Raw genomic sequence first — 56,317 nt, forward strand, 5'->3', positions numbered from 1 at the left:
CGCGATGCCTCCCGCGATGAGATTCAGGAGGGTGGATTTGCCGGTGCTGTCTTCTTCGCATAGCGCCACGTACCCGGGCGTGAAACGGTGGGCCCAGCCCTGGAAGACGAGGTAGTCGCCGTAGCGTTTGCTGAGATTGTCGAGTCGTAGCACGGCGGGGCTTTTACGCAAGAACAGGAGGCGGGACTAGAACCGGCGGCGCTCGCTATGCGATAATTGATAACGATTCCCATTTATTGATAGCCCACGCCGTGGACTCGACACGCGATAGCCGGTTTTCCACCATTTATAAGAACGACCATCCGTGGCTGGAGCGGCGGCTGCGCAATGGTTTGCGCAACCGCGAGGACGCGGAAGATGTGGCGGGCGAGACGTTCACGCAGTTGCTGTGCCTGCCGACGCTGGAGCAGTTGAACGAGCCGCGGGCGATGCTCATCACTATCGCCCGGCGCATTACATGGCGGCTGTGGCGGCGGCGTGAGCTGGAACAGGCGTGGCTGGAGGTGTTGCGCTTGCAGCCCGAGGCGCTGGAGCCGTCGGCCGAGGAGCGGGTGCAGGCGCTGCAATCCTTGCAGAGACTCGATACGGCGCTGGACGGGCTGTCTGCCAAGGCGAGGATGGCGTTTCTGTATAGCCAGCTCGATGGCATGACGCATGTGGAGATTGCGGCGCGGCTGAAGGTGTCGCCGACCATGGTGCGCAAGTACATCGTGCAGGCCTTGCGTCGTTGCTGCGAGGTGTTTGGGGTATGACGGCCATGGATGCGCGCACCCGCGAGGCGGCGATTGAGTGGCAGGTCTGTTTGTCCAGCGGGCAGGCCAGCGATGCGGACCGCGCAGCGTTTGACCGGTGGCTGGCGGAGAGCCCGAGCCATAGCGCGGCGTGGCAACGGTTGAACGCGGCGCTCAATGGCACGCTGCACGCGTTGCGGCCGGGGCTGCTGGCCGATGGCGATGCGCTGCGGCGTTCGCTGGCGGGGCCGCAGTTGGCGCAGCGCCGGCGGCTGGGGAAGCTGGCGCTGGCGGGCGGGGCGTTGCTGCTGGGCGCGGGCGTGGCGGACCGCTATGTGCCCTTGCAATCTCTGGCGTCGGGCTATGCCACCCGCACCGGCGAGCGCCGGCGCGTGGCCTTGCCCGACGGCAACATGATGGAGCTGGACGCGCGCAGCGCGGCGTCGTGGGAGGGGCAGCACGTCGTGCAGGTGTCGGCCGGTGCGGCGATTTTCGAGGTGGGGGAAAGCCAGGGGCTGCAGGTGCGCCTGCCGCAAGGCGAGGTCAGGCTCGGACAGGGGCGCGCCATGGTGCGCTGCGCGGCCGATAGCAGCTTCTGCCTTGCCTTGACCGGGGCCGCCAGTGTCACCACGCTGGCCGGCGCGCGCCAGCAGTTGGCACCGGGCCAGAGCGTGTGGTTTGACGCGCGGCAGATCGATGCGGTGCAGAACGATCAAGGGTATGCCGCCGCCTGGAGCAACGGCGAACTCGAAGTCCATGACGAACCCTTGCAAACCGTCATCGACGCGCTGGCCCGATACCGGCCCGGCTGGCTGCGAGCGTCGCCGCAGGCGTCCCGCTTGCGCGTGACGGGCCTGTTCCCGCTGGACGGCGGCGACCGGGCGCTGGCAGCACTCACGAACACCTTGCCTATCCGGGTGCAGCGGCTGAGCCGCTGGTACGTCATGATCGATCTGGCTTGAAACTTTTTTCTGCGCCGGGTGTTTTTTCAGCGGCGCCGATGCACATACATGGAACGCGTGCTCACGCATCCACGGAGTGTTCCATGCTTTCCCTCAGGTTTCCGGCTGCCTGCGTCATCGCAGCCGCCGCCAGCACCGCCCATGCCCAGGCGCTGCGTCAGTATGATTTGCCCGCGGGCCAGCTGGATGTCTCGCTGACCCGGATCGCACGCATTGCGGGCGCAGTCATCTCGTTTCGGGCCGAGCTGGTGGCGGGTAAAACCGCGCCGGCCGTTTCGGGCCAATTGACCGTCGAGGAAGCCACCGCGCGCGCGCTGACCGGAAGCGGGCTGGAACTTCGGCGCACGGCGGACGGCAGCCTGACCGTGGCGCCGTCCAGCACGACCACGCTGGCGCCGGTGACGGTCGAGGCGACGACGCCGGGCGTGACCGAAGGCACTCATTCCTACACCACGCCGATCATGTCCACGGCCACCAAATTCGCGCTGTCGCCGCGTGAGACGCCGCAGTCGGTCAGTGTGGTGACGCGCCAGCAGATCGAAGACCGCGGCTTTCAGTCCTTGGACGACGTCGCCCGCGACGCGCCGGGCCTGACCACGCGCCAGATCGGCGGCGGGGAACGCACGCAGTTCTTCTCTCGCGGATTCGAGATCAGTTCGTTCCTGGCCGATGGGGTGCCGCTGGGCTACGACTACGACACGCAGGGCGTGGCGACGCTGGCCATGTACGATCACATCGAGGTGCTGCGCGGCGCGGCCGGCATGATGACCGGGGCCGGCAATCCCTCGGGCACGATCAACCTGGTGCGCAAGCGCGCCACGGCGGTGCCGCAGTTCTCGGTGACGGCCAGCGCCGGCAGTTGGGACAATTACCGGGGCGAAGTCGATGGCTCGGGCCCGCTGAACGAAAGCGGCACTTTGCGCGCCCGGGGTGTGGTGGCCTATCAGGATTCGAATACCTTCAAGAAGGCCTACGAGCACCAGCGTCAGCTCTTCTACGGCACCGTCGAAGCCGATCTCACGGCAAACACGACGCTGAGCATCGGCGGCTACTACAACCGCGAGGACAACCCGGGCGCGGATTGGAATGGCCTGCCCACGCGCCGGGACGGCAGCTTCTATGACTTCAGTCGCTCGATCCGCTTGTCGCCGGACTGGGCTTATTGGAACAAGGAGAACACCAGTTTCTTCGCCGAGCTCGATCACCGTTTCGAGAACGGCTGGTCCGGCAAACTCACCGCCCGCACGCTGCGCGCCAAAATGAATATGCTGGGCAGCTACCTCTACCCCCTGGAAGACTCGACGTTCTTCGGGCAGGGCCTGGGCCAGTATGACTACGACAAAACCCAATACAGCGTCGACGGCTACCTGAGCGGCCCGTTCACGCTGCTGGGGCGTACGCACGAACTGGTGCTGGGCGGCAGCTTCCTGAAGAACAAGGACGACGACGGCCCTGGTGGTTGGCCGCTGGACTACAACATGACGGTCGACCCGGAACACTGGGACTCCAGCGCTGTCGAGAAGCCCGCGTTCGTCTACCCGTGGTCGCGCAAGGGATACCAGCGCCAGATGAGCGGCTACGCCACCACCCGCCTGAGCCTCGCCGACCCGCTGACGCTGATGCTGGGTGCGCGGCTGGATTGGTACGAATACGACATGAACCTGAAGTCCGGCGACTACGTCAGCCCGCCCGCCGGATACAAGGTCAACCACGAACTGACCCCCTACGCGGGCCTGATCTACGACCTGGACCGCCAGCATTCCGTCTACACCAGCTGGACCAGCGTGTTCCAGCCGCAGGGCAGCCAGTCCGCCAGCGGCACGCCACTGGATCCGGTCATCGGCACCAATCTTGAGGCGGGGGTCAAGGGCGAGTATTTCGACGGCCGGCTCAACGCCAGCGCGGCGGTATTCCAGATCCGCCAGCGCAATCGTCCGGTCGCTCTGGCCACGTCCGCGTGCAGCCCGGGCGTTATCGAATGCTATGCGCCGTCCGGCAAGGTGGAAAGCCGGGGCTTTGAATTGGAAGTGGCGGGCGCGCTCACGCCAGCGTGGCAAGTGTCGGCCGGCTATACCTTCAACCGGTCCAAGTATCTGGAGGATTCGGGCGCAATCTCCGCAGGCGCTCCTTACGACACGCAGACGCCGCGCCATCTGTTCAAGCTCTCGACCATGTACACCTTGCCTGGCTCGCTGAATGCCTGGCGGGTGGGCGGGGCGGTCCGCGTGCAAAGCGCCATCAGTTTGCCAGCGTATAGCGTGCGCCAGCCCGGCTATAGCGTGTGGGATGCCGTGGTGGCGTATCGGGCCTCACAAAATCTGGATCTGCGCCTGAACGTCTATAACCTGTTCGACAAGTATTACTACCAGGCGATCGGCAGCACCCAGGACAACAATCACTTCGGCGCGCCGCGGGCGTTTCTGTTGACGGCGAAGTACACGTTTTAGGCCTTTTTCAGGGGCTCGGGATTGCGGGCCCATCGCCCGGAAAGCACAAAGGCCGCATATCCATGCGGCCTTTGTTGCCAACTACTGCCTGAAGACTCAGATCACGCCTTGCGCGCCTGCGCGATCAGCTTGTCCAGTTCGCTCAGCATCAGGTCGATTTCTTCAGCCGTCACGTTCAGCGCCGGCATGAAGCGCAGCAAATTCGGACGCGGCGCGTTCAGCAGCAGGCCTTGCGGTTCCAGCTTGCGGGCGGCTTCCACAATCGCCGGACCATCGTCGCGATCCATCACCAGCGCACGCAGCAGGCCCAAACCGCGCTCGCCCTTCATGCCGTACTTGGCCGACAGCGCCAAGAGGCCTTCGGACAGTTGCTTGGAACGCGCGTTGACGGCGTCCATGAAGCCCGGGGCCGCCAGTGCGTCGAACACCGCCACGCCAACGGCGGTGGTCAGCGGGTTGCCGTTGTACGTGCCGCCCTGGTCGCCGTGCGAGAACACGCAGACGTCCTGGCGCGCCAGCAGGGCGGCCAGCGGCACGCCGCCGCCGATGCCCTTGGCCAGCGTCATGATGTCGGGGATGACGTCGGAATGCTGGTAGGCGAACATCTTGCCGGTGCGGCCCATGCCGGTCTGCACTTCGTCGACAATCAGCAGCAGCTGGTTCTCGTCGGCCAACTTGCGCAGGCCTTGCATGAACTCCTTGGTGGCCGGGATCACGCCGCCTTCGCCTTGCACCGGTTCCAGCATGATGGCGACGGTCTGGTCGTCGATCAGCTTCTTCACCGATTCCAGGTCGTTCAGTTCGGCCTTGGGAAAGCCTTCCACTTGCGGAGCGAACATCTTGTCCCAACCCGGCTTGCCGGACGCGGACATGGTAGCCAGCGTGCGGCCGTGGAAGCCGTGGTTCATCGTGATGATCTTGTAGGCGCCGTTCTTCTTGACCTGGCCCCACTTGCGCGCCAGCTTGATGGCACCTTCGTTGGCTTCGCCGCCGCTATTGGCGAAGAAGACGCGGTCAAAGCAGGACGCACCGGTCAGGCGCTGCGCCAGCTCGATCGAGGGGATGTTGTAGAACGCCGGCGACGGGTTCATCAGCTTTTGCGACTGTTCCACCAGCGCGCGCTGCATTTCCGGCGCGGAGTGGCCCAGCGTGTTCACCGCCCAGCCCTGCACGAAGTCCAGATATCGCTTGCCCGCGTGATCCTCCAGCCAGGATCCCTTGCCGCTCACGAACACGAGGTCCGGGCGGGAGGTGATCTCCATGAGGGTGTTGACGTTGAACTGGCTGAATTCCATGGCGGTTCCTGCGGGGTGAAAGGACAGGGGTGAAGGAGAAACTTCGGGGTGGGAAGCGCGAAAAGGCAAATGTAGCACCGACAGAGGGATGCTATCGTGACGCACCCCCGCCGATCCGCCCCGGGCCGCCTCAAAAGGGCCGACCGCTCGGGCGCTCTATTTTATGCAAGTGGCGCGCCCCCGCGCGCCGCCCGTCGTCGCTTTTTACTGACCAATCATGAAACGTATCCTTTCCAGTCTTGCCGCCGGCCTGGCGCTGGCGGCGGCCGGCGCCCCGGCGCATGCCGAATACCCCGAACGCCCCATCCGCCTGATCGTGCCGTTCCCGCCCGGGCAGGCCACCGACATCTTCGCCCGCGCCCTGGCGGAAAAGCTGGGCGCCGCCGTCAAGCAGCCCATCGTGGTGGAGAACCGCGCGGGCGCCGGCAGCAACATCGGCATGGAGCAGGCCGCGCGCGCCACGCCCGACGGCTACACGCTGGTCATCGCGGGCAGTGCCGCCGCGGTCAACCAGACGCTGTACAAGACCATCAACTACAGCCTGACCAAGGATTTCGCGCCGGTGTCGGGCGTGTTCTCGGTGCCGTTGATGTTCCTGGCAACGCCGGCCTCGGGCATCACCTCGCTTAAGCAATTGGTGACGCAAGCGCGCGCCAATCCGGGTGAACTGGCCTACGCCAGCGCCGGCATCGGCGGCACGCAGCATCTGTCCGCGGAAATGTTCAAGGCCGCGGCCGATATCGACATCCGCCACATCCCGTACAAGGGCAGCGGCCCGGCCCAGGCCGATTTCCTGGGGCACCAGGTGCCCTTGATGGTGGACTCCGTCACCGCCGGCCTGCCGCACGTGCAAAGCAAGAAGGCCGTGGCGCTGGCTGTGACGACCGCCAAGCGCCTGCCGCAATTGCCGGACGTGCCCACCGTGGCCGAATCCGGCTATCCCGGCTTTGAGGCCATCGGCTGGGCCGCCGTGCTGGCCCCGCGCGACACGCCGCCGGCCATCACCGACTACCTCAGCAAGCAGATCGGCCATGCGCTGACCACGCCGGAAATGCAGAAATTCCTGCGTGACCGCGGTGCGGAACCCATGCCATTGACGCCCGAGGCGACGGGCACGTTCATCGCCAGCGAAGTCGACAAGTGGGGCCGCGCCGTCAAGCAGTCCGGCGCCCAGGTGGATTAAGCCCGCCACCCGCCCCGCGCGATCCGCACAAAGCCGTCCCCCGCAATAGGGGACGGCTTTTTTCATGGCGATTGGGCGTTTTTTCTGGATGATCCATCCAGCCCCGGGTGGTTTATCGCGGACACGCGCTTGCCTAAGCTCGAAGCTCCATCGATTCATGAAGGGGTTTTCCATGGCAGACCATTCCATCAAGGGCAAAGTCGTACTGATCGCCGGCGGCGCCAAGAACCTGGGCGGCCTGATCGCGCGCGATCTGGCGCAGCAGGGCGCCCGCGCGGTGGCGATCCACTACAACAGCGCCGCGTCCAAAGCTGAAGCGGACGCGACCGTTGCCGCGATCGAGGCGGCAGGCGCCCGCGCCGTCGCGCTGCAGGCAGACCTGACCACCGCCGCCGCCGTCGAGAAGCTGTTCACCGACGCCGTCGCTGCCGTGGGCCGACCCGACATCGCCATCAACACCGTCGGCAAAGTATTGAAGAAACCCTTCACCGAGATCAGCGAAGCCGAGTACGACGAGATGACGGCGGTGAACTCCAAGACCGCCTTCTTCTTCCTGCGCGAAGCGGGCCGCCATGTGAACGACAACGGCAAGGTCTGCACGCTGGTGACGTCCTTGCTGGGCGCGTTCACGCCGTTCTACGCTGCCTACGCCGGCACCAAGGCGCCGGTCGAGCACTACACGCGCGCTGCGTCCAAGGAATTCGGCGCGCGCGGCATTTCGGTGACCGCCGTCGGCCCGGGCCCGATGGACACACCTTTCTTCTACCCGGCCGAAGGCGCCGACGCGGTGGCGTACCACAAGACCGCGGCCGCGCTGTCGCCCTTCAGCAAGACGGGCCTGACCGATATCGAAGACGTCGTGCCGTTCATCCGCCACCTGGTCAGCGACGGCTGGTGGATCACGGGCCAGACGATCCTGATCAACGGCGGCTATACGACGAAGTAATCTGTCACCTGCCGTTATCCACAGGGCGATCCGCCCGTGGACGGCAGGGGACGCCAGACGCATGGACCGATTCGACCAGTACCGCGTGTTCGCCCAGGTCGCCGACATGGGCAGCTTCATCAAGGCGGCCAACGCGCTGGAGGTGCCGCGCGCCTCGGTGTCGGCAGCCATCCAGCAATTGGAGACCCAGCTGGGCGTGCGCCTGCTGCATCGCACGACCCGGCAGGTGCGCCTGACGGCCGACGGCGAACAGTTGCTGCAGCGCGTGCGGCCACTGCTGGCGGAAGTGGAAGACATCGACCAGTTGTTCCACGCCGGCCAGCGCCAGGTGTCGGGCCGGCTCAGCATCGATGCGCCCAGCCGCATTGCGCGGCGGCTGATCGCGCCGGCGCTGCCCAGCCTGCTGCGCCGCCATCCCCGGCTGGAACTCCTGCTCAGTTCCACCGACCGCGCGATCGACCTGGTGCAGGAAGGGGTGGACTGCGCGGTGCGCATCGGCATGCTGGAAGACAGCAGCCTGGTCGTGCGGCCGCTGGGCCATATCGCCCTGATCAACTGCGCCAGCCCCGATTACCTGCGCGAACAAGGCGAGCCACACCGGCCCGACGACCTGGCGTCCGGACACTGGACCGTGGGCTATGCGTCGCCCAAGACGGGCCGGGAACTTCCCTGGGAGTACCTTGCGGAAGACGGGGCCGCACAAGTCGCCCAGGTGCCGGCCCGGGTGGTCGTGAACAATGCCGAAAGCTACATCGCCTGCTGCCTGGCGGGGCTGGGGCTCATCCAGATTCCGCGCTTCGACGTCCAGCACCTGCTGGATGCCGGCAAGCTGGTCGAGGTCATGCCGGCCTTCCGCGCGGCCGCCCTGCCGGTATCGCTGCTGTATCCGCACAGGCGCCAGCGCTCGCGCCGCCTGGCCGTGTTCCACGACTGGTTCGCGGCCTTGATGCAACCCCATCTGGACGGCTGAAGAGCAATCGAAGGGCAACCCGGCACGCGGTCCAATCCGGTGCCCGCCATGCCCGCACTCGGGGCATGCTCCGCACCAAAGCAGGGCAGGCGATGCGTCCCCGTCGAGGGCCGTCTAGCGGCCGCGAAATGGCACGGAACTTGCTTTTCCTGGTTTGTATACCGAATTGGTGTGCAACGCATCCGACCCGCTCCGGGCGGTGCGCGCCCTGGAGAGTTCCTCATGAACCGTAGAACCCTGTTGTTGTCCCTTTGCACCGCCGCCAGCCTGCTGGCCGCGCCGCTGACGTACGCCGACACGCTGGACGATATCGTCCGCGCAGGCACCATCAAGATCGCCGTGCCGCAGGATTTCCCGCCCTTCGGTTCGGTGGGCGCCGACATGAAGCCCCTGGGCTATGACATCGACACCGCACAGCTCATCGCCAAGCAGTTGGGCGTGAAGCTGGAACTGGTACCGGTCACCAGCGCCAACCGCGTGCCGTATCTGCAGACGCGCAAGGTGGACCTGGTGATCTCCAGCCTGGGCAAGAACGCGGAACGCGAAAAGGCCATCGATTTCTCGGACGCCTACGCGCCGTTCTTCAACGGCGTGTTCGGCCCGGCCGACCTGAAGGTGGCGTCGGCGGCGGACCTGGCGGGCAAGACGATCGGCGTGACGCGCGGCGCGGTGGAAGACATCGAGCTGTCGAAGATCGCCCCCGAATCCGCCACGCTCAAGCGCTATGAAGACAACAACGGCACCATCACCGCCTTCCTGTCTGGCCAGGTGCCGATGATCGCCACGGGCAATGTGGTCGCCGCCGCCATCCTGGCGCGCAATCCGGCCAAGAAACCCGAGACCAAATTCCTGATCAAGAATTCGCCGTGCTACATCGGCCTGAACAAGGACGAACCCAAGCTGCGCGCCAAGGTCAACGACATCCTGGCTGCCGCCAAGCGCGACGGCTCCCTGTCGGCGATTTCGCAGAAGTGGCTGGGCGCCGAACTGCCCAAGGATCTGTAAGCCCTGAAGGCGGCCATCATGGCTTATCAATACGATTTCGGCGCGGTGTTCGACTACACGCCGGTGCTGGTGAAGGGCATCGGCGTCACGGTCGAGCTGATCGCGTTTGGCGCGGTGGCCGGCGTGGCGCTGGGCATCGCGTGCGCCTGGGTCCGCACGCAAGGCCCGGCGTGGCTGCGCGCGCCGGTCGCGGCGTATGTGGAGGTGATCCGTAACACGCCGTTCCTGATCCAGCTGTTCTTCGTGTTCTTCGGCCTGCCGTCGCTGGGCGTGCAACTGGGCGAAATGCAGGCCGCCTGCCTGGCGATGGCGCTGAACCTGGGCGCCTACAGCGCCGAGATCATCCGCGCCGGCATCGACGCCACGCCCAAGGGCCAGTACGAGGCCGGCGCCAGCCTGGCGATGACGCGCTTCCAGGTCTTCCGGCACGTGGTGCTGAAACCCGCGCTCAAGCGCATCTGGCCCGCGCTGTCGTCGCAGATCGTGATCGTGATGCTGGGGTCAGCGGTGTGTTCGCAGATTGCCGCCGAAGACCTGACGTTTGCCGCCAACTTCATCCAGTCGCGCAACTTCCGCGCGTTCGAGGTGTATCTGGTGACCACGGGCATCTACCTGGTGTTGGCCATCCTGCTGCGCCAGTTGCTGCGCCTGGCCGGCCGGCGCCTGTTCCGCAAGGCGGCAAGATGATTGAATTCTCAACCTGGGACATCGTCCGCAACCTGCTCTTGGCCGCGCGCTGGACCGTGGTGCTGTCGCTGGTGGCGTTCGCCGGCGGCGCGCTGATGGGCGTGCTGGCGCTGATGATGCGGACGTCCCGCGTGGCCGCGATGCGGCGCGCCAGCTGGGCCTATATCGAACTGTTCCAGGGCACGCCGCTCTTGATGCAGCTGTTCCTGGCGTTCTTCGGCTTGTCGCTGCTGGGTGTGGAAGTGCCGCCCTGGCTGGCCGCCGGCGCGGCGCTGACGTTGTGGTCGGGCGCGTTCCTCGCCGAGATCTGGCGCGGCTGCGTGGAGGCCATTCCCAAGGGGCAATGGGAAGCGTCGGCCAGCCTGGCGCTGGGTTATGTGCAGCAGATGCGTTATGTAGTGCTGCCGCAGGCGTTGCGCATCGCGATCGCGCCCACCGTGGGCTTTGCGGTGCAGATCGTCAAGAGCACCGCGCTGACGTCCATCATCGGATTCACGGAGCTGTCCAAGGCCAGCACCGTCATCACCAACGCCACCTTCAGCCCCTTCACCGTCTACGCCTGCGCCGCGCTGATCTATTTCGCGCTGTGCTGGCCCCTGTCGCGCCTCAGCCTCCGGCTGGAAAGGAAGTTGCATGCCCCTCATCGCCCTTGAAGACGTCCGCAAGAAATTCGGCGACAACGAAGTCCTGAAGGGGGTGACGCTACGCGTCGAACCCGGCGAGGTCATCGCCATCATCGGCAAGAGCGGCTCGGGCAAGAGCACGCTGCTGCGCTGCGTGAATGGGCTGGAGCAAATCGACGGCGGCGCCATCATGGTGGCCGACGCCCAACTGGGCGACGACGAATTGCGGCTGCGCGCGCTGCGGCTGAAAGTGGGCATGATCTTCCAGCAGTTCAACCTGTTCCCGCACCTGACGGTGGGGCGCAACGTGATGCTCTCGCCCATGGTGGCCAAACGCATGCCGGAAGCGCAGGCGGCCGACCTGGCGCGCGCCATGCTGACCCGCGTGGGCTTGGCGCACAAGTTCGACGCGTGGCCGGAAGAGTTGTCCGGCGGCCAGCAGCAGCGCGTGGCGATCGCCCGCGCGCTGGCCATGCAGCCGCTGGCGCTGCTGTGCGACGAAATCACATCGGCGCTGGACCCCGAACTGGTCAACGAAGTGCTGGCGGTGGTGCGCGAGCTGGCGGCCGATGGCATGACTCTGCTGATGGTTACGCACGAAATGCGCTTTGCGCGCGAAGTGTGCGACCGCGTCGTGTTCATGCATCAGGGCCGCGTGCACGACATCGGACCGCCCGAAGAATTGTTCTCGGCGCCCGCCACCCCCGAACTGCGGCAATTCCTGGGGATGACGAACCTGGCCGCCTGAATCGTGGGACCGGCACGCACGGCACGCGCGCCTGCGACCCGCTGCGGTCAGCGCGAGAAGCCGCGCGCCGCGATCTCCCACACATCCTGCACCACGCCGTCGCGCACCACGACCAGCCCGTCATGCAGGTTGAAGGTGGGATCCACGTGCGAAGGCACCAGGCGCAGCACGTCGCCCAATGCGGGCGGCTGCGCCCCCGGCGCCACGCGCACCACGCCATGCTCGTCGTTGATGGCCGCGTAGGTCAGGCCATCGGCCTTGAACACCGCCGGCGGGCCGCATTCGGCGGTGGTGGATTTCAACCCCGCGTCCAGGATCACGCGATCGGGCGCGGGCACGCTCATCACGGTGGACAGCACGAACAGGCTGTTCTGGAAGGTCAACGGGCCGTCCCACTCATTGGCGCCGTAATCGCCATCCATGAAGGCGTAAGAGCCTGCCTGCAGCTCGGTGAAAACGCCGCTTGCCGCGTCGAACTCTGCGCTGCCCGTGCCGCCGCCCGTGATGACGTCGCACGCGATGCCGCTTTCCCGCAGCAACTGCGCATACGACGCGGCGATACGCGCCGTATGCCGGCAGACCTGCGACCGCTCTTCACGCGTGCGAAAGTGCTGCATCGACCCGTGATAGGCCTGCAGCCCCACGAAATTCACACCCGGCAGGTCGCGCGCCTGTTGCGCCAGCGCCAGCACCAGCGCGTCGTCCGACACGCCACAGCGGCCTTGGCCCACGTCCACCTCGACCAGCACGTCGATCTCGGCCCCGGCCTGCGCCATCGCCTGGGAAATCTGCGCCAGGTTCTGCGCGTTATCCACGCAGACGCTCATTTTGGCGGTGCGCGCCAATTGCGCCAGCATGGCCAGTTTGGCGGGTCCGACGACTTCGTTGCTGATGTGGATGTCGCGGATGCCGGCGGCCACGAAGGGCAGGGCTTCGCTGACTTTCTGGCAACAGATGCCGCGCGCGCCCAGCGCCAGCTGGCGCAACGCGATTTCCGGGCATTTGTGCGCCTTGGCGTGCGGGCGCAAGGCCACGTCGTGGCGGTCGGCCCAGGCCTGCATGGCGCGCAGGTTGGCCTCGAAGGGCGCCAGGTCCAGCACCAGGCTGGGCGTGTCGACGCGCGCCAGAGGATCGCCCGGTTGCGCGGGTGGAGGCAGCGCTATGCCGCGTATGACTTCCTGGGACATCGGGTGACTCCGTTATCAGCACCGCATGGGATGTAACCGCGTGATCGTGCAATCACACGCCATAACCAAAACATGACCGTCCATAACCCGAAGGATGATTTACCCCCAGGTAAACGATAGCCCCGTAACCATTGGCTACGGGACCCCTACATGCCAGAATTTCATCATAGAAATGGCCCCCAGGGGGAGGCCCGTTTTTGCCTTGGCAACCGCCGCGGCCAGAACGACCCGACGCAAGACGTCACGTTGATAAACCCGTCACAAAGTCCCGGAGAAGCTCGCATGAAACTCAAGCACTGGATCACCGCCCTGACCGTTGCGGTCGCCGCGGTCGGCACCGTGGGTTCCGCACAGGCCCAGCAGTTCTTCCGCATCGGCACGGGCGGCACCGCCGGCACGTACTACCCGATCGGCGGCATCATCGGCAACGCGGTCTCGCAACCCGGCAAGCTCATCGCCACGGCGGTGGCCTCCAACGGGTCGGTGGCCAACATCAACGGCATCATCGGCGGCTCGTTCGAAGCGGGTTTCACGCAGTCAGACGTGGCGTACTGGGCGTACAGCGGCACCGGCACGTTCGAGGGCAAGCCCAAGGCGCAAGATCTGCGCCTGATTGCTACCCTGTACCCGGAGAGCATTCACCTGGTGACGCGCAAGGGCGCCGGCATCAAGAGCGTGGCCGACCTGAAAGGCAAGCGCGTATCCATGGACGAGCCGGGTTCCGGCACGCTGGTCGACGTGCGCCTGATCCTGGGCGCCTACGGCATGACCGATAAGGACATCAAGGCCGAATACCTCAAGCCCAACCAGGCGGGCGACAAGCTCAAGGACGGCGGACTGGACGCGTTCTTCTTCGTGGGCGGGGCCCCCGCCGGCGCTATCGCCGAACTGGCGTCCACGGGCAACATCGAACTGGTGCCGCTGGTGGGCCCCGAGATCGACGCACTGCGCGCCAAGCAAGAGTTCTTCACGCCCGACGTAATCGCGGCCAATACGTACCAGCACCTGCCGGAAGTGAAGACCATCTCGGTCAACGCACAGATGGTCACGTCAGCCAAGATCCCTGAACAGACGGTCTACGACGTCACCAAGGCGCTGTACAGCGACGCCACGCGCAAGACGCTGGATGCGGGCCACGCCAAGGGCAAGCTCATCACCCGCGACAACGCCATCAAGGGCGCGGGCATCCCGTTCCACCCGGGCGCCGAGAAGTTCTACAAGGAAATCGGCCTGCTGAAGTAGGCCTGAAGTAGGCCTGAAGTAGGCCCCCCCTAGCGCCTGCGGCGCCTCCCCCAGGGGCGCCGCAGCGGACCGGCAAAGCCGGCTCCGCGCGGCCCGGAATGGCGGCGGCGGTGTGAGGCGGCGGACATGCCGTCAAGCTGCAGGGGCTAAGCCATTGCATCTACCTGCGGCGTGTTTGCGCCGCGCTTAGTAGGGCCGCCGAGCGCGGCCCTGCTTGCTGAATCATCCAGAGAATCACGGCGATGGAAATAGATCACGAGAAAACCCAGAAGCTGGCGGAGAAATACGACTCCGAGATCCGCTTCCGGCCGCTGGACAAGACGGCGACCTGGATCGTGTCGGGCCTGCTTGTCACGCTGTCGCTCTTTCACTACTACACGGCCGGCTTCGGCCTGTTGCGCGAGGCCACGCACCGCGGCGTGCACCTGGCCTTCGTGCTGAGCCTGATCTTCCTGGTGTTCGGCTTTTCCAAGTCGCACTACCAGCGCGAGCCCAAGTCGACGTGGCTGTCGCCCGGCGGCATTCCGCTGTACGACTGGATCATCGCCATCGCACTGGCCTTGTCGGTGCTGTACATCCCCTACATTTTCGAAGACCTGGCATTCCGCGTCGGCAACCCGATGCCGATGGACGTCTTCATGGGCTCGATCCTCCTGATCGGCCTGCTGGAAGCCACGCGACGCGCCATGGGCTGGCCGCTGCCCATCATCGCGCTGGTCTTCATGGCCTACGCCATGTTCGGCCCGTACTTTCCGGGCCTGCTCAAGCATGCGGGCAACACCTGGCCGCAGATCGTCAACCACATGTACCTGACCAGCCAGGGCGTATATGGCGTGGCGGTCGGCGTGGTGGCGACCTACGTGTTCCACTTCGTGCTATTCGGCGTGCTGGCCACCCGCATCGGGCTGGGCCAGCTGTTCCTGGACGTGGCCTCCACCGTGGCCGGCCGCTATGCCGGCGGCCCCGCCAAGGTGTCCGTCTTCGGCTCAGCCATGTTCGGCATGCTGTCGGGGTCGTCGGTGGCCAACGCGGTGACCGTGGGGTCGCTGACCATTCCCGCCATGATCCGGGTCGGTTATCCGCGGCACTTCGCCGCTGGCGTGGAAGCGGCCAGCAGCACGGGCGGCCAGATCACGCCCCCCATCATGGGCGCGGCCGCGTTCCTGATGATCGAGTTCCTGGGCATCCCGTACCAGCAGATCGCGATTGCCGGCATCTTCCCGGCCTTCCTGTACTTCTTCGGCATGTTCATGCAGGTGCACTTCGAAGCCAAGCGCGAAGGCCTGCGCGGCCTGACGGCCGAAGAAATGCCCAAGCTCAAGCAATCGTTCAAGATGCGCTGGCCCACCCTGATCCCGCTAATCCTGCTGGTAGGCGTGCTGGCCAGCGGCCGCACGCCTTATCTGGCGGCGTTCGCCGGCATCACGGGCTGCATCCTGGTGGGCCTGTTGAATCCGTATCAGCGCCTGCGCTGGCGCGATCTGTACGAAGCCTTCGAGACCGGCGCCAAGTACGCGCTGGCAGTCGGCGCGGCGGCAGGCGCAGTGGGTATCGTGATCGGGGTGGTGACCTTGACCGGCGTGGGCTTCAAGATCTCGTACATCGTGATCTCGGCATCGCAGGTGCTGGCCGGCGGCGCGGCCATGATCATTCCCGACGCCATGGCCAACATGCAGGCGCTGACGCTGCTGGCCGCGCTGATCATGACGGGCATCGTCTGCATCCTGATGGGCTGCGGCGTGCCCACCACCGCGAACTACCTGATCATGGTCGCCGTGGCGGCACCCACGCTGGTTCAGCTGGGCGTGCAGCCGATCGCGGCGCACTTCTTCGTGTTCTATTTCGGCATCCTGGCGGACATCACGCCTCCGGTGGCGCTGGCCGCCTATGCGGCGGCGGGCATGGCGGGCAGTGACCCGTTCAAGACCGGGAACACGGCGTTCAGGCTGGGCATCACCAAGCTCATCGTGCCGTTCGTGTTCGTGTTTTCGCCGTCGCTGCTGATCTCGGTGCAGGGCTTCACCTGGTACGACTTCTGGGTGACCTTGCTCGGCTGCATGGTGGGCCTGGTGCTGCTGTCGGCCGCGTTCTCGCGCTACATGCTGGTCGGCATGAAGAGCTGGGAGCGGTGGCTGTGCACCGTCGGCGCGCTCTTGACCATCATCCCCGGCCTGACGAGCGGCCTGGTCGGCCTGGCGATCTGCATCCCCGTCTTCATCCGCCAGCTGGCGGAACTGAAACTGGAGACCGCGGCCAAGGCGGCCTGACCCGAACGGCGTGGAATTAAAAGGGGCGGACTACGGTCCGCCCCTTTTTTATTTCGTCCAATCCCGGATTTTGGCAGCAAATACCGGCAAAATAGGGGCCTGGATCCACAGGGTGACGACATACAACATTCCGCCTTTTCGCCGGTTGCCCGGCTAAATAAATCAGCGTAAAGTAAAATTCATGTTTGCTGGTCTGCCGATCTGCGGGCCGACTGTGCAAACAGGCACAAAACTGCGCCATATGTTCGATATCCTGGTTTATCTGTTCGAGAATTACTACACGCCGCAAGCCTGTCCTGCGGCCGATGTGCTCGCTAAGCGGCTTGCCGCCGCCGGTTTCGAGCACGAAGACATCGACGACGCGCTCGGCTGGCTGTACGGTTTGGCCGAGACCACGGAACGATGCGTCGACCTCGCTCAGGCTCCCACCTCGGGAACCCGGATCTACACCGACAACGAATACAGCCAGCTCGGCACCGAATCCATCGGCTTCATCGCCTTCCTGGAATCGGCCGGCGTATTGCCGGCGCCGTTGCGCGAAATCGTCATCGACCGGGGCCTGGCTTCGCCGGAAACGCCCGTGCCGCTGTCCAAGATCAAGATCATCGCCCTCATGGTTCTCTGGAGCCAGGAAGCCGAGATCGACAACCTGGTCCTGGAAGAGCTGCTGGACGAAGAAGGCGTGCGGTTGCTGCATTGATGACCCCACACCCCGGCCCCATGCATTGGGGCCGCTTGCCGTTGCTGTGACCTACGTAGGCCGATTCGCCCCCAGCCCCAGCGGCCCGCTGCATGCGGGCTCGCTTGTGGCTGCCCTGGCCAGTTGGCTGGATGCGCGCGCCCACGGCGGGCGTTGGCTGCTGCGCATGGAAGACGTGGACACCCCCCGCACCGTCGCGGGCGCCGCCAACGCCATCATGGCGCAACTGGACGCGCTGGGCCTGCACTGGGACGGCGACGTCATGTGGCAGTCGCAGCGCAACGCCGCTTACCAATCCGCCTTCGAGACGCTGGCCGCGCGCGGCCTGATCTACGGCTGCGGCTGCACCCGGCGCGAAATCGCCGATTCGGCGCTGCGCGGCCAGACCGTGCCCGGCGCCGAGGGTGAACGCCCTTATCCCGGCACGTGCCGCCACGGCTTGCCCGAGGGCCGCGAGGCGCGCGCCTGGCGCCTGCGCATCCCGGACGGCGTCGAACACTTCGAAGACCGGTGGCTGGGCCCACAAGCACAAGACGTGGCGCAGGCGGTGGGCGACTTCGCCCTGCGGCGCGCGGACGGGCTATGGGCCTATCAACTTGCCGTGGTGGTGGACGATGCCGAACAGGGCGTGACGGACGTGGTGCGCGGCGCCGACCTGCTGAGCTCCACGGCCCGCCAACGCGTGCTGGGCCGCTTGCTGGGCCTGCCCCCCGTGCGCTATCTGCATGTGCCGCTGATCCTGGACGCCGCCAGCGGCCTGAAACTGTCCAAGCAGAACGGTGCCCCCGCCATCGACACCCAAGCGCCCCTGGCGGCGCTACAGGGCGCCTGGCGGGCTTTGGGCTTTGCGCCGCTTGCCGCTAACGCCGACCGCGGGCAGTTCCTGCGCGAAGCCACCGCGCACTGGGCGCGGCGCTTCCCCTGAGGCGGGGCCCCGTGCCGCTATAGCGGCTGCAGGTCCGCGCCCAACATCCGGACCAGCAGGGCCTCGCCGTTGTCGCCCACACGCAGCTCGCCGTAGCGGGCGACCTCGAAGCGCTTGGCTTCGCCTTCCTGGAAGAACCAGGCATTGGTCACGATGCGCACGCCGCTGTCGCGTACCCGGTAGCGCAGCGGCACTTCGCCGTCGGCATGCGGATGCACGTCGGGCTGGATGCGCAACGGCGTGGCCACGCCGCGCGCGTCGGTCTGAAGCATCACATAGCCGTCGGGCTCGAAGCCGGGCAGGGTCTCGTCTTCAACCGGACGGTCGCCGCCCAGGCGCAAGCGCGTGATGTCCCGGCTGGCGGCGAAGTTCAGCGCCATATAGTCGCCCTGCATCAGCGACCGCGGATCCACCGGCGCCAGTTCCAGGATGACGACCTTGCCGGAAGCCAGCAGCTTTTCACGCTCCCAGATGCCGCCGTTGGCCACCACCAGCACCAGCGCCAGCCCCCCCAGGATGGCCAGCGTGCGCCAGCGCAAGGGCGCCGAGACCGGCGGCAGCGGCGCGCGGCGGTCGGGCGCCTGCGTGCGCATCAGCCGCGGCACCAGCCACACCAGGCCGCGCAACACGAACAGCAGCAACGCGCCGCCGCCCAGCCACAGCGCCTTTTGCAACAAGGGCACATCCAGCTGGTAGTAGTACACGCCCAGATAGGCCAGCAGGCTGATCACGCCGAAGACCACCAGGCGCAGCTGGTTCAGGCCAAAGCCCAACAGCAGCCAGGCCAGCGCGAACCCCACGCCCGGGCTGGGCAGCCAGAAGCCGGCCAGGATCAGCAGCGCGATCGGCACGCCCCAGGTGACGCCGGCGGTCAACACATGGCGGCGGGGCCACAGCACCGCCATCGCGGCGGCCGCCGGCAGCAACGCTCCCGCGGTGACGAACAGGGCGCCCTGCGGATTCAGCTGCCACATGGCGGGCAGATGCAGGACCGAGATCCCGCCCGCCAGCCACACCATGCCCTGCACCGACAGCAGGAACGCCCAGGCCAGCGGCTGCAACGCATGGTCGCGCTTCACGCCCCCGCGATGGCCCACGGTCAGGATCACGGCGGTGGCCCAGGCGCCGATCACGGCGATGGGCAGCCACACGACGCTGGACAAGGCGGGATCGAAATCCAGCCACGCCTCCAGCAGGTCGTCGCGCATCAGCTGGGGCGACAGGCCGCGCCAGATCAGACTGGCTCCAGCCCCGGCGATCAGCACGCCGGACAGGAAACGCAGGATCACATCGGGACCCAGCACGTAGATGGCCGTGGCCATCAGCAGCACGAACACGCAAGCGCTGGTGAACGAGGTGGAATCGGACAAACCGTAGATGATCAGCAACTGCCCGGCGAACGCCATGGCCGTGCCGCATTGCCGCCAGAACGGGCCCGCGTCGCTGCGCAGCACCGCCACGCCGGCGCCGCACAGGATCAGCCCGGCCACCAGCGCGCCTTCTTCGGACGTGACGATCCCCGAGAAGCCCACGAAAACCAGCAGCAGCAGGGTGGCCAGCCAGGCGCTCAGGCCCAGCAGGCACTGCACGTACCAGGGCGGTTCGGCGTGCGGGATGGCGGCTGGCGCCAGTTGCGCCACGGGCGCGCCCGAATCGGCCGGCTCCACGGCATTGCCGGCCGAGGCCGAGGCCGGCTCGGCGTCCGCCGCGGCAGGGCCTGCGACCTGAGGTTCGGCCGCCAGCTTGCGCAGCCAGCGCGCGGCCAGCACGGCTTCGGCCATCAGCAAGGCCGCCAGCGGCAGCGCGGCCCAGACGCCGGGCTCCAGGCGCAGCAGCCATTCGCCCACGAAGCGCAGCGACACGCAGATGACGCCGGCCGCCAGCATGGCCAGGATGATCAGGTCGCGCCGGACCCGCTGATAATAAAAGCCCAGCCCCACCGTCACGGCAAGCCACGCGATGCCGCCGACCCCTTGCTCGCGGCCGAAGACAAAGCCGACGAACATCAGGGACATGACCAGCGCGCTGACGACCAGGGCCGCCAGGAGGCGCGGACCGATCAGCGTGCTGGCGCGCCAGCGGTGCGCGGCCAGTTCCCAGCCCAGCAGCAACACAAGGTTCAGCCCCGCCATGACGAGGGTAATGGTGTCCGATGCGCCAAACACCGACAGCCACGAGAACATCCGCTCGCCCAGCCAGAGCGCGGCCGCCACGTTCAGCACCAGGATCCACAGCAACCACACGGCCTGGCTGGCCGCGGCCAGTGCCCAAGGCAGCAGCAACACCGCCCACCAGGCGAACAATTCCCAGGTATCGGCGCCAGTCTGGTAAGTTTGGCCTAATAACGCGAGCAGGGCGCCCAACAGGATGCCGGCCAAAGCCAGGAGCGCGCCAGGGATGCTGCGCCGCACGCCAGGGGTGGCCCGAAGGCGCAGCCCGGCCCAGGCGGCGGCCAGTGCGGCAATCGCCAGCAGGCCCTGCGTGCCGGCGAAGCGCTGCACTTTTGTCATGTCTTGCCAATTGGCGGCGACCCAGCAAATCGCGGCGCTGCCCAGCAGCAAAACGCCTAGCCAAAGGGTGCTTCGCGCCAGGAATTGGCGCCAAGCGTGCAGTTCGGATCCCGCTTGTCTTTCAGTGCCGACTTGCATCTGGCGAATCTCCGATCTTATTATCCGCGCTACTAAGGCGGGACTACCGCCACTGGATACACATGAATAAAACGCTGATTATTGCCGAGAAGCCCTCGGTGGCCCTTGATATATCACGCGCCTTGGGAGGCTTTGCGCGCGAGGGCGACTATTTTGAAAGCGAACGTTACGTACTCGCGTCCAGCATCGGCCATTTGCTGAGCTTGGTCGCGCCCAATGATCCGGTCAAGGGAAAGTGGAGCTTCACGCACCTGCCCGTGATTCCGCCGGAATTCGAACTGGGCCCCACCGACAAGAAGTCCGCTGAACGCCTGAAGCTGCTGGTCCGTTTGGCCAAGCGCAAGGACGTGGATTCGATCATCAATGCCTGTGACGCGGGACGCGAAGGCGAACTGATCTTCCGCTACATCATTCAGTATGCGGGCGTAAAGAAGCCGATCCAGCGCCTGTGGCTGCAATCCATGACGCAGGCTGCCATCCGCGAGGCCTTCGCCAACCTGCGCGACGACGCCCAGTTAAAGCCGCTGGAAGCGGCGGCGCGCTCGCGCGCCGAAGCCGACTGGCTGGTCGGGATCAATGGCACGCGCGCCATGACCGCCTTCAACAGCAAGGACGGCGGCTTCTTCAAGACGCCGGTCGGCCGGGTGCAGACCCCCACGCTGGCGATCGTGGCCGAACGCGAAGAGCGCATCCGCCGCTTTGTGCCGCGCGACTACTGGGAAGTGCGCGCCACCTTCATCGCCGCCGCCGGCCTGTATGAAGGCCGCTGGATCGACCCCCAATTCAAGAAAGACGACCGCGACCCCGAAAAGCGCGAATCGCGCCTGTGGTCGGCCGCCGCCGCCCAAAGCGTGGTGGCCGCCTGCCGCGACCAGCCGGGCAACGTCACCGAAGAATCCAAGCCGTCGACCCAGATGTCGCCGGCGCTCTACGACCTGACCTCGCTGCAGCGCGAGGCCAACGGCCGTTTCGGCTTTTCGGCCAAGACCACCCTGGCGCTGGCCCAGACCCTGTACGAACGCCACAAGGCGCTGACCTACCCGCGTACCGATTCCCGTTATCTGCCCGAGGACTACATCACCACGGTGCAGGAAACGATGCGCGCGCTGGCCAAGGGCGGCTCGAACGCCGTGGGCGGCCTGGCCCGCCACGCGGACACGGTCGTCACCCAGCAGTGGGTCAAGCCCAACCGCCGCATCTTCGACAATAAGAAGGTGTCGGATCACTTTGCCATCATCCCCACGCTGCAGATCCCGCACGACCTGAGCGAAGCCGAGGCCAAGCTGTACGACCTGGTGCTCAAGCGCTTTTTGGCCGTGTTCTTCCCGGCAGCCGAATACCGCGTTACCACCCGCCTGACCGAAGTGCAGGGGCATCGCTTCCGCACCGACGGCAAGGTGCTGGTCACCCCGGGCTGGCTGGCCGTCTACGGCAAGGAAGCCCAGGGCGAAGACGCCAACCTGGTGCCCGTGGCGGACGGCGAGACCGTGCGCACGGAAGACGTCGAAGCCGTGGGACTGTCGACCAAGCCGCCGGCCCGCTTCAACGAAGGCACCTTGCTGTCCGCCATGGAAGGCGCCGGCAAGCTGGTGGACGACGAAGAGCTGCGCGAAGCCATGTCCGAGCGCGGCCTGGGCACGCCGGCCACGCGCGCCGCCATCATCGAAGGCCTGCTGAACGAGGTCTACCTGCGCCGCGAAGGCCGCGACCTGGTGCCCACCGCCAAGGCGCGCCAGCTGATGACGCTGCTGTCCGGCCTGGACGTCACCGAACTGACCTCTCCCGAACTCACGGGCGAATGGGAGCACAAGCTCAAGCAGATCGAGCAGGGCGGGCTGGGCCGCGAGGCCTTCATGCGCGAAATCGCGCAGATGACGCAAGTCATCGTCAAGCGCGCCAAGGAATACGAGCGCGACACGGTGCCGGGCGACTACGCCACGCTGCAGACGCCGTGCCCCAAGTGCGGCGCCGTGGTGAAGGAAAACTACCGCCGCTTCGCCTGCACGGCCTGCGATTTCTCGATCGGCAAGCATCCGGGCGGCCGCACGTTCGAACTGCCGGAAGTCGAAGAACTGCTGGCCAAGCGCGAAATCGGTCCGCTGCAGGGTTTCATCAGCAAGATGGGCCGGCCGTTTGCCGCCATCCTGCGCATCAGCGATGAATACAAGCTGGAGTTCGATTTCGGCCAGAACGACGAAGACGACACCGAAGCCGTGGACTTCTCCGGCCACACGCCGGTGGGCCCGTGCCCGAAGTGCCAGTCGCGCGTGTTCGAGCACGGCATGAGCTACGTCTGCGAAAAGTCCGTCGGCCCCGAAAAGAGCTGCGACTTCCGCTCGGGCAAGGTCATCCTGCAGCAAGAGATCTCGGCCCAGCAGATGGGCAAGCTCTTGACCGACGGCCGCACCGACCTGCTCGACGGCTTCGTGTCCAGCCGCACCAACCGCAAGTTCAAGGCGTTCCTGGTGCGCCAGCCCGACGGCAAGGTGGGCTTCGAGTTCGAGCCGCGTCCTGAAAAGCCGGGCCGCGCGCCGGGCAAGACGGCGGCAAAGACGGCCACCAAGACGGCAGCGAAGAAGGCGCCGGCCAAAAAGGCCGCGGTGAAGAAGACCGCCACGAAGACGGCAACCAAGACGGCGACCAAAACCGCCGCCAAGAAGGCCGTGAAGAAGGCGGCGCCGAAGAAAACGGCGTCGTAGGATGGGTGAAGCGCGAGGATGTGCCAACAAGCACACCGGCACATATCGCGCGCAACCCTTCAAGCAGCGGTGATGTCTTGACCGCTCCCGCCATCATGGACCAACGCCCGGGCAACCGGGCGTTTTCCATTGTTGGACGGCAGGCGCTGGGGTATTGTTTACGCCAAATAGCTGCAACCCAATCAAATTCCGAGGACGACATGACCCACAGCCCCGATTTCACTACCCGCCGCCGCGTGCTGGCCGCTGCCGGGGCGCTGGCCGGCGTCAGCCTGCTCAATGGGCGCGTCGCGTTCGCGCAACCCAAGCTGGGCCGCGTCGTCTACGGCCAGGGCAGCATCGACCCCTTTTTCGCGGCCGGCTACGTCGCGCTGAAAAAGGGCTATTTCAGCGAAGGCGGCCTGGACGTCGAATACCTGAATTCGCAAAGCGGCCCGCGCACCAACCAGTTGCTGGCGGCCGGCCAAATCGTGTTCGGCGCCACGGCGGCCACCGCCGCCCCCGCACTGACCATCGCCGGCAAGCCCGCGACGCTCGTGTTCGGCTTTGACCGCAAGCTCACCTACGCCAACGTCATCGTGCGCCGCGAAGACTTCGACAGCGGCAAGATCAAGTCGCTGAAAGACCTGGCCGGCAAGCGCGTGGGCGCCACCCAGCCGCAGTCCAGCACCTGGCTGATGGCGCTGTACCTGATGCAGAAGGCCGGCGTGGCCGACAAGGTGGACATCCGCCCGCTGGGCGACCTGGCCACCATGCTGGGCGCGCTCAAGACCGGGTCGGTGTCGGCCAGCATGGCCACCATGTCCATGATGGAACAAGCCCGCCAGGAAGGCTGGGGCGTGCCCATTTTCGACGCCACCACCGAAAGCTCTTGGAACGAATTCATGGGCGGCGACGTCCCCGGCATCGCGGCGCTGACGCTGGAAGACACCATCCAGAAACGCCCCGAAGTGGTGCAGGCCTTTGTGACCGCGATGGTCAAGGCGCAGGACTTCATCACCGCCAACACCGCCGCCGGCATCACCGACGTCATCTACGACGACTACCTCAACGCCTTCCCGCGCGCCGCCATCGAGAAGACGCTGGGCGTCTATAAGGACACGGTGTTCCTGAAGGACAACCTCATCACCGAAGACGCGTACAACCGCATGACGGCCATCATGGGCGACGGCCGCCAGTTCTCCAACGACGAGATCAAGACGGTGCCCTACGCCAAATGCGTGAACATGGGCTTCGTGCGGAAAGCGCGGGGCCTCTGATGATCACGCTGGACAAAGTCGGCAAGGCGTACCAGTCGCGCCAGGGCACGACGCATGCGGTGGGCGAGGTCAGCCTGACGATCGAACAAGGCGAATTCGTGTCCATCGTCGGCCCCTCGGGCTGCGGCAAGAGCACGCTGCTGAACATGATCGCCGGCTTCCTGCGGCCCACCACCGGCACCATCCGCGTGGACGGCCAGGTGGTGGACGGTCAGGTGCCGCCCGCGCTGGGCTACATCTTCCAGAAAGACACCTTGCTGCCCTGGTTCAGCGTCAAGAAGAACGTGGCGCTGGGCCTGAAGTTCCAGGGCGTGGCCGCCGACAAGATCGACCGCCGCGTGGCCGAACTGCTGGAACTGGGCCACCTGGGCGCCTTTGCCGACGCCTTCCCGCACCAGTTGTCGGGCGGCATGCGCCGGCGCGTGGCGCTCTTGATGAGCCTTGCCGTCGAGCCCCGCATCCTGCTGCTGGACGAGCCGTTCGGCGCACTGGATACCCACACCAAGACGCACCTGCACCGCGAACTGATGGAGATCTGGCGCAAGCTGGGCCAGACGATCGTCATGGTCACGCACGACCTGGACGAAGCCATCCTGCTGTCGGACCGCGTGGTGGTGCTGTCCGGCCCGCCCAGCCGCGTGCTGCTGGACGAACGCATCCACATCCCGCATCCGCGCGACGTCTTCACGCTGCGTGAAACGCCGCAGTTCGTCGCCCACGTGCAAAGCCTCTGGAGCGTGCTGGGCCAGCAGTTCCGCGCCGCCGCCTGAATCCCCCCGCGTCATGATCCCGACTGAAACCTCTGATTCCCTGCAGGACCAGCTGCGGCTGGACCGCCGCGCCGGCATTGCCCGCCGCGTGCGCATCACCTTGTGGCAAGTGCTGATCCTTGCCGTCATCCTGGGCTCGTGGGAGACGCTGACGCGCATCCCGTGGTTCACCCAGAACACGCTGTTCGACCCCTTTTTCATCAGCCAGCCGTCGCGCGTGGCGGTGCGGCTGTGGGAATGGATGCAGCCCGGGCCGCGCTCGGTCTGGCCGCACTTGTGGCTGACGCTGCAGGCCACGATGGTGGGGTTGGTCGTAGGCGTGGGCAGCGGCTTCATCGTCGGCATGACGCTCAGCCGCAGCCGCTTCCTGGCCGATGTGTTCAACCCGTTCATCGTGGCATTTAACTCGATGCCGCGCATCGCGTTCGTGCCGCTCATCACCATGTTCTTCGGCCTGGGGCTGGCCTCCAAGGTGGTGACGTCCTGGTTTGTGGTGTTCTTCCTGGTGTTCTTTAACACCTACAAGGGCGGCCGCAGCGTCGAACGCGAACTGGTGGACTTCTGCCGCACGCTGGGCGGATCGCCGCGCCAGATCCTGTGGCGGGTGCGCATCCCGACGGCAGCGGCATGGACGTTCGCCGCCTTACCCAACGCCATCAGCTTCGCGCTGATCGGCGTGGTGCTGGCCGAATTCGTGGGATCCACCACCGGCATGGGCTACCTGATGATCACCGCGCTGGCCACACTGAACGCCACCGACATGTTCGCCGCCGTGACGCTGTTGTCCATCGTCGGCATCGCGCTGGTTTATTGTGTGACGTGGCTGGAGCGGCGCCTGCTGCACTGGGCGCCCGAGTTCAGGGAATAGCGAGACTCGCCCTCGAAACGCAAGGCGATGGAGAATTGATTTGAAGACACTACCTTATCTGCGCAACTTCGATCTGACCGGCCAGGTGGCGCTGGTCACCGGGTCCGCGCGCGGACTGGGCTTTTGCATTGCGCGGGCGCTGGCGGGCTGTGGCGCGCGCGTGCTGATCAACGGGCGCAACGCCGCAGCCGTGGATGCCGCCGTGGCCGATCTGACGGCCGCCGGCCTGGACGCGCATCCCTTGCCGTTCGATGTCAGCGACGACGCCGACATGGCGCGCGCGTTCCAGCGCATCGACGACAAGCATGGACGCCTGGACGTGCTGGTGAACAACGTGGGCGCCCGCAACCGCAAGACCTTGCGCGACACCAGCCCCGCCGAAATCCGCGAGCTGATCGACACGGATCTGGTCGCCGGCATGCTGCTAGCCAAGTTCGCGGCCGAGCGCATGGTGCGCCAGGGGGGCGGCCGGTTGATCGCGATCACGTCGGTGGTGGGCGAACTGGCGCGCGCGGGCGACGCCGTGTATCCGGCGGCCAAGCAGGGGCTCACCGGCATGGTGCGCGCCCTGGCCGCGGAATTCGGCGGCCACCACATCACCAGCAACGCGATCGCGCCGGGCACCTTCGCAACCGAAACCAATGCGGAAATGGTGGCGGACCCCGAAGTCGGCCCGCGCATCGCGGCCCGCAACCCGACGGGGCGGTGGGGCGAACCGGAAGAAATCGCCGGCGCGGCAGTATTCCTGGCATCCCCGGCCGCGTCTTACGTGAACGGACACGTCCTGGTCGTGGACGGCGGGCTATCGATTCAGTTTTAAGGTGCGTCAGCGGCTTGCGCGATGGGTGAAGCGCACGGCAGCGCCTGCCGCGCGCAACCCATCATCCGCCCTGCGCCAGAATCAGGTCGTCTCGTCCTGATACCAGACGCCTTCGGCCAGCATCATCTTCTGATGGCCGTGGCCTGCGGGCATCATCGGGAAGCAATTTTCCTGCGCTGACACCGCCACGTCCAGGAAGTAGGGGCCGTCATGCGCCAGGCATTCGGCCAGCGCGGCCTCCAACTTCGCCGGGTCGTCCACCCGCGCTGCGCCCCAGCCGAACGCCCGCGCCAGCGCCACGAAATCGGGCAGCGACGCGTTGTAGCTGTGGCTGTAGCGGCCGCCGTGGATCAGTTCCTGCCACTGGCGCACCATCCCCATATAGCCGTTGTTGCACAGCACGACCTTCACGGGCGTCTGGTGCTGCATGGCCGTGGACAGTTCCTGGATATTCATCAATACCGACGCGTCGCCGCTGACGCAGACCACCGTCTTGTCCGGATGCGCCACCTGCGCGCCGATCGCGGCCGGCACGCCATAGCCCATGGTGCCGGCGCCGCCCGAGGTCAGCCAGCGGTTCGGTTTGTCGAAACGCAGGTACTGCGCGGCCCACATCTGGTGCTGGCCCACGTCGGTGGACACGATGGCGTCACGGTCGGCCAGCGCAGCATTCAGGCTGGCCATCAAATGCTGCGGCAGGATCGCGTCGGCGGCGGGCGTGAAACCCAGGCAATCCTGGCTGCGCCACGTATCGATGCGCTTGAACCAGGGCGCCAGGCGCGCCGCGTCCATCGGCTCGTCGCCCAGCTCGGCACGCAGCGCCCGCACCAGCGGTAGGCAGTCGCCCACCAGCGCCACGTCCACCCGCACCACCTTGTTGATCGACGCCGGGTCGATGTCGATATGGATCTTGCGCGCATGCGGGCAGAATTCCGAGATCTTGCCGGTGATGCGGTCGTCAAAACGGGCGCCGATGCAGACGACGAGGTCGGCGTTGTGCATGGCCAAGTTGGCCTCGACCGTGCCATGCATGCCCAGCATGCCTACGAACTGCGGGCTGGACGCGGGGAAGGCCCCCAGGCCCATCAGCGTCAGGGTGCACGGCGCGCCGGTGTGGCGGACCAGGTCGGCGAACGCTTCGCAAGCCTCCGGGCCGGCATTCACCAGCCCGCCGCCGCCGTAGAAGATGGGACGCTTGGCCTGCGCGATCAGCGCGGCGGCGCGGCGCACGGCCGACTGCGGCAACTTGGGCGCCAGCTTGCCCGACTGGCGGCGCGCACGCAGCGCGGCCAGCTTTTGCTGCGAGGGCAGGCCGGGCACGTCGTCATCCGCATCGCGCGGCACGGCCAACTGCACGTCTTTCGGAAAGTCCACCAACACGGGGCCCGGACGGCCCTGGCGGGTCAGCTCGAACGCCCGGGACACCACATTGGCCACGTCGTCCACGGCGCGGATCTGGGTGTTCCACTTGGTCACGGAACGCGAGATGCCGATGGCGTCGCATTCCTGGAAGGCGTCGGTGCCGATGGCCGCAGTGGACACTTGGCCGCTGACGCACAGCACCGGGATCGAATCGCACATGGCGTCCAGCAAGCCCGAGGTGGTGTTGGCCATTCCCGGGCCGGAGGTCACGAACACCACGCCGGTGCGACCGGTGCTGCGGGCGTACCCTTCGGCGGCATGCACGGCCGCCTGTTCGTGGCGCACCAGCACATGGCGCAGGCGCGGCTCGGCATACAGCGCGTCGTACAGCGGCAGGACCGCCCCGCCGGGGTAGCCGAACACGGTGTCCACACCGTGCGCAATCAGCGTATCGAGCAGAATCTTCGCGCCGTTGGAAACGGCGGGTTCAGTGGCGGCAAGCGCGGCGGCGGCGGTGGGGTGCAGGCGATCGTTCATGCTATCTATCTTATTCGTAGGCTTGAAGAATTTTTATCTTCTTTTCCACGATTACCGGCCGAACGGAGTAAATTTATCTTAGATTTGGAGGAATCAAAGAAAATGAACCTGGACAAGTTTGATCTGGCCATTCTGAAGGTGCTGCAAGAGAACGCGCGCGCCAGCCTGAACGACATCGGCGCGGCAGTGGGCCTGTCGTCCACGCCGTGCTGGAACCGCATCAAGCGCATGGAAAGCGCCGGGGTGATCCGCGGCTACACCGTAGACATCGATCCGGCCAGCCTGGGCTTCATGGACACGGTGATCGTGCACGTCACGCTGGAAAGCCACAGCGAGGAAACGCTGTACGAGTTCGGCCGCGCGCTGGCGGCCATCCCCGAAGTGCTGGAGGCCTTTCTGGTGTCGGGCGACTACGACTACTACATCCGCATCGCCGTGCGCGACACCCGCGACTACGAACGCCTGCTGCGCGAACAGCTCTACCGCATCCCCGGCATCCGCCACAGCAAATCCTGCTTCGTGCTGCGCCGCCTGAAGGAAACCATGCTGCCGCTGACCGGGCCGGCGGGGTAAACCGCCCTCAACGCAGCACGAACCCCACCGGTTCGGCCGCCTCGGGCAGCGGACGCACGCCCAGGCCCTCCAGGAGGTCGATCTCGATCACGCGGGCCAGCGCAGACAGCGGCAGGTCGTTCTCTTCCAGGCCGAAGGGATCTTCCAGCTCGTCGCCCAGCGCGTCCAGCCCGAAGAAGGTATAGGCGATGATGATGACCGCCACCGGGGTCAGGTATTCCAGCGTGCCCACCAGGCCGAACGGCAGCAGCAGGCAGAACAGCCACGCCGTGCGATGCAGCAGCAGCGAATAGGCGAACGGACAGGGCGTGAACTTGATGCGTTCGCAGGCGGCCTGGATGGCGGCGCACTGCGCCACGCGCTGGGTCAGGCCCTGATAGAGAATGTCGCTGAGCTCGCCGCGCCGCAGACAGGCCGCCAGGTCGCGGTTGATCGCCATGAGCAGCGCGTCCGGCACATTGCGGCAACCGGCCAGCGTGTCCAGTTCGTCTTGCTGCACCCAGGGGCGCACGGCCTCCACCATGTCCTGGCCGCGCAAGCGCGCCGCCAGCCCGTACCCGAAACCGATGCAACGCCGCACCAGCCGTTCCTGCACCGGGTTGGCCGTGCTGGCCGCCAGCAGCACCGCGCTTTCCCGCGCCAGGCTGCGCGCCTGCACGATCAGGTCGCCCCACTGCTTGCGGGCTTCCCACCAGCGGTCATAACAGACGTTGTTGCGAAAGCCCATGAAGACCGACAACGCCAGGCCGAAGAGCGAGAAGGGCACCGCGGTCAGGTGCGCGGGCGAAAACAGCTGGCGGTGGTACATCCACACCACCACGCAGGACAGCAGCGTGATGACGAGAATCCGGCTGAAAATGCGCGGGATGATGGAGCCGCGCATGATAAAGAACAAGGCCAGCGCAGAGGGACGCGGACGGACGATCATGATGAATATCAAGTAAGGACAAGGCGCGCTCACTATACGCCTGTCGTCCTGTCAAAGACGCGTCGATATAATTCTGTTTCGTCTCACCGCTTTCACCAGGCCTCCATGACCTCCGAAGACACCCCGATCAAGCCCTGGCATGTCGTCCGCCGCTCCAAGCTGCACGGCAACGGCGTCTTCGCCGCCCGCAAGATCCCCGCGGGCACGCGCATCATCGAATACGGCGGCGCGCGCATCAGCGCCAAGGAAGCCGACCGCCGCCACCCGACCAACCCCGACGATCCCTTCCACACCTTCTTCTTCGCGCTCAGCTCCGGCCGCGTAATCGACGGCGGCGACGAAGGCAACGACGCCCGCTGGATCAACCATTCCTGTGAGCCCAACTGCGAGGCCCAGGAAGGCAAGCACGGCAAGCGCGTTTACATCGTCGCCTTGCGCGACCTGCCGCGCGGCACGGAACTGTCGTACGACTACGGCCTGGTCCTGGACGGCCGCATCACCAAGGCGCTGAAGGAAGGCTACCGCTGCCTGTGCGGCACCCCCCCGTGCCGCGGCACGATGCTGGCGCTGCCGAAAAAGAAAAAGAAGAAAGCAGAAACGCCCGCAACGGCAAACGTCGTGGAAGCGGCCGAAACCGCCGAATCGGCAACCGCGGCAAAAACACCCGCCACGGCAAAGTAAGACAGCCCAACCTCCAGCCGACGCGCCCCCGCACCCGCAAGACACCCCAATGCCAAAAACGGCCGCCCGCGCGGCCTTTTTTGGCGACCCCGCAAGATCCTCCATCTCCACACGGCCCGGCAGAAAAATGCCAAGCACACCCCCCGTCCCAGAGGCGGTGAAGTGTCGAAACCAGAGCCTGGCGCGGGGGCGGGCCGGGGGGCGAGGGGAGTCGATGCGCCCAAGGGAATCTGAAGGAACTGCCAAAGGCAGTGACGAAGATGACGCAGGGGCAGTCCGGAGCGAAGGCTCCGGACCGCAATCGTTGACCCGCGCCCCCCGGCCCGCCCCCGCGCCAGGCGTCTCAAGAACCGACCACCTGCGTCCCCAAAATCCAAATCCCTCACTTGCAATAAGCATATTCCGACACAAAATCCCGACAGGCGTACAATCCAGAAAGTCGTTAACACGACATGCAGTACGTCTTCAGGGCGGGGTGCGATTCCCCACCGGCGGTATGCCATGCAATGTGGTGAGCCCGCGAGCGCCCGGCGTCCTTCACGGACATCGGGGTCAGCAGATCTGGTGAGATGCCAGAGCCGACGGTCATAGTCCGGATGAGAGAAGATGTGCCGGCACATTCCCGATTGCCCGGGCGCACCTGCGCCTGGACGACCGTATTGCGTTCGGCTGTCGATTAGCCCTGAAACGTTTTTCGCCCCCTTCATTTGCGAGAGCGTTTCAATGTCCACCCTCAATACCCAGCAGTCCCTCCCCAGCCTGGCTTCACAGCCCTTCGCCGCTCGTCTGCAGCGCGCCCTGCATCATCTGCGCCTGGGCCGCCCCGTCATCCTCATGGACGACTTCGACCGCGAAAACGAGGCCGACCTGATCGTCGCCGCCGACAAGCTGACCGTGCCCGTCATGGCCCAGCTGATCCGTGACGGCAGCGGCATCGTCTGCCTGTGCCTGCCCGGCGAGACCCTCGACCGCCTGGAACTGCCCCCGATGGTCCAGCGCAACCAGAGCCGCTTCGCCACCGCCTTCACCGTTTCCATCGAAGCGCGCGAAGGCGTCAGCACCGGCGTATCCGCCGTTGACCGCGTCACCACCATCCGCGCCGCCATCTCGCCTTCGGCCCAAAGCGAAGACATCGTCAGCCCCGGCCACGTGTTCCCGCTGCGCGCCCAGCCCGGCGGCGTGCTGACCCGCCGCGGCCACACCGAAGGCTCGGTCGACCTGGCGGTCCTGGCCGGCCTGCGCCCGGCCGGCGTGCTGTGCGAACTGATGAACGCGGACGGCACCATGATGCGCGGCGCGTCGCTTGAGCGCTACGCCGCCCAGCACGGCCTGGTGGCGCTGACCATCGCCGAACTGGCCGACCATCTGCAAAAGCTCAAGGACGGCCAGGCCGAAACCGTGGACGACGAAGTCCTGGAAATGGCGGCAACCGTCTAAGTCCGGCAAACGCATCGGCGCCGTGGCGAACCACGGCCCCGATGCATTAATGCGTCATGCCCGGGCAGGGCGCCGCAACGCCAAGGCCACGAAAACGGCGGCCAACGCGCACGTCCCGCCCATCAGATACACCGCGCCATACCCCTGCGCGCCCGCCAGCCAACCCGCCGCCGGGCCGCTGATGCCCAGCGCCACGTCCAGGAACGCCACATACGCCCCCATGGCTGCGCCCCGGCTTGCCGCCGGCACGCGGCGCACGGCTTCCACGCCAAACGACGGAAACGCCAGCGAATAGCCCGCGCCGGTCAGCAGCGCGCCGCCATACGCCCACAGCGGCGTCGCGCCCGACCAGATCAGCCACTGGCCCACGGCCTCGACCACCACGCATACCAGCGCCACGCGCGCGCCGCCCAGCTTGTCCGGCAGGCCGGCAAAGAACACCCGGGCCAGGATGAAGCCCACCCCGAAGGCGCTGAACATCCACGCCGCGCCGTCCCAGCCGCGCTCCGCGAAGAACAGGCTGACGAATGCAGTGATGACGCCGAACCCCACACTCGTCAACGCCAGGCCCATGCCCGGCAACAGCACCATGCCCAGCACGCGGTAGAAGGGCGTGCGCACGCCGCCTACGGCCGCCACCCCGCGCTGCGGCAGCACCAGCGCCAAGGCCGCCAGCGGAATCAGGACCGTCGCCCACGCAATGCCCGCGAATCCCGCCGCGCCATACAACCGCATGCCGGCGGGCGCGCCCAGCGCATACGCGGCGTAGATGGCCACGCCCACCCAGGCCATCACGCGGCCGGCATTCTGCGGCCCCACGCGGCCCACGCCCCAGCTGAGCGCGCCGGTGGCGATCAGGCTTTCCGCGCATCCCATCAGCGCGCGGCCCGCCAGCAAGACGGCCAGCGCCGCCTGAGGCTGCGACGAGAGCGCCTCGGCCAGCACATACAGCAACCCGGCCGCCACACCCAGCACGAAGCCCGCCACCACGGCGCGCTTGGCGCCGCGGCGATCGACCAGCGCGCCGGAATACGCTCGCGACAACAAGGCGGCGGCGAACTGCAGGCCCGCCACCACGCCCACCACCAGCGCACTCATGCCCAGCGTGCCATTCACATACAACGGCAATACCGGCATCGGCAGGCCGACCATGAAAAATCCGATGAACACCGCCAGGACCAACGGCAGCAACTGCGCAAACACGGAGCGCACGGGTCCGTGGGCCGCGGGCAATGCCGCGGCCGTCGAAACGTTCGACATGAAAAATCCTTGAAAGGGTCATGACAATCCGAAACCATCGCGGAGAATTCGTCGATGGCATAATCCGCGCTTGCGGGTGACAAATCGGATTGCCTGCTGCAAATTTTATGAGCCGAAGCTCAGGTTTGATACTCGCCTTTCCACGCATCCATGACCGACATCCCACAGCCCCGAAAATCGCCGCGCCAGCTTAGATCGCAGCACACCGTCGACACGATCCTGCAGGCGACGGCTCGCGTTTTGGCCGCCAACGGCTATGCGGGCACCAACACCAACCTGATCGCCGAAACCGCGGGCGTCAGCGTCGGGTCGCTGTACCAGTACTTTCCGAACAAGAACGCGTTGATCGCCGCGCTGCATCAGCGCCACGACAACGAGATGCTGGATGTCATCGACAACGTGCTGAACAGCAACCCCGCGGCCACGCTCGAAGAGCGCGTGGCCGCTATCGTCCAGGCGATGCTGCACGCGCACCTGCTGGAGCCCGCGCTGCACCGCGTGCTGGAACGCGAGTTCCCGCTGTTCGACACGCCGCGCGAACACAGCCTGGCCGATCAGGACATCCATCGCCGCATGCGGCACCTGCTGGAACTGCACCGCGCAGAAATCGCGCAACAAGACCGCGACCTGGCGACCTATGTGGTGCTGCGCATCATGGAATCGCTGGTGCATGCGGCAGCGCTGGAGCCGCCCGCCGGGTTTTCCGCTGCGCAGCTTGAACGGGCCGTAGTGGATGCGGTGATGGGGTATCTGGCGACGCCGGGCGGCGCCGCGCCGCGCAAGAAGGCAAGTGCTGCCAAGGCCGGCAAACCCGCGGCAGCGGCCAAGAAAGCCACGCGCCGGAAAACCGCCGCCTAAACGGCTGGCCCGCAGTTAGCGATTAGCAGTTAGCGATTAGCGGTTGGCGATCAGCGGCTGGCGTCTTCGGCCATGCGGGCCAGGCAATCCGATGCCTTGCCCACCACGATGCGGGCGCTACACGCCAGCATCAGGTTCAGGTTCAGGCCGAAGTCTTCGACGGTGTAGCCCTCGGCATCCACCATGCGCGACACGCCATCGTCTGCTGCCGCCCCCACCGCCACCTGGTCGACCAGCGAGCCGGCCTGGCCGGTATAGCCCCACACCGGCTTGCCGCAGGCGATGGCATAGCCCACTTCAAAGGCCGTGCCGGAATCGGGTTCGGCGCCGCGAAAGGCATTCAGGTTGGCCATCACCATGTCGGCGCGCCGGATCAGCGCCACGTTCTCGCGGTAGATCCACTGCGCCAGCGCGGGGCCCGACAAGTCCTTGGGCGCCATGTTATCCAGCGGAAACAACCCGTCGAAACCGTAGGTGGCGCACAGCGCCTTGAGCCGCTGGCCGTGCGCCACGGCATCGGGCAGGAATACGTCGAAACCCGCGAGATACACGCTGCGCATAAGGGCTTACTCCGGTTCTGAAACGTTGAAGGCTTCACCGGTGGCGAAAAACGAGCCGCCGGCCAGGTAGTGCACCGAACGCCGGTCGTCGTGCGGGAAGTGCCAACGGTTGTCCGAAAACACGTCCGGCGCCGCCCACGCGGCGACGACCTCGCCGATGAACAGATCATAAGCCTGTTGGTTGTGCGGTTCGGGCACGACCTTGCATTCCAGCCAGCCCAGGCAGCCGGCCACCAGCGGCGCGCCGATCTTGCTGGCGGGAAACGTCGACAGGCCGCTTGCCTGGAATTTGTCTTCCCCGCGCCCCGATTCCGAGCCCACCTTCAACGTGGCGGCCGCCTGCGCGCGCGACGGGATGCACAGCGCGAATTCCCCCGACGCTTCGATCAATTCGCGCGTGTAGGTGTTCTTGTCCACCACCACCAGCATCTTGGCCGGGTTGAAGTCCAAGGGCATCGCCCAGGCGGCCGCCATGACGTTGCGCGCGTCGCCGTGGGCGCTGGTCACCAGCACCGTGGGGCCATGGTTCAGCAGCAGGTAAGAGCGGGGCAGGTCAACGGCTTGGATGTTGGACATGGCAGGGGCTTAGAACATGCCGTTCTGATTGGCGGGGTTTTCGGGGATTTCCTGGCTGACGTCCCAGTGCTCGACGATCTTGCCCTTATCCACGCGGAAGATATCCACAACCGCCTGGCCGCGGTCTTCCGGCGAATCGCGCCACTGGTTATGGATCACCACCAGGTCGCCCTCGGCGATCACGCGCTTGATCTCGACGATGGCTTGCGGATGCTGGTCGAAATAGGGCGGGAAGAAATCCACCATCGGCCCGACGCCGTCGCGCATGTAGGGGTTGTGCTGCACGTAGTTGGGGCTGACGTACAGGCGTACCGCCTCGTCGATCTCGCGGTCCTGGAACATCATCCGGAAGAACGCCGTGACGATCTCCTTGTTCGACTGGGGCGCAGCCGCAAGCGCTGGCGCGGCTGCCAGGCAGTGGGAGGCGACCAGCGCACAGGCGGCCAACGATTTCAACTTCATACGCATACAGGACAACTCAGGATGACGCCGGCTGGCGGCCTGCCAGTTTACAAATAAAAACGCAGGTTCCGACCCTGCCGCACAATGAAAAAAGGAGCCCTTGACGGGCTCCTTTTTCCTTGCCTGGCGGGCGGATCAGTATCCGACGGTGAAGCGCCGGCGCGAATGCTTGGGCGTCTCGATCTCATCGGCCAGCGCAATGGCGTAGTCTTCCATCGAGATCCAGCTCTTGCCTTCTTCGTCGGCCAGCAAGTGGTCGTCACCCACGCGGAACGTGCCCGTGCGCTCACCCGGCTCGAACAGCGCGGAGGGCGACAGGAAAGTCCAGTTCAGCACCTTTTCCTGGCGCAGCGTATCCAGGAACACGACGCCGGCGCGGGCCTCGGGCTTGTAGGCGTCGGGGAATTCCGGGGTGTCGATCAACAGCTTGCCGGGCGCCACCAACAGGCTGCCCGCGCCGCCCACGACCAGCAGGCGCGGCACGCCGGCGTTCTTCACGGCGGCCAGCAAGGGGCGCGCGTCGGTCGACACGAAACGCGTGGCACTGACGACGGCGTCGTGGCCGGTCAACAACGGCGTCAGGGTTTCGGGATCAGTGGCGTCGCCCTGCTGGATGGTCAGGCCGGGCTGCGCGTTCACGTCGGCCGGATTGCGGGCGATGCCCGTCACCTGGTGGCCGCGTTTGATCAATTCGTCGGCCACGCGGGAACCTACGCGGCCGGTAATGCCGATCAATGCGATTTTCATGGTCTTGCTCCTTGGGAGGGAAGCCGGAGCGGGCGGCGCACGATGCGCCGCGACACGCTCCGGTTCGGGCAAATCCATACTATTCGGTCAAATCCGAACAAAAAACCCAATAAACCGGAAGAGTTTTTTGCAATTCATGCATCAATCGGCCGGATTCAACCTGCGTTGCGCTGCGCCTGATAGACCTGCAAGTGCGAATACGCCACCCGCAGATAAGTCGCGTCCACGCCCAGCGTGCGGGCGCGCCGCACCATGTCGCCCACGATGTGGTCGGCCTCGACCGGCAGGCCCTGGCGCAGGTCGCGGAACATGGACGCCGTCATGGGTTGCGTGCGGTCGCTCATCAGCTTTTGCGCGAAGGCATCGGCTTCGGGGCGGACGGCATGGCCGGACGCAGCCGCCACGGCTTGCGATTCCTGCAGCAGGCTTTTCAGGATGTCGATGCCGTCGTCGGTGGACGCGATCTGTCCGATCGCGCCGCGCATCAGGCAGGTGCCGGCGGCCAGCGTCGTCAGCATGACGTACTTTTCCCAGATGTCCTGGTGGATGTCTTCGCTCAGGCGGCTGACGTATTCGCCGCCGGCCAGCGCTTGCTCCAGCGCCACGCAGCGTTCGCTGCGGGCCGGGCCCGCGCGTTCGCCGAAGACGATGCTGGCATGCTTGCCCAGGTGCACCACTTCGCCCTCCGGGCCGAGCGTGGCGTTGATCTGGCACAGCCCGCCCAAGACGCGGTGCGGCTCGAATTCGCGGTCCAGCACGTCGTATTGCAGCACGCCGTTCATGATGGGCAGCACCGCCGTATCCGGGCCGACCGCGGGGCGGATGGCGTCGATGGCGCTGGCCAGGTCATAGGCCTTGCAGCTGAGCACGACCACGTCGTACTGGCCTTGCAGGGTCTGCTGCGTGGCAAGCTTGGGGTGCAGCGTGGCGTCGCCGAACGGGCTCTGGATGCGCAAGCCCTGTTCGCGGATCCGGGCCGCGCGCGGTTCGCGCACCAGGAAGGTCACGTCCGCGCCCGCCTGGGCGGCGCGTCCGCCGAAATAACCGCCGGTGCCGCCGGCACCCAAGAACAACAACCGCATTTGTCTCTCCTGTAGCTGCCCGCCTGTTTCGCGGGCTGATACGGAATTATGCGCTTGGCACGGCGGCGGGCGCATCCTGCAAGCGCCCGCTGCCCACACGCCGGACAGGCGCTTTCGGGAAGCGACCGGCTCAGACTGCGTGGTTGTGTTCCGCCCAGGCTTCGTAGCCGCCGCGCAGCGCCCAGGTCTTGGGATAGCCGGCCGCGCGCAGGCGCGAGGCCAGCAGCGCAGCCGACACTTCGTTGGGGCAGGCGCAATACACCACGATGTCGGACTCCAGCGCGCCCGGGTCCAGCGCCGGCAGCGGCGCCTTCAGGTCCACGGCGATGGCGCCCGGAATGCGTTCGGCATCGCGCTGCGCTTCGGGACGCACGTCGAAGACCACCGTGTTGCGGCCGTCCTGGCGCCATTGCATCAGTTCGTCCACGGACAAGCGGGGGATGACGCGCAGGCTGCGCAGCAGGATCCGGCGGCGCAGGAAACGCGTGAGGATATACAGCGCCAGCACCGCCGCCAGCACGCCCAGCCCCATGGCGCCGTAGGTGCCCAGGATTTCCAGCACGTCGTTGACCACGCTGTGGAACAAGCCGCCCAGCAGCAAGGCCGAACCCGCCCAGATCATGGCGCCCACCAGGTCATAGAGCAGGAAGCGGCGGTAGGCGGTGCCCGTCAGGCCCGCCATGACGGTGGACAGCGCACCCGCGCCGGGCAAGAACTTGCACACCAGCAGCGCCCGCACGCCAATGCGCAGGTACAGGCGCTGCGTCTGGCGGATGCAGGAATCCTGCGACAGCGACATCTTGCAGATCACGCCCAGCAGGCGCGCGCCGTAACGGCGGCCGGCAACATACCAGAGGGAGTCGGCCAAGAGGCAGGCCACGGTGGCCGCCAGCCATGGCGTCAGCCATCCGGCCGCGCCGCCCAAGGCACCCGCCGCGATCAGCATGGGATAGGCGGGCACGGGCAGGCCCGCCTGTTCGACCAGGACGTTCGCGAACACCAGCCACCCGCCGTACTGCTCGAGCAGCAATTGAATGTCTTGCATGGACCTTCCAGCTTGCCGCGCGGAGCGCAGCTTATCGCTCGATTTTAGGCGCGCCGCGGCCCGTCAGGCGCGTTGCCGGCGCTTCATGCACCGCAACACGGCGTTTCACGCGCGGCACGTCCATCCCGTGGGACACGGCGCACCATCTTGGTGCCACGTTTCCCCGCCGAGGTGCCTATAATCCTGCCCGTTCATCAGGTTTCCCCGACTTGTCGCAGGAATGCCTCATGGCATACAACTTGCTTCGCCTGGACTGGCTGCGCACCGACCATTCGGATGGGACGCGCCCCGGCGCCCCCATCCCCATGACTGATCCCACGCCTACGTTTTCGTCCGCTTGCGCCGACCCTGCCTGCCGGCGGCCGCAGCCAGGCATCCGCATCGTCGCCCCATCGGTTCCCCCTTTCCATCCCCGCGAAGGAGTCTCCCGCATGAAATCCCTGTCCACCCCGTCCGTCGGCGGCATCGCCCGCCGCGGCCTGCTCAAGCTGGCGGCCGCTGCCGCCGCTGGCGCCTTGCTGTTCTCGGGCGCGGCGCAAGCCCAGGCCCCGGCCAAGACCCGCGTCGCCGCCATCTACACGGTGCCGGTCGAGCAGCAATGGGTGTCGCGCATCCACAAGGCGCTGACCGCCGCCCGCGACCGTGGCGAGATCGAATACACCTTCTCGGAAAACGTCACCAACGCCGACTACGAGCGCGTCATGCGCCAGTACGCCGAGCAGAGCAACAAGCTGGTGGTGGGCGAAGCCTTCGCGGTGGAAGCCGCCGCCCGCAAGGTGGCCAAGGACTATCCGCAGACCGCCTTCCTGATGGGTTCCTCGGGCAAGCCGCAGCAGCCCAACTTCTCGGTGTTCGACAACTACATCCAGGAACCTGCCTACCTGACCGGCATGATCGCCGGCGGCATGAGCAAGACCGGCAAGATTGGCCTGGTCGGCGGCTACCCCATCCCCGAAGTGAACCGCCTGATGCAAGCCTTCATCGAAGGCGCCAAGGAAGTGAACCCGAAGGCCGAATTCACCGTGACCTTCATCGGTTCGTGGTTCGATCCCCCGAAGGCCAAGGAAGCGGCCTTCGCCATGATCGACAAGGGTGCGGACGTGCTGTACGCCGAACGTTTCGGCGTGTCGGACGCGGCAAAGGAACGCGGCAAGCTGGCCATCGGCAACGTGATCGACACGCAGCCGCAGTACCCGGAAACGGTGGTGGCATCGGCGTTGTGGAGCATGGAGCCCACGATCGACGAAGCGCTCAAGCAAGTGAAGGCCGGCACGTTCAAGGCGGCCGACTTCGGCCAATACTCGCTGATGAAGCACAACGGTTCGTCGCTGGCGCCGCTGGGCACCTTTGAATCGAAGATCCCGGCCGAGCTGATCGCCCGCGTGCAGGCCAAGCAAAAGGCCATCCTGGACGGCAGCTTCACGGTGCAAGTCGTCGACAAAGAACCCAAGTCCTCGGCACGATGAACCAAGCGCCTCTCGCCCTGCAACTGACGGGGATCACCAAGCGCTTCGGCAGCCTGACGGCCAATGACGATATCTCGCTGACGCTTCGGCAAGGCGAAGTCTTGGCCCTGCTGGGCGAGAACGGCGCCGGCAAATCGACCCTGGTGTCGATCCTGTTCGGCCACTATGTGGCCGACGCCGGCAGTATCGACGTCTTCGGCAAGCCCTTGCCGCCCGGCCGGCCCGACGCCGCGCTGGCGGCGGGCGTGGGGATGGTGCATCAGCACTTCACCCTGGCCGACAACCTGACGGTGCTGGACAACATCATGGTCGGCACCGAGTCGCTGTGGAAGCTGGCCTCCGGCCGCGGCGCGGCGCGCCGCCGCCTGGTCGAGCTGGGCCAGCGCTTCGGCCTGGGCGTGGACCCCGACGCGCGCGTGGGCGGGCTTTCCGTCGGCGAAAAGCAGCGCGTCGAGATCCTGAAAGCGCTGTACCGCGGCGCCCGCGTGCTGATCCTGGATGAACCCACCGCAGTGCTCACGCCGCAGGAAGTGCAAGACCTGTTCGCGACGCTGCGCGGCTTTGTCGACGAAGGCCTGGCCGTCATCTTTATTTCGCACAAGCTGGACGAGGTGATGGCCGTGTCGCGCCGCGTGGCGGTGCTGCGCCAGGGCAAACTGGTGGCCGAACGCGACACCGCCGGCACCAGCCCCGCCGAACTGGCGGAACTGATGGTGGGCCGCAAGGTCGTCATGCCGCGCGCCGAAGCGGTCGCCGCCGCCGAACAAGCCGCGCCGGTCGTGACCTTGTCGCAGGTCACCGTGCGCGACGGCCGGGATGGCGCGCCGCGCCTGGACAGCCTGGACCTGGTGGTCCACAAGCACGAGATCGTCGCGATCGCGGGAGTGGCCGGCAACGGCCAGCAGGCGCTGGTGTCGGTCCTGACCGGCCTGCGCCAGCCGTCCGACGGCACGATCCGGCTGGGCGCCGAACACGCAGCCGCGCCCACCACGCCGGCCGGCTGGACCGCGGCCCGCGTCGGCCGCATTCCGGAAGACCGCCACGGCGAAGGCATGATCGGCGACAGCCCGCTCTGGGAAAACGCCATCGTCGAAGACCTGAAGGACAAGCGCTTCGCGCGCTACGGCCTGATCCGCGCCCGCGCGGGCAAGGCGTATGCGGCCTCGCTGGCCAAGCAATTCGACGTGCGCGCGGCCTCGCTGGATGTGCGCACGCGCAGCCTGTCCGGCGGCAATATGCAAAAGCTGATCCTGGGTCGCACCTTGGCGCGCGAACCGCGCTTCATCGTGGCCGACCAGCCCACCTGGGGCCTGGACATCGGCGCCGTCGCCTACGTGCGTGAGCAGTTGCTGGCCGCCCGCGCGCGCGGCGCCGGCGTGCTGCTGGTGTCCGAAGACCTGGAAGAAATCTTTGCCCTGGCCGACCGCATCGCCGTGCTGTGCGGCGGCAAGCTGGTGGCCGTCAAGCCGGTGGCCGACTGGACGCCCGCCACCGTCGGCCTGGCCATGACGGGCACTCGCGCATGACGGCCCAGTCGGCCGCTTGCCGACGCCCCCTCTATTGAGCATCACTCGCATGAAACTGATCCTGGAACGCCGCCCCGAGCCCAGCCGCATGGCGCTGGCCTTGGCCCCCATCGCGGCCATCCTCTTTACGCTGGCGGTCTGCACCTTGCTGGTGGCCTGGGCCGGCGCCCCCGTGGGCCGTACCTACGCGCTGCTGTTCGAAGGCGCGTTCGGCTCGCGCTTCGCCCTGTCCGAAACGCTGACCCGCGCCACCCCGCTGATGTTGACGGGCCTGGCCTGTGCCGTGGCGTTCCGCGCCCGCTTCTACAACATCGGCGCCGAAGGCCAGCTGTATCTTGGGGCGCTGGCGGCCGTCGCCATCGGCGGCCTGCATGACGGCACCGGCTTCGACCTGCCGATCCCGGTGCTGTTCGGCGGCATGATGCTGGCGGCGGCCCTGGCGGGCGCCTTGCTGCTGCTGATCCCGGCCTTGCTGAAGACCCGGCTGGGCGTGGACGAAGTCGTGACCACGCTGCTGGGCAACTTCATTGTGCTGCTGTTCGTGTCCATGATGCTGGACGGCCCGATGAAGGACCCGATGGCGATGGGCTGGCCGCAATCCGTAGCGCTCAACGGCGGTCTGGAACTGGGCAAGCTGATCGAACGCACGCGCGCCCACACCGGCCTCTTGTGGGCGGGGGGCCTGGCGCTGGGCCTGTGGCTCTTGAACCGCTACACCGTGTTCGGGTTCCAGATGCGCGCCGTGGGCGCCAACGCGCATGCCTCGCGCTTCCTGGGCCTGCCGGTGAACCGCGTGATGCTGGGCACCGCCATGCTGTCGGGCGCGCTGGCAGGCCTTGCCGGCGCCATCGAAGTGGCGGGCCGCACGGGCTACGTCACGCTGGACATGTCGCCGGGCTACGGCTACACGGGCGTCGTCGTCGCCATGCTGGCCGGCCTGCACCCGCTGGGCGTGATCCTGGCCAGCATCTTCGTGGCCGGCATGCTGGTCGGAGCGGACAGCATGAGCCGCGCCATCGCGGTGCCGAACTACATCGCCGACGTCATCGTCGCCACCTCGTTGCTTGCCATGCTGGTCGCGACGCTATTTGCGCAGTACCGTCTGCGCCGCAACCGGGCTTGAGGAGCACGACATGGAATGGATGGATCTGATCAGTTCCTCGGCCTTCTGGGTTGCCGTACTGCGCCTGGCCACGCCGCTGATTCTAGGCACCTTGGGCGTGTTGCTGTGCGAACGCGCCGGCGTCTTGAACCTGGGCATCGAAGGCATCATGGCCGCCGGGGCCTTCACGGGCTGGCTCGTCGTCTACCTGGGTGCGCCGCTGTACGTGGGCGTGCTGGCGGCCGCCTTGGCGGGCGCGGTGTTCGGCCTGCTGCACGCGGTGCTGACGGTGCCGCTGGGCCTGTCGCAGCACGTCTCGGGCCTGGGCGTGACCTTGCTGGCCACAAGCCTCAGCTACTTCGCCTACCGGGTGACGTTCCCGAGCGTGAACACGCCGCCCACCATCACGCCGTTTGCCGAAATGAAATTCCTGGACGGCATTCCGCTGATTGGGCCGGTGCTGGCGGGGCAAACGCCCATGACGCTGATCGCGCTAGCCGCGGTGCCGATCCTTGCCTGGGTGCTGAACCGCACGCCCGTGGGCCTGGCGATTCGCATGGTGGGCGAGAACCCGGCGGCAGCCGAAGGGCAGGGCCTGTCCGTCACGCGCCTGCGCATGGGCGCCATCGTGGCGGGCTCCGCGCTGATGGGCGTGGCCGGCAGCTTCCTGACGCTGGCGGCGTTCAACGCCTTCTTCTTCAACATGGTCAACGGCCGTGGCTGGGTGTGCGTGGCGCTGGTGGTGTTCGCCTCGTGGCGGCCCGGCAAGGCGCTGCTGGGCGCGCTGATCTTCGCCTTCTTCGACGCGCTGCAACTGCGCCTGCAACAGGGTGGGGCCGCCTTGCCCGGCCTGCCGGAGCTGCCGTACCAGGTCTACCTGATGCTGCCCTACATCCTGTCCATCCTGGCCCTGGTGGTGATGGCGCGCCGCGCCGCCTACCCGCAGGCCTTGATGAAGCCCTATCGCAAAGGCGAGAGGTAAGCCCCCCCCGGAGCGCTGCGCGCTCTCCCCCAGGGGCGTCGCTACGGACCGGCAAAGCCGGATCCGTGCGACCCGGATTGGGGGGCGCTTGCTTCATGCGGCGACGGGGCGCGCAGTACCATGGATAACTGAAATCTTCCGCAAGGAAATCGTATGCTCGATTTGATTCTTAGACACTGCACGCTGCCCGATGGCCGCCAGAACATTGACATCGGCATCGCCAACGGCCGCATCGTCGCGCTGGAGCCGGCTCTGAAGGCCGAAGCCGCGCAGACCGTGGACGCGGCCGGCCAGCTGGTGTCCTCGCCGTTCGTGGACGCGCACTTCCACATGGATTCCACGCTGTCGTTCGGCCTGCCGCGCGTGAACCAGTCGGGCACGCTGCTGGAAGGCATCGCGCTGTGGGGCGAACTCAAGCCGCTCTTGACGCAGGAAGCGCTGGTAGAACGCGCGCTGGCGTATTGCGACTGGGCGGTGGCGCGCGGCCTGCTGGCTATCCGCTCGCATGTGGACGTCTGCGACCCGCGCCTGTTGGCGACCGAAGCGCTGCTGCATGTGCGCGAAAAGGTGAAACCCTATCTGGACCTGCAACTGGTGGCCTTCCCGCAGGACGGCGTGCTGCGCGCGCCGGGCGCGCTGGACAACCTGAAGCGCGCGCTCGACATGGGTGTGGACGTGGTGGGCGGCATTCCGCACTTTGAACGCACCATGCAGGACGGCGCGGAATCCGTGCGCATCCTGTGCGAACTCGCGGCCGAACGCGGCCTGCGCGTGGACATGCACTGCGACGAAAGCGACGACCCGCTGTCGCGCCATATCGAAACGCTGGCCTATCACACGCAACGCCTGGGCTTGCAAGGCCGCGTCACGGGTTCGCACCTGACGTCCATGCACTCCATGGACAACTATTACGTGTCCAAGCTGATCCCGCTGATGCGCGAAGCCGGCGTTGCCGCCGTCGCCAACCCGCTGATCAACATCACCCTGCAGGGCCGCCACGACACGTATCCGAAGCGCCGCGGCATGACGCGCGTGCCGGAACTGCTGGCCGCTGGCGTGCCGGTGGCCTTCGGCCATGACTGCGTGATGGACCCCTGGTACAGCCTGGGCTCCGGCGACATGCTGGAAGTGGCGCACATGGGCCTGCACGTGGCCCAAATGACGGGCCAGGACGCCATGCGCGCCTGTTTCGAAGCCGTGACGACCACGCCTGCAAAGATCCTGGGGCTGGACGACACGGGCATCGCGGTCGGCAAGCGCGCCGACCTGGTGCTGCTGCAGGCGCGCGATGCGGTCGAAGCGCTACGCTTGCGCGCCACCCGCCTGATGGTGCTGCGCGCCGGCAACGTGATCGCGACCACGCCGCCCGCCACCGCCACCTTGAACCTGCCGGGCCGCCCGGGCCAGGTCAGCTTTCAGACACCGGCCCGCTGACATACGGCGGCCGTTTTGCGGCCGTCACGATGATCTCCACCAGCAACTCCGGCGCGGCCAGCTTGGCCTCGCAGGTGGCGCGGGTGGGCATCGCATCCGGCAGCGCCCATTCGGCCCACACGCCGTTCATGCCGGCGAAGTCGCGGTCGATGTCCGCCAGCCAGATCTGCACGGACAACAACCGCGACTTGTCCGTGCCCGCCTGGGCCAGATAGCCGTCGATCTTCGCCAACGCGTCGCGGGTCTGCGCGGCGATGCCGCCCGCCGCCGATGACGTCACGCCCGCCACATACACCGTGTCTCCGTGAATCACGATGCGGCTCAAGCGCTGGTTGGTTTCCTTGCGCACGATATCGTCGTTCATTCGTCTTGCTCCTTTTTCGATGGGGAGGACGCCAATGCGGCGTCCGAAAAACGCTCAATCCGGAACGGCGCGATCGGCATGTCCGTCGCGCCGGTGGTGATCAGGTCGGCCATGATGCGGCCGACGATCGGCCCCAGCTCGAAGCCGTGCGCCGAAAAGCCGAATGCGTGAAAAGCGGTCTCGTGGCGGCTGCTGCGCCCGATCACCGGGATCTCGTCCGGCATGGCCGCTTCGATGCCCGCCCATCCCCGGTTCACCACCGCGTCTCGCATGTGCGGGAACAGGTCGCAGACCGTGCGGGCGCCTTCGGCCAACGAACGGAAATCCAGTTCGGTCCATTCCGCGTCGCGGTCCACCCAGGCGCGGCGCCCGCCGCCGATCAGCACCGTGCCGTTCGTGCGCTGCTTGAACGATAGCGCGCGCCCGGTGCCCAGCACCACGGGATCCAGGAAATGGTCCATGCGCAGCGTCACCAGCATCATGGGGCTGATCGCGGTCAGCGGCACAGGCTCGCCCCATTGCGCGGCGATGCGGTCGGCCCACGCGCCCGCGCAGTTCAGCACCTGCGGCGCGGTGTACGTGCCGGCATCGGTGTCCACGCGCCATTGGCCATCTGCGCGCGTGACGCCGTCCACCCGGACTCCCTCCAGGAAACGCGCGCCCAGGCTGGCAGCCTTCAGGCGGAACGCCAGCGTCGTGCGATACGGGTCGGCGGCCGCATCCTCGCGCGCAATCAAGCCGCCCTGGATGGTGGGCGCCAGCGCCGGGATCATGTCCAGCAAGTCCTCGGGGCTGATCCACTGCTCGTGCGTGTAGCCGTGGCCGGTCATCGTCTGCAGGCGCTGTTGCAGGGTCTGGGCATCCGCGGCGTTCTCCGCCACCCGTACCTGCCCATGCTGCTCGAAGCCGCAATCGTCATCCACCAGGTCGCCGATGCGGTACCAGAGTTCGCGCGAGGCCAAGGCCAGCGGCACCTCGGCCAGATGCCGTGCCAGGGTGCGCACGCCGCCCGCATTCACGCCGGAGGCGTGCCGCCCCACGTAGTTCTTTTCGATCACCAGGGCGCGCACGCCCGCGCGCGCCAGATGCAGCGCCGCCGAACTGCCGTGCAGGCCCCCGCCGATGATGATGACCTCTGCCGACCGCGTTGCACCGGTCATGGCGTCACTTTTTCAGTCGGACGACGGCTTGACGGGAATCGTCGGTCTGCGGCAGCGACGCAAGCTCTCCCAAGGTCAGCGGCTTGGTCGGGAAGCGCAGCCGGTAATAGCCCACCTCCTGCGTCGGCACGCCGCGCTCTTCAGCGATGATCTCGGCCACGGTCAGCCCGCAGAAGCGGCCCTGGCAGGGCCCCATGCCGCAACGCAGGAAAGCCTTCATCTGGTTCGGCCCGCTGCAGCCCAGCTTGACGGTCTCGCGCACCTGCGCGGCCGTGACTTCCTCGCAGCGGCAGACGATGGTGTCACCGACGGGGCGCCGGAAGGCGTCAGGCGCCTTGTAGAGCGCATCGAAGAACTCGCGGCCCCTCACGGCACGGGCCAACGCGTCGCGCGGCGCCACGGCCTCGCTGTCGCGTTTACGGGCATCGATGCGGCCCAGCAGATGCGCCGCCTGCAACGCGGCCAGACGCCCGCGGTGCTCGGCCGCCAATGCGCCCGCGATGCCGGCGCCATCGCCCGCCATGCCGATGCCGTCGACCGAGGTCAGCCCCCATTCGTCGACCTGCGGCTCCCAACAGTCCAGCGCGTCGTTCCAGCGGTGTTCCACGCCCACCGCGCGCGAGAGGTTCACGTTGGGTACCACGCCCTGGTGCAGCATCAGCTGATCGGCAGGCAGCGTCTTCGTGACCCCGCCGGCGGTGTAGCGCACGCTATGCAGCTTGTCTTCGCCCAGCGCTTCCAGCGACGTCACGCCCTTGACGATGGGCACGGCGGCCTTGACGGCGCGCAGCAGCTTCAGCCCTTTACCCAGATAGGGCGACCGCAGGAAACCCCAGACCTTGGACAGTGCGTGGCCCATGCGTCCGGGCGGCGTGGTTTCCAGCAGCGCGTCGATCTTCACGCCGGCGTTCAGGTATTGCCAGGCCACCAGATACAGCAGCGGGCCGCTGCCGGCCAGCACAGTGCGGTCGGCCGGCACCACGCCCGCGGATTTCAGCAGGATCTGCGCCGCGCCCGCCGTAATGACGCCGGGCAGCGTCCAGCCCGGGATGGGGAAGGGACGCTCCTGGGCGCCCGTGGCCAGCAGCAGCCGGCGCGCGTGCACGATGCGCGCCTCGCCCGCCACCGAATACGCCACCTCGAAGCCTTTCTCCGGATGCGGGGCCGTATGTTCCGCCACGGCCCAGACAGTGGCGCCCGGCACATAGCGCGCGCCGGACTGCTGGAAGGGCGCGACCAGCGACGCCCCATGCCAATAGTCTTCGCCCAGGATGCTGCGGTCGGTCACGGGCGTGGTGGTGATGGCCCGATAGATCTGTCCGCCCGGCGCCGGCTGTTCATCCAGCAGCACCGTGTCCACCCCCAGGCCGGCGGCCAGCGTCGCCGCCGCCAGTCCGGCCGGGCCTGCACCCACCACCAGCAAATCGCATTGCGTCGTATCGATCATGCCTGCACCTTGCGCGCGCCCAGCTGGCGCTCGATCTTCATGCCTTCGCGCACGGCCGTCATGCAGCCCTGCTGGTTCGCCTGCCCGTCGATGGTGACCAGGCAGTCGTAGCACACGCCCATCATGCAATAGGGCCCGCGCGGCACCTCGTTCACGGCCGTATCGCGACAGGCCGACACGCCACCGGCGAAGAGAGCCGCCGCCACGCTGTCACCCTGCCGGCATTGCAGTTCGGCCCCGTTGACCGTCACGCGCACCGGCGCGCCTTGCGTCTGGCGCTGCGCCTCGTCAAGCCTCTTGAACATGGAACCTCCGGGTCGAGAAGGGCGCCATGTCGTCGGCAAGCTTGCCGGCCACGATCATGGGCGCCAGATTGAGGGCGTGCGCGGCGGCCAGCGTCACGCCGCTGTGACAGGTGGCGACGAAGGCGCCGGGGCACGTTTCGGATTGCTGATAGATCGGGAAGCCGTCCTTGGACATCACGCGCAGCGCCGCCCAACTACGCACCACGCGGACGTCCCGCAAGGCGGGCAGGGTGCGCACGGCGCGATCGGCCAGCGTGCCCAGGATCGGCAGGCCCACCAGGTTGTCCACATAGCCCGCTTCCTCTTGCGAATCACCGATCAGCCACGTACCCTCGTCGGTTTGGCGTAGGGTGGACAGCGGTGTCTCCAGCATGCGGCGCGTGCGTTCCAGCACCACGATCTGGCCGCGCTGCGGGCGCACCGGCACATCCAGGCCCACCTGCGCGCCCAGGTCCTTGTTCGACAGGCCCGAGGCCAGCACGACCTTGCGCGCACGCACGGTGCCGGCAGGCGTGTCGATATCGAACACGCCGTCGCGCTGCTTGATGCTGCGCGCCGGACGGCGCGGCAGGTAATCCACAACCCGCTGTGCAAAACTCATGTGCAGCGCGCGCAGCAGCTTCAGCGGATTGGCGATGCCATCCACCGGCGTCCACGTCGCGCCCCGCACCTCGGGGCCGATGCCGGGCACCAGGTCCGCGACTTCCGCGCGGTCCAGCAGCTTCCAGTCGTATTGCGCCATGCCGGGCTGCGCCAGCAGGGTCTGCATGAACTTGGCGCGGGCCTCCATCTCTTCATCGCTCAAGAGCGCATGCAGGCCGCCGCGCTGCTCCAGATGCACGTCCACGCCGGTTTCCTCCAGCAGCTGCGCGGCAAGCCGCGGCCAGCCCGAGGCCGACGTCATCGTCCACACGCCGTAGCGCGGCAGGCCCATGCCCTTGCTCTGCACCCACACCAGTCCGAAGTTGCCGCGCGACGCGCGATACGCCACATCGCCTTCGTCCAGCACCGCCACATGCTCCAGCTCGCGCCGCAAGCCGTAGGCGATCGCGGAGCCCACCAGCCCGCCGCCGATCACCGCGGCGTCATAGATGCCGCGATGCACGGGCGCGCGGGGCGCCAGTTCTTTCTCGTCCGTCATTAGCGTCCCTTTCCTACAAACAGCTTTTCCAGGCCGACCACGCGGTCCAGGATGAATATGGCGATGATCGTGACATAGATCAGCACGGCCGACACGGCGGTCACCAGCGGGTCGATGGTGTCTTCGATATGCAGGAAGATGCGTACCGGCAGCGTGGTCGTGGAGGGCGATGCGATGAAGATCGACATCGTCAGCTCATCGAAACTGGTGATGAAGGCGATGACCCAGCCGCTGACCACCCCGGGCAGCAGCAAGGGCAGCACCACGCGGCGAAAGGCCGTCCAGTTCGAGGCGCCCAGCGACTGCGCCGCACGCTCCAGCGCCGGGTCGATGCCGGTGGCCGACGCCAGCACCAGGCGCAGTGCATACGGCATGACCAGGATGACGTGCGCGATCACGAGGCCCACGTAGGTACCTGCCAGGTCTACCGTCGTGAAGAACTTCAGAAAGGCCAGGCCCAGCACCACGTGCGGGATCATCAGCGGCGACAGGAAGAAGGCCACCAGCGCCTCACGGCCACGGAAGCGATTGCGGGCCAGCGCCAGCGCGCTGGGCACCGCCAGTGCGATCGCCAGCGTGGCCGACAAGGTGCCCAACCCCAAGCTGAACCAGAACGCCTCGATAAAGCGCGGGTTGTCCAGGATGGCGCGGAACCAGCGCAGTGACAGCCCGCCCGTGGGCAGCGAGATGAAGCCCTCGGAGGTGAACGCCACCGCGCACACCATGACGATGGGCGCCAGGATGAACAGGATGAATACCGCATGGAAGATCAGGCCGATGGGGCCGTTTCGAAATTGCATCTCAGGCTCCCGACTGGTTGAAGACGGCGCCGTACCTGCGCTCGATGATCCGATTGGCCGATAGCAGCACAACCACCGTCGCCAACAGCAGCACCACCGCCAACGCCGCGCCCAACGGCCAGTTCAGCGTGTTCAGGAATTCGTCGTAGGCAGCCGTGGCCACGTTCTTCAACCGGCGCCCGCCAATGATGGCCGGCGTAGCAAAGGAGCTTGCCGCCATCGCGAACACCATGATTGCGCCCGACAGGATGCCCGGCATGACCTGCGGCACGATGACGCGGCGGATCACGGTGAACTGGGTCGCACCCAAGGACAACGCGGCCGCTTCCGTCGCCGGGTTGATCCGCTGCAGCGACGCCCACACCGAGATCACCATGAACGGCACCAGCACGTGCGTCAGCGCAATGGCCACGCCCAGGTTGCTGTACATCAGGTCCACGGGCGTCGAGATCAGCCCGATACCCATCAAGGCCTTGTTGATCAGGCCGGTGGAACCGAACAGCAGCGCCCAGCCCAGGGTGCGCACCACCACCGAAATCAAGAGCGGCCCCAGCACCACCATCAGGAACAGCCCCTTCCACGGGTTGGCCATGCGCGACAGCACGTAGGCCTCGGCCGTGCCCAGCACCAGGCAGGCCAGCGTGACGGCAGCGGCCACGCCGAAGGTGCGCGCGTAGATCTCGTAGTAGTAGCCGTCGGTCAGAATCTCGATGTAGTTCTTCCACGTGAACGTGGCCTGCATGCCGCCGTAGAACTGGAAGTCGAAGAAGCTGATCAGGAACACCAGCGCCATCGGCACCACCAGGAAGGTGGCATACACCACCAGCGCCGGCGCGCTCAGCACCCAGGGGTTGGCGCGCGCGCTCATGACGGGCGGCCTTGCGGCGCGGACGCCACCGTGCACATGTCCTGCGCACGCCAGCGCAGGTGCACGGTCTCGCCTTCTGCAGGCACCGGCACGCCGTCGTTCTGCCGGATCACCATCACTTCGCCCACCGACGTCTCTACCTGGCACAACCAATGGTTGCCCTGGAACACGCGCGTCTTCATGCGGCCGGGCAGCGCACAGGCGGCAGGTTCGGAAAACAGGATCTTCTCGGGCCGCACGATCACCGCGCCCTGCGGCACCGGCGCGCCGGCCATCGGAATATGCGCCTCGCCCACGCGGGCGCGCGTCTCGTCGCCGTACTGCTCGGACAGCGGCGTGAACACATTGGCTTTGCCCAGGAAGCCGCCCACGAAATGGCTGGCCGGCCCTTCATACGCCTGGAAGGGGTCTGCCACCTGTTCCACGCGGCCCTGGTTCATCACCACGATGCGGTCCGACAGCGCCAGCGCTTCGGACTGGTCGTGCGTCACCAGAATGGTGGTGGTGCCGATCGTGCGCTGGATGCTGCGCAGTTCCAGCTGCATTTCCTCGCGCAGCTTGGCATCCAGGTTGGACAGCGGTTCGTCCAGCAACAGCACGCTGGGCCGGATGACCAGCGCGCGCGCCAGCGCCACGCGCTGCTGCTGCCCACCGGACATGCGCGCCGGATGGCGGTCCGCCAGATGCGACAGGCCCACCAGCTTCAGCGCGTCAGCCACGCGCGACTCGCGTTCATCTTTCTTCACCCGCTGCATCTCCAGGCCGAACGACACGTTCTCGGCGGCGGTCATGTGCGGGAACAGCGCGTAGTTCTGGAACACCAGGCCCAGGCCGCGCTTGTTCGCCGGCACGCGGCTGACGTCGCGGCCATCCAGCACGATGCTGCCGCCGGAGGGTTCGACAAAACCCGCGATCATCTGCAGGGTGGTCGTCTTGCCGCAGCCCGACGGCCCCAGCAAGGAAATGAACTCGCCCCGGTTCACCGACAGGCTCAGCGCTTCGACGGCGGTCGTGTCGCCGTAGCGTTTGGAGAGGCGGTCCAACACTAGATAGGTCATGAAAGCTCCCGTGGGCGGCGCGCGGCGCCGCCCCGTATTCACTGCCGGCTGCGCGTCAGCGCTCGATTTCCCGCGTCCAGCGCTTGTTCCAGTCGTCGCGGTTCTGGTTGACCGTGTCCCAATCGATCACGATCAGGTCAGCGGCGCGCTTGCCGATCGGCAGCGGCACGCGGGGGTCGTCTTCCACCTTGGCCTTCTTGTTGACGGGGCCGTAGCCGTAGGCCGACGCCAGCTTTTCCTGCACCTCGGGCGTGACCAGGTACTGCACGAAGGCCTGGGCCAGGGGGTTGGTGGCCGACTTGGCGACCGGGCAGACGGACGACAGCAGGGCGTAGGCGCCTTCCTGCGGATAGACGAAGCCCACCGGGAAGCCGGTGTCGGCAAACGACTTGGCGCGGCCGCTTCCCCACACCGAGATCACGGCCTGGCCGCTGGAGAACAGTTCGGTCATCTTGCCGGGAGACGGTTCGTAGACCAGCACGTTGGGGCCGACCTCGTTCTTGAACGTGGTGAAGCCGGCGTCGATCTTCTTTTCGCTGCCGCCACCTTCGCGGGCGTATTCCACCAGCGCGTGCAGGCCGTAGGTATTGTTCAGCGGCGGGATGACCAGCTGCTTCTTGTACTTGGGGTCCTTCAAGTCCTTCCACGACGTGGGCGGCGCCCACTTCTTTTCGTCGAAGACCTTCTTGTTGTACATGATGCCGGTAGCCACGATACCGATGGCGACGGCCTTGTCGTCCTTGTAGCGGGCAGTGCCGTAGATGTCGTCGGCGGGCAGGCCCTTGATGGGCTCGCAGAATCCCAGCGCGATGGCCTGGTACATGGGGCCGTCGTCGATGATGGCCACGTCGATCTGCTGGTTGCTTTTCTGCGCCTGCAGCCGCGCCACCGTGTTGGTGGAATTACCGGCCACATAGTCCAGCTCCACGCCGTGCTGCTTGGCAAACGGCGGAAAGATGTCCTTGCGCATGATGTCTTCGAATGATCCGCCGTAACCGGCCACCACCAACTTCTGCTGCGCCGCCACGTTGGCGCTGAGCCCGGCGGCCACCGTGGCCGCCGCCAGCACTGCAAGTACCTTGCCCATGAGAACCCCCGATTGTTGGTACACTTTGTCCGTACATGAATGTCCGGACAAATAATGGATCCGACTAGACATCGTTGTCAATCGGTTATTGTCCGTACAAACCCCATATAACAATGCAAGGAGCCCTCCCCATGACCCGATCTTCCGAGCGCGCGGCCGGCCCTGGCGGAGCACGGCAAGCACGCGGCAAACCGGAATCGCAGGCGCCGGACGCCGACGCGGGCGGCCCTCGTTACAAGAGCATCTTTCAAACGCTTTCTCAGGACATCAGCACGGGCCGCTACCCCGTCATGACGCTGCTGCCCACCGAGCACGAGCTCTGCGACCAGTTCAACGCCAGCCGCCACACCATCCGCGAAGCCATCCGCATGCTGACGGTGGCCGGCATGGTCTCGCGCCGGCCCGGCGTCGGCACCCGCGTCGAAACCGCCCGCGCCAGCACCCGGTTCACGCAGCGCATCTCGCAATTCCCCGATCTCCTTCAATACGCGCGCAATGCGGCGCTGCTGGTGCAGGACGTGCGCACCATCAAGCTGCCCAAGCGGCTGGCGGAAGCGCTGGGCTGCGCGGCCGACAAATCCTGGCTGCATATCAACTCCATCAAGACCCTGGACGACCAGGACACCGCCGCGGCCAGCACGCTGATCTACGCCGACCCCGAACACTCGGACGTGCGCGTCGAGGTCAAGTCGCGTATCTCGCTGCTGCGCCTGATCGAAGACCACTTCGGCGACCGCATTACCGAGGTCAACCAGGAGTTCTCGGCCACGCCCATCAACGCCACGATCGCCAAGCAGCTCAAGGTCGAACCCAAGACGGCGGGCTTCGTCATCACCCGCCGCTACTACGGCGACGGCGGCCTGCTGCTGCTGGCCACCATCACCACCTTCCCCCACGACAAGATGAAGTATTCGATGACGCTCAACGTGGGGTAGCGGGCGCGAAACCGTAGGCGGCAAGCGCGGCCTCCGCGCTGACCTTGCCGTCCGCCAGGTCCCGCTCGATGCGTGCCCCGCTCCGCTCGGCGGGCGCGCCATACCCGCCACCACCCGGCGTTTCGATGCGCACGCTGTCGCCTGGCGCCAGGGCGATATTGGCCGTCTTGGAAAACAGTTCTTCCGCCTGCGGGGTGCCGAAGTTGCGGATGAGCCGCGCACGGCGTCCGTCGCCACCGCCATCCACGCCCGCCGCCACCCCCACCGTGTGGCTGTCCGACCGCGCCGAAAACACGATGCCCGGTCCCACCGCGCGGATCTGTTTCGCAATCGCCAGCCCGCCGCGCGTGCGCCCCACGCCGCCAGAATCCGGAATCATCGCGTACTCGTCCATCAGCAGCGGATACTCGTTCTCCAGCGCTTCGACGGGAAGGTTGGACGTGTTGGTCATGTGCACATGCACCGCGTCCATACCGTCGGCATCGAATCGCGCGCCCGCGCCGCCGCCCAGCGTTTCCAGGTACACGAAATGCCCGGCGCGTTCGCGCCAGCGTCCCGAAAACACGATGGCGGGGCAGCAATCGTTGCTGGACGCCATGGTCTTTTCCGGCGGCAGCAAACCGCGGAACGCGCCGAAGATCGCGCCGGCCACCTTCTGCGCCGTGATGGATCGCGCCCCCACCGCCGCCGGATGTTCCGGGTTGGTGATGGTGCCTATCGGTGCCGACACGGTGATGGGGTCGAACAGCCCGGCGTTGGGCGCCAGGTCCGGATCCAGCATGGCTTTGACGGCGTAATACACGCAAGCGCGCAGGGCATTGAACGGCAGGTTCATCGCGCCGCGCGCCTGCTTGCCCGAACCGTCAAAATCGAAATGCAGGTTGTCGTGGCGCACGGTCAGCGTCACCTGTATCGGCACCGGCTCGCCGCCCATGCCGTCGTCGTCCAGATCGCTGCGGAAGGTGTAGCTGCCTTGCTGCAGTTCCGCGATGCGGTTGAGCAGGCGGCGGCGCGTGTAGGCGATCACGTCGTCCACCGAGCGCAGCACGGCCTCCAGCCCCATCTGCCGGATCAGGCCTTGCACGGCCGCCGCGCCGCGGCGGTTGGTGGCCATCTGCACGCGCAGGTCCAGCACGCGCTCCTCAGGGTCGCGCGTGTTGGCGCAGATCAGGCGCAGCATGTCCTCGTCCGTTTCGCCGTGGCGGGCGATGCGGCACGCAGGAATGCGGATGCCTTCCTCGAAAATGGATTTCAGCCCGCCCGCGATTGATCCCGGCACCGCGCCGCCCACGTCGGAATGGTGCGCGATATTGGCCGCGAAAAAGCGCAGCACGCCTTCCCAGAACACGGGCGTGACGATGTTGATGTCCGGCAGATGGCTGCCGTCGGCCAGATAGGGGTCGTTGCAGATGAAGACGTCGCCGTCGCGGATGTCATCGGTCTTGAACGTGCGCAGGATCGCGCCCATCGCGCCGTCCAGCGAACCCAGATGCAGCGGGATCTGCGTGCCCTGCGCCACCAGCCGGCCGGCCGCGTCGAACAAGGCCACCGA

At 66.6% G+C, this 56,317-nt stretch carries 51 protein-coding genes, 1 pseudogene and 1 riboswitch (2 of these 53 cut by a window edge); of the genes and pseudogenes, 29 read left to right on the forward strand and 23 right to left on the reverse strand.

The window, feature by feature from the left end; all coding sequences use genetic code 11:
• A pseudogene (locus AC3WMU_RS26995) lies at positions 1–153 on the reverse strand (ATP-binding cassette domain-containing protein); its annotated part reaches 330 nt to the left of the window's first position; the annotation flags it as partial.
• Positions 154–251: 98 nt separating this feature from the next.
• Here AC3WMU_RS26995 and AC3WMU_RS27000 point away from each other — a divergent pair.
• From AC3WMU_RS27000 to AC3WMU_RS27010, 3 genes are all read left to right on the forward strand, one after another.
• Positions 252–752: a sigma-70 family RNA polymerase sigma factor gene (locus AC3WMU_RS27000; RefSeq protein ID WP_492283227.1), complete on the forward strand. Its 501-nt coding sequence runs from the start codon at positions 252–254 to the stop codon at positions 750–752.
• Positions 749–1,693, forward strand: coding sequence for a FecR family protein (locus AC3WMU_RS27005; RefSeq protein WP_492283228.1), 945 nt, complete (start codon positions 749–751; stop codon positions 1,691–1,693). Before AC3WMU_RS27000 ends, AC3WMU_RS27005 begins: the two co-directional genes overlap by 4 nt.
• A gap of 83 nt (positions 1,694–1,776) precedes the next feature.
• Positions 1,777–4,140: a TonB-dependent siderophore receptor gene (locus tag AC3WMU_RS27010; protein ID WP_492283229.1), complete on the forward strand. Its 2,364-nt coding sequence runs from the start codon at positions 1,777–1,779 to the stop codon at positions 4,138–4,140.
• A 101-nt stretch (positions 4,141–4,241) separates the two neighbouring features.
• Here AC3WMU_RS27010 and AC3WMU_RS27015 read toward each other — a convergent pair whose 3' ends face one another.
• Positions 4,242–5,435, reverse strand: coding sequence for an acetylornithine transaminase (locus AC3WMU_RS27015; protein ID WP_006227790.1), 1,194 nt, complete (start codon positions 5,433–5,435; stop codon positions 4,242–4,244).
• A 217-nt stretch (positions 5,436–5,652) separates the two neighbouring features.
• Here AC3WMU_RS27015 and AC3WMU_RS27020 point away from each other — a divergent pair, with 217 nt between their 5' ends.
• From AC3WMU_RS27020 to AC3WMU_RS27050, 7 genes are all read left to right on the forward strand, one after another.
• Positions 5,653–6,618 (forward strand): Bug family tripartite tricarboxylate transporter substrate binding protein, encoded by a 966-nt coding sequence (locus AC3WMU_RS27020; protein ID WP_006227789.1) that lies wholly within the window; start codon positions 5,653–5,655, stop codon positions 6,616–6,618.
• A gap of 172 nt (positions 6,619–6,790) precedes the next feature.
• Positions 6,791–7,564: an SDR family oxidoreductase gene (locus AC3WMU_RS27025; protein ID WP_280027139.1), complete on the forward strand. Its 774-nt coding sequence runs from the start codon at positions 6,791–6,793 to the stop codon at positions 7,562–7,564.
• Between the two features lie 61 nt (positions 7,565–7,625).
• Positions 7,626–8,534 (forward strand): LysR family transcriptional regulator, encoded by a 909-nt coding sequence (locus AC3WMU_RS27030; protein WP_492283230.1) that lies wholly within the window; start codon positions 7,626–7,628, stop codon positions 8,532–8,534.
• A 222-nt stretch (positions 8,535–8,756) separates the two neighbouring features.
• On the forward strand, positions 8,757–9,539 hold the full coding sequence (locus AC3WMU_RS27035; RefSeq protein WP_424626698.1) for a transporter substrate-binding domain-containing protein: 783 nt from the start codon (positions 8,757–8,759) through the stop codon (positions 9,537–9,539).
• 18 nt (positions 9,540–9,557) lie between these two features.
• Positions 9,558–10,226 carry an amino acid ABC transporter permease gene (locus tag AC3WMU_RS27040; RefSeq protein ID WP_006227785.1) on the forward strand — a complete coding sequence of 223 codons (669 nt, stop codon included), beginning with the start codon at positions 9,558–9,560 and terminating at the stop codon, positions 10,224–10,226.
• Complete coding sequence (locus AC3WMU_RS27045) at positions 10,223–10,879, forward strand: amino acid ABC transporter permease (RefSeq protein ID WP_492283231.1); 657 nt, start codon at positions 10,223–10,225, stop codon at positions 10,877–10,879. The genes AC3WMU_RS27040 and AC3WMU_RS27045 overlap by 4 nt, the downstream gene beginning before the upstream one ends.
• Complete coding sequence (locus AC3WMU_RS27050; protein ID WP_492283232.1) at positions 10,860–11,597, forward strand: amino acid ABC transporter ATP-binding protein; 738 nt, start codon at positions 10,860–10,862, stop codon at positions 11,595–11,597. Before AC3WMU_RS27045 ends, AC3WMU_RS27050 begins: the two co-directional genes overlap by 20 nt.
• Before the next feature lie 47 nt (positions 11,598–11,644).
• Here the strand turns inward: AC3WMU_RS27050 and AC3WMU_RS27055 are convergent, their stop codons facing one another.
• Positions 11,645–12,784 carry a DSD1 family PLP-dependent enzyme gene (locus tag AC3WMU_RS27055; protein ID WP_492283233.1) on the reverse strand — a complete coding sequence of 380 codons (1,140 nt, stop codon included), beginning with the start codon at positions 12,782–12,784 and terminating at the stop codon, positions 11,645–11,647.
• A 282-nt stretch (positions 12,785–13,066) separates the two neighbouring features.
• Here AC3WMU_RS27055 and AC3WMU_RS27060 point away from each other — a divergent pair, with 282 nt between their 5' ends.
• The 4 genes from AC3WMU_RS27060 (at position 13,067) to gluQRS (ending at position 17,918) form a co-directional block, all read left to right on the forward strand.
• Positions 13,067–14,026: a TAXI family TRAP transporter solute-binding subunit gene (locus tag AC3WMU_RS27060; RefSeq protein ID WP_454675937.1), complete on the forward strand. Its 960-nt coding sequence runs from the start codon at positions 13,067–13,069 to the stop codon at positions 14,024–14,026.
• A gap of 242 nt (positions 14,027–14,268) precedes the next feature.
• On the forward strand, positions 14,269–16,293 hold the full coding sequence (locus tag AC3WMU_RS27065) for a TRAP transporter permease (protein ID WP_006227780.1): 2,025 nt from the start codon (positions 14,269–14,271) through the stop codon (positions 16,291–16,293).
• A gap of 241 nt (positions 16,294–16,534) precedes the next feature.
• On the forward strand, positions 16,535–16,993 hold the full coding sequence (locus tag AC3WMU_RS27070) for a Smg family protein (RefSeq protein ID WP_006227779.1): 459 nt from the start codon (positions 16,535–16,537) through the stop codon (positions 16,991–16,993).
• Between the two features lie 46 nt (positions 16,994–17,039).
• On the forward strand, positions 17,040–17,918 hold the full coding sequence (gene gluQRS / locus AC3WMU_RS27075) for a tRNA glutamyl-Q(34) synthetase GluQRS (protein WP_492283234.1): 879 nt from the start codon (positions 17,040–17,042) through the stop codon (positions 17,916–17,918).
• 17 nt (positions 17,919–17,935) lie between these two features.
• Here the strand turns inward: gluQRS and AC3WMU_RS27080 are convergent, their stop codons facing one another.
• The gene (locus tag AC3WMU_RS27080; RefSeq protein WP_006227777.1) at positions 17,936–20,566 is read right to left on the reverse strand and encodes a GDYXXLXY domain-containing protein; all 2,631 of its coding nucleotides are present in this window, start codon (positions 20,564–20,566) and stop codon (positions 17,936–17,938) included.
• A 62-nt stretch (positions 20,567–20,628) separates the two neighbouring features.
• Here AC3WMU_RS27080 and AC3WMU_RS27085 point away from each other — a divergent pair, with 62 nt between their 5' ends.
• The 5 genes from AC3WMU_RS27085 to AC3WMU_RS27105 all read left to right on the forward strand — a co-directional run bounded on the left by AC3WMU_RS27085 (position 20,629) and on the right by AC3WMU_RS27105 (position 26,982).
• Entirely contained in the window at positions 20,629–23,265 is a 2,637-nt protein-coding gene (locus tag AC3WMU_RS27085) for a DNA topoisomerase III (RefSeq protein ID WP_006227776.1), read from the forward strand.
• A gap of 200 nt (positions 23,266–23,465) precedes the next feature.
• Positions 23,466–24,524: an ABC transporter substrate-binding protein gene (locus AC3WMU_RS27090; RefSeq protein WP_006227775.1), complete on the forward strand. Its 1,059-nt coding sequence runs from the start codon at positions 23,466–23,468 to the stop codon at positions 24,522–24,524.
• Positions 24,524–25,294, forward strand: coding sequence for an ABC transporter ATP-binding protein (locus AC3WMU_RS27095; protein ID WP_492283235.1), 771 nt, complete (start codon positions 24,524–24,526; stop codon positions 25,292–25,294). Before AC3WMU_RS27090 ends, AC3WMU_RS27095 begins: the two co-directional genes overlap by 1 nt.
• 13 nt (positions 25,295–25,307) lie before the next feature.
• Entirely contained in the window at positions 25,308–26,162 is an 855-nt protein-coding gene (locus AC3WMU_RS27100; protein WP_006227773.1) for an ABC transporter permease, read from the forward strand.
• A 40-nt stretch (positions 26,163–26,202) separates the two neighbouring features.
• Positions 26,203–26,982: an SDR family oxidoreductase gene (locus tag AC3WMU_RS27105; protein ID WP_492283236.1), complete on the forward strand. Its 780-nt coding sequence runs from the start codon at positions 26,203–26,205 to the stop codon at positions 26,980–26,982.
• 81 nt (positions 26,983–27,063) lie between these two features.
• Here AC3WMU_RS27105 and ilvB read toward each other — a convergent pair whose 3' ends face one another.
• Positions 27,064–28,890 (reverse strand): biosynthetic-type acetolactate synthase large subunit, encoded by a 1,827-nt coding sequence (ilvB, locus tag AC3WMU_RS27110; RefSeq protein WP_085946995.1) that lies wholly within the window; start codon positions 28,888–28,890, stop codon positions 27,064–27,066.
• A 93-nt stretch (positions 28,891–28,983) separates the two neighbouring features.
• Between ilvB and AC3WMU_RS27115 the strand changes: the two genes are divergently transcribed.
• A complete protein-coding gene (locus AC3WMU_RS27115) occupies positions 28,984–29,454 on the forward strand; it encodes an Lrp/AsnC family transcriptional regulator (protein WP_006227770.1) in 471 nt (156 codons plus the stop codon).
• 7 nt (positions 29,455–29,461) lie between these two features.
• Here AC3WMU_RS27115 and AC3WMU_RS27120 read toward each other — a convergent pair whose 3' ends face one another.
• Positions 29,462–30,382, reverse strand: a complete 921-nt coding sequence (locus AC3WMU_RS27120) for a bestrophin family protein (protein WP_006227769.1) — start codon at positions 30,380–30,382, stop codon at positions 29,462–29,464.
• 105 nt (positions 30,383–30,487) lie between these two features.
• Here AC3WMU_RS27120 and AC3WMU_RS27125 point away from each other — a divergent pair, with 105 nt between their 5' ends.
• Both AC3WMU_RS27125 and ribB read left to right on the forward strand, forming a co-directional pair.
• On the forward strand, positions 30,488–31,063 hold the full coding sequence (locus AC3WMU_RS27125; protein ID WP_088589847.1) for an SET domain-containing protein: 576 nt from the start codon (positions 30,488–30,490) through the stop codon (positions 31,061–31,063).
• A 457-nt stretch (positions 31,064–31,520) separates the two neighbouring features.
• Positions 31,521–31,675, forward strand: a riboswitch (FMN riboswitch).
• Positions 31,676–31,786: 111 nt separating this feature from the next.
• Positions 31,787–32,500 (forward strand): 3,4-dihydroxy-2-butanone-4-phosphate synthase, encoded by a 714-nt coding sequence (gene ribB, locus AC3WMU_RS27130; RefSeq protein ID WP_006227767.1) that lies wholly within the window; start codon positions 31,787–31,789, stop codon positions 32,498–32,500.
• 54 nt (positions 32,501–32,554) lie between these two features.
• Here the strand turns inward: ribB and AC3WMU_RS27135 are convergent, their stop codons facing one another.
• Entirely contained in the window at positions 32,555–33,760 is a 1,206-nt protein-coding gene (locus AC3WMU_RS27135; RefSeq protein ID WP_280027124.1) for an MFS transporter, read from the reverse strand.
• A 150-nt stretch (positions 33,761–33,910) separates the two neighbouring features.
• Here AC3WMU_RS27135 and AC3WMU_RS27140 point away from each other — a divergent pair, with 150 nt between their 5' ends.
• Entirely contained in the window at positions 33,911–34,618 is a 708-nt protein-coding gene (locus tag AC3WMU_RS27140) for a TetR/AcrR family transcriptional regulator (protein WP_052017961.1), read from the forward strand.
• 50 nt (positions 34,619–34,668) lie between these two features.
• Here the strand turns inward: AC3WMU_RS27140 and AC3WMU_RS27145 are convergent, their stop codons facing one another.
• The 6 genes from AC3WMU_RS27145 to AC3WMU_RS27170 form a co-directional block, all read right to left on the reverse strand.
• Positions 34,669–35,178 carry a nucleoside 2-deoxyribosyltransferase gene (locus tag AC3WMU_RS27145; protein WP_006227764.1) on the reverse strand — a complete coding sequence of 170 codons (510 nt, stop codon included), beginning with the start codon at positions 35,176–35,178 and terminating at the stop codon, positions 34,669–34,671.
• Between the two features lie 6 nt (positions 35,179–35,184).
• Positions 35,185–35,754 carry a flavin reductase family protein gene (locus AC3WMU_RS27150; protein WP_006227763.1) on the reverse strand — a complete coding sequence of 190 codons (570 nt, stop codon included), beginning with the start codon at positions 35,752–35,754 and terminating at the stop codon, positions 35,185–35,187.
• A 9-nt stretch (positions 35,755–35,763) separates the two neighbouring features.
• Positions 35,764–36,222, reverse strand: coding sequence for a nuclear transport factor 2 family protein (locus AC3WMU_RS27155; RefSeq protein WP_052017960.1), 459 nt, complete (start codon positions 36,220–36,222; stop codon positions 35,764–35,766).
• A gap of 129 nt (positions 36,223–36,351) precedes the next feature.
• Positions 36,352–36,963 carry an NAD(P)-dependent oxidoreductase gene (locus tag AC3WMU_RS27160; RefSeq protein ID WP_006227761.1) on the reverse strand — a complete coding sequence of 204 codons (612 nt, stop codon included), beginning with the start codon at positions 36,961–36,963 and terminating at the stop codon, positions 36,352–36,354.
• Between the two features lie 155 nt (positions 36,964–37,118).
• A complete protein-coding gene (gene panE / locus AC3WMU_RS27165) occupies positions 37,119–38,045 on the reverse strand; it encodes a 2-dehydropantoate 2-reductase (RefSeq protein WP_169270224.1) in 927 nt (308 codons plus the stop codon).
• Positions 38,046–38,175: 130 nt separating this feature from the next.
• Positions 38,176–39,090 (reverse strand): DedA family protein/thiosulfate sulfurtransferase GlpE, encoded by a 915-nt coding sequence (locus AC3WMU_RS27170; RefSeq protein ID WP_006227759.1) that lies wholly within the window; start codon positions 39,088–39,090, stop codon positions 38,176–38,178.
• Between the two features lie 431 nt (positions 39,091–39,521).
• Here AC3WMU_RS27170 and AC3WMU_RS27175 point away from each other — a divergent pair, with 431 nt between their 5' ends.
• The 5 genes from AC3WMU_RS27175 to AC3WMU_RS27195 all read left to right on the forward strand — a co-directional run bounded on the left by AC3WMU_RS27175 (position 39,522) and on the right by AC3WMU_RS27195 (position 45,600).
• Positions 39,522–40,556 carry a BMP family protein gene (locus AC3WMU_RS27175; protein ID WP_492283237.1) on the forward strand — a complete coding sequence of 345 codons (1,035 nt, stop codon included), beginning with the start codon at positions 39,522–39,524 and terminating at the stop codon, positions 40,554–40,556.
• Positions 40,553–42,082, forward strand: coding sequence for an ABC transporter ATP-binding protein (locus tag AC3WMU_RS27180; RefSeq protein ID WP_006227757.1), 1,530 nt, complete (start codon positions 40,553–40,555; stop codon positions 42,080–42,082). Before AC3WMU_RS27175 ends, AC3WMU_RS27180 begins: the two co-directional genes overlap by 4 nt.
• A gap of 49 nt (positions 42,083–42,131) precedes the next feature.
• Entirely contained in the window at positions 42,132–43,205 is a 1,074-nt protein-coding gene (locus AC3WMU_RS27185) for an ABC transporter permease (protein WP_492283238.1), read from the forward strand.
• A 10-nt stretch (positions 43,206–43,215) separates the two neighbouring features.
• On the forward strand, positions 43,216–44,166 hold the full coding sequence (locus tag AC3WMU_RS27190) for an ABC transporter permease (RefSeq protein ID WP_088589856.1): 951 nt from the start codon (positions 43,216–43,218) through the stop codon (positions 44,164–44,166).
• Positions 44,167–44,319: 153 nt separating this feature from the next.
• Positions 44,320–45,600 carry an amidohydrolase family protein gene (locus AC3WMU_RS27195; protein ID WP_492283239.1) on the forward strand — a complete coding sequence of 427 codons (1,281 nt, stop codon included), beginning with the start codon at positions 44,320–44,322 and terminating at the stop codon, positions 45,598–45,600.
• Here AC3WMU_RS27195 and AC3WMU_RS27200 read toward each other — a convergent pair.
• Genes AC3WMU_RS27200 through AC3WMU_RS27240 form a run of 9 tightly spaced genes read right to left on the reverse strand, consistent with a single transcriptional unit; the run spans position 45,575 to position 53,830 of the window.
• On the reverse strand, positions 45,575–45,964 hold the full coding sequence (locus AC3WMU_RS27200) for a RidA family protein (RefSeq protein WP_006227753.1): 390 nt from the start codon (positions 45,962–45,964) through the stop codon (positions 45,575–45,577). The two genes, AC3WMU_RS27195 and AC3WMU_RS27200, sit on opposite strands and share 26 nt — an antisense overlap.
• Positions 45,961–47,124: an NAD(P)/FAD-dependent oxidoreductase gene (locus tag AC3WMU_RS27205; RefSeq protein WP_315139655.1), complete on the reverse strand. Its 1,164-nt coding sequence runs from the start codon at positions 47,122–47,124 to the stop codon at positions 45,961–45,963. The genes AC3WMU_RS27200 and AC3WMU_RS27205 overlap by 4 nt, the downstream gene beginning before the upstream one ends.
• Before the next feature lie 4 nt (positions 47,125–47,128).
• Positions 47,129–48,571 carry an FAD/NAD(P)-dependent oxidoreductase gene (locus AC3WMU_RS27210; RefSeq protein WP_492283240.1) on the reverse strand — a complete coding sequence of 481 codons (1,443 nt, stop codon included), beginning with the start codon at positions 48,569–48,571 and terminating at the stop codon, positions 47,129–47,131.
• Complete coding sequence (locus AC3WMU_RS27215; protein ID WP_006227750.1) at positions 48,568–48,876, reverse strand: (2Fe-2S)-binding protein; 309 nt, start codon at positions 48,874–48,876, stop codon at positions 48,568–48,570. Before AC3WMU_RS27215 ends, AC3WMU_RS27210 begins: the two co-directional genes overlap by 4 nt.
• A complete protein-coding gene (locus AC3WMU_RS27220) occupies positions 48,860–50,017 on the reverse strand; it encodes an NAD(P)/FAD-dependent oxidoreductase (protein WP_424624750.1) in 1,158 nt (385 codons plus the stop codon). Before AC3WMU_RS27220 ends, AC3WMU_RS27215 begins: the two co-directional genes overlap by 17 nt.
• Positions 50,017–50,817: an ABC transporter permease gene (locus tag AC3WMU_RS27225; protein ID WP_006227748.1), complete on the reverse strand. Its 801-nt coding sequence runs from the start codon at positions 50,815–50,817 to the stop codon at positions 50,017–50,019. The genes AC3WMU_RS27220 and AC3WMU_RS27225 overlap by 1 nt, the downstream gene beginning before the upstream one ends.
• A gap of 1 nt (position 50,818) precedes the next feature.
• The gene (locus AC3WMU_RS27230; protein WP_088589861.1) at positions 50,819–51,685 is read right to left on the reverse strand and encodes an ABC transporter permease; all 867 of its coding nucleotides are present in this window, start codon (positions 51,683–51,685) and stop codon (positions 50,819–50,821) included.
• Positions 51,682–52,743, reverse strand: coding sequence for an ABC transporter ATP-binding protein (locus AC3WMU_RS27235; RefSeq protein ID WP_424624749.1), 1,062 nt, complete (start codon positions 52,741–52,743; stop codon positions 51,682–51,684). The genes AC3WMU_RS27230 and AC3WMU_RS27235 overlap by 4 nt, the downstream gene beginning before the upstream one ends.
• A 55-nt stretch (positions 52,744–52,798) precedes the next feature.
• Positions 52,799–53,830 carry an ABC transporter substrate-binding protein gene (locus AC3WMU_RS27240; RefSeq protein ID WP_006227745.1) on the reverse strand — a complete coding sequence of 344 codons (1,032 nt, stop codon included), beginning with the start codon at positions 53,828–53,830 and terminating at the stop codon, positions 52,799–52,801.
• A gap of 131 nt (positions 53,831–53,961) precedes the next feature.
• On the opposite strand from AC3WMU_RS27240, the gene AC3WMU_RS27245 reads away from it, so the two are divergent.
• A complete protein-coding gene (locus AC3WMU_RS27245) occupies positions 53,962–54,765 on the forward strand; it encodes a GntR family transcriptional regulator (RefSeq protein ID WP_006227744.1) in 804 nt (267 codons plus the stop codon).
• Here AC3WMU_RS27245 and AC3WMU_RS27250 read toward each other — a convergent pair.
• Positions 54,752–56,317 carry the 3' portion of a hydantoinase B/oxoprolinase family protein gene (locus AC3WMU_RS27250; RefSeq protein WP_492283241.1) on the reverse strand. It continues 156 nt past the right edge of the window, so the window shows 1,566 of its 1,722 coding nt (coding positions 157–1,722); its start codon lies beyond the right edge, outside the window; it ends in the stop codon at positions 54,752–54,754. The genes AC3WMU_RS27245 and AC3WMU_RS27250 overlap by 14 nt on opposite strands.

The organism is Achromobacter sp. FW305-C-13, assembly GCF_058783475.1.

Bases quoted from the DNA above. Each gene is read 5' to 3' on its own strand.
- AC3WMU_RS27005 (WP_492283228.1), top strand. From the start codon at position 749: ATGACGGCCATGGATGCGCGCACCCGCGAGGCGGCGATTGAGTGGCAG.
- AC3WMU_RS27010 (WP_492283229.1), top strand. From the start codon at position 1,777: ATGCTTTCCCTCAGGTTTCCGGCTGCCTGCGTCATCGCAGCCGCCGCC.
- AC3WMU_RS27015 (WP_006227790.1), bottom strand. From the start codon at position 5,435: ATGGAATTCAGCCAGTTCAACGTCAACACCCTCATGGAGATCACCTCC.
- AC3WMU_RS27020 (WP_006227789.1), top strand. From the start codon at position 5,653: ATGAAACGTATCCTTTCCAGTCTTGCCGCCGGCCTGGCGCTGGCGGCG.
- AC3WMU_RS27025 (WP_280027139.1), top strand. From the start codon at position 6,791: ATGGCAGACCATTCCATCAAGGGCAAAGTCGTACTGATCGCCGGCGGC.
- AC3WMU_RS27030 (WP_492283230.1), top strand. From the start codon at position 7,626: ATGGACCGATTCGACCAGTACCGCGTGTTCGCCCAGGTCGCCGACATG.
- AC3WMU_RS27035 (WP_424626698.1), top strand. From the start codon at position 8,757: ATGAACCGTAGAACCCTGTTGTTGTCCCTTTGCACCGCCGCCAGCCTG.
- AC3WMU_RS27040 (WP_006227785.1), top strand. From the start codon at position 9,558: ATGGCTTATCAATACGATTTCGGCGCGGTGTTCGACTACACGCCGGTG.
- AC3WMU_RS27045 (WP_492283231.1), top strand. From the start codon at position 10,223: ATGATTGAATTCTCAACCTGGGACATCGTCCGCAACCTGCTCTTGGCC.
- AC3WMU_RS27050 (WP_492283232.1), top strand. From the start codon at position 10,860: ATGCCCCTCATCGCCCTTGAAGACGTCCGCAAGAAATTCGGCGACAAC.
- AC3WMU_RS27055 (WP_492283233.1), bottom strand. From the start codon at position 12,784: ATGTCCCAGGAAGTCATACGCGGCATAGCGCTGCCTCCACCCGCGCAA.
- AC3WMU_RS27060 (WP_454675937.1), top strand. From the start codon at position 13,067: ATGAAACTCAAGCACTGGATCACCGCCCTGACCGTTGCGGTCGCCGCG.
- AC3WMU_RS27065 (WP_006227780.1), top strand. From the start codon at position 14,269: ATGGAAATAGATCACGAGAAAACCCAGAAGCTGGCGGAGAAATACGAC.
- AC3WMU_RS27070 (WP_006227779.1), top strand. From the start codon at position 16,535: ATGTTCGATATCCTGGTTTATCTGTTCGAGAATTACTACACGCCGCAA.
- AC3WMU_RS27080 (WP_006227777.1), bottom strand. From the start codon at position 20,566: ATGCAAGTCGGCACTGAAAGACAAGCGGGATCCGAACTGCACGCTTGG.
- AC3WMU_RS27085 (WP_006227776.1), top strand. From the start codon at position 20,629: ATGAATAAAACGCTGATTATTGCCGAGAAGCCCTCGGTGGCCCTTGAT.
- AC3WMU_RS27090 (WP_006227775.1), top strand. From the start codon at position 23,466: ATGACCCACAGCCCCGATTTCACTACCCGCCGCCGCGTGCTGGCCGCT.
- AC3WMU_RS27095 (WP_492283235.1), top strand. From the start codon at position 24,524: ATGATCACGCTGGACAAAGTCGGCAAGGCGTACCAGTCGCGCCAGGGC.
- AC3WMU_RS27100 (WP_006227773.1), top strand. From the start codon at position 25,308: ATGATCCCGACTGAAACCTCTGATTCCCTGCAGGACCAGCTGCGGCTG.
- AC3WMU_RS27115 (WP_006227770.1), top strand. From the start codon at position 28,984: ATGAACCTGGACAAGTTTGATCTGGCCATTCTGAAGGTGCTGCAAGAG.
- AC3WMU_RS27120 (WP_006227769.1), bottom strand. From the start codon at position 30,382: ATGATCGTCCGTCCGCGTCCCTCTGCGCTGGCCTTGTTCTTTATCATG.
- AC3WMU_RS27125 (WP_088589847.1), top strand. From the start codon at position 30,488: ATGACCTCCGAAGACACCCCGATCAAGCCCTGGCATGTCGTCCGCCGC.
- ribB (WP_006227767.1), top strand. From the start codon at position 31,787: ATGTCCACCCTCAATACCCAGCAGTCCCTCCCCAGCCTGGCTTCACAG.
- AC3WMU_RS27135 (WP_280027124.1), bottom strand. From the start codon at position 33,760: ATGTCGAACGTTTCGACGGCCGCGGCATTGCCCGCGGCCCACGGACCC.
- AC3WMU_RS27140 (WP_052017961.1), top strand. From the start codon at position 33,911: ATGACCGACATCCCACAGCCCCGAAAATCGCCGCGCCAGCTTAGATCG.
- AC3WMU_RS27145 (WP_006227764.1), bottom strand. From the start codon at position 35,178: ATGCGCAGCGTGTATCTCGCGGGTTTCGACGTATTCCTGCCCGATGCC.
- AC3WMU_RS27150 (WP_006227763.1), bottom strand. From the start codon at position 35,754: ATGTCCAACATCCAAGCCGTTGACCTGCCCCGCTCTTACCTGCTGCTG.
- AC3WMU_RS27155 (WP_052017960.1), bottom strand. From the start codon at position 36,222: ATGCGTATGAAGTTGAAATCGTTGGCCGCCTGTGCGCTGGTCGCCTCC.
- AC3WMU_RS27160 (WP_006227761.1), bottom strand. From the start codon at position 36,963: ATGAAAATCGCATTGATCGGCATTACCGGCCGCGTAGGTTCCCGCGTG.
- panE (WP_169270224.1), bottom strand. From the start codon at position 38,045: ATGCGGTTGTTGTTCTTGGGTGCCGGCGGCACCGGCGGTTATTTCGGC.
- AC3WMU_RS27170 (WP_006227759.1), bottom strand. From the start codon at position 39,090: ATGCAAGACATTCAATTGCTGCTCGAGCAGTACGGCGGGTGGCTGGTG.
- AC3WMU_RS27175 (WP_492283237.1), top strand. From the start codon at position 39,522: ATGAAATCCCTGTCCACCCCGTCCGTCGGCGGCATCGCCCGCCGCGGC.
- AC3WMU_RS27180 (WP_006227757.1), top strand. From the start codon at position 40,553: ATGAACCAAGCGCCTCTCGCCCTGCAACTGACGGGGATCACCAAGCGC.
- AC3WMU_RS27185 (WP_492283238.1), top strand. From the start codon at position 42,132: ATGAAACTGATCCTGGAACGCCGCCCCGAGCCCAGCCGCATGGCGCTG.
- AC3WMU_RS27190 (WP_088589856.1), top strand. From the start codon at position 43,216: ATGGAATGGATGGATCTGATCAGTTCCTCGGCCTTCTGGGTTGCCGTA.
- AC3WMU_RS27195 (WP_492283239.1), top strand. From the start codon at position 44,320: ATGCTCGATTTGATTCTTAGACACTGCACGCTGCCCGATGGCCGCCAG.
- AC3WMU_RS27200 (WP_006227753.1), bottom strand. From the start codon at position 45,964: ATGAACGACGATATCGTGCGCAAGGAAACCAACCAGCGCTTGAGCCGC.
- AC3WMU_RS27205 (WP_315139655.1), bottom strand. From the start codon at position 47,124: ATGACCGGTGCAACGCGGTCGGCAGAGGTCATCATCATCGGCGGGGGC.
- AC3WMU_RS27210 (WP_492283240.1), bottom strand. From the start codon at position 48,571: ATGATCGATACGACGCAATGCGATTTGCTGGTGGTGGGTGCAGGCCCG.
- AC3WMU_RS27215 (WP_006227750.1), bottom strand. From the start codon at position 48,876: ATGTTCAAGAGGCTTGACGAGGCGCAGCGCCAGACGCAAGGCGCGCCG.
- AC3WMU_RS27220 (WP_424624750.1), bottom strand. From the start codon at position 50,017: ATGACGGACGAGAAAGAACTGGCGCCCCGCGCGCCCGTGCATCGCGGC.
- AC3WMU_RS27225 (WP_006227748.1), bottom strand. From the start codon at position 50,817: ATGCAATTTCGAAACGGCCCCATCGGCCTGATCTTCCATGCGGTATTC.
- AC3WMU_RS27230 (WP_088589861.1), bottom strand. From the start codon at position 51,685: ATGAGCGCGCGCGCCAACCCCTGGGTGCTGAGCGCGCCGGCGCTGGTG.
- AC3WMU_RS27235 (WP_424624749.1), bottom strand. From the start codon at position 52,743: ATGACCTATCTAGTGTTGGACCGCCTCTCCAAACGCTACGGCGACACG.
- AC3WMU_RS27240 (WP_006227745.1), bottom strand. From the start codon at position 53,830: ATGGGCAAGGTACTTGCAGTGCTGGCGGCGGCCACGGTGGCCGCCGGG.
- AC3WMU_RS27245 (WP_006227744.1), top strand. From the start codon at position 53,962: ATGACCCGATCTTCCGAGCGCGCGGCCGGCCCTGGCGGAGCACGGCAA.